The sequence below is a fragment of the Enterobacter sp. DVT3837 genome (assembly GCF_056238685.1).
In genome coordinates this window covers 2129499-2187169 of record NZ_JBWDLA010000001.1, presented here as the reverse complement: position 1 = coordinate 2187169, position 57671 = coordinate 2129499, and the positions used below count along the sequence as shown (strand labels likewise).

54 protein-coding genes and 1 riboswitch (2 of these 55 cut by a window edge) are annotated in these 57671 nt (G+C 55.9%); of the genes, 31 read left to right on the top strand and 23 right to left on the bottom strand.

Annotation, left to right across the window (positions count from 1 at the left end; translation table 11 throughout):
• Nucleotides 1-1061: the 3' portion of an alcohol dehydrogenase gene (gene yqhD / locus AC0XWG_RS10700; RefSeq protein ID WP_028019645.1), read on the top strand. Its footprint begins 103 nt before the window's first position; only the last 1061 of its 1164 coding nucleotides appear in the window; the start codon falls outside the window, past its left edge; it ends in the stop codon at nt 1059-1061.
• Between the two features lie 105 nt (nt 1062-1166).
• Nucleotides 1167-1994, top strand: coding sequence for a 2,5-didehydrogluconate reductase DkgA (dkgA, locus tag AC0XWG_RS10695; protein WP_049005047.1), 828 nt, complete (start codon nt 1167-1169; stop codon nt 1992-1994).
• A gap of 33 nt (nt 1995-2027) precedes the next feature.
• Here dkgA and AC0XWG_RS10690 read toward each other — a convergent pair whose 3' ends face one another.
• Nucleotides 2028-4199 (bottom strand): YgiQ family radical SAM protein, encoded by a 2172-nt coding sequence (locus AC0XWG_RS10690; RefSeq protein ID WP_049005048.1) that lies wholly within the window; start codon nt 4197-4199, stop codon nt 2028-2030.
• A 200-nt stretch (nt 4200-4399) separates the two neighbouring features.
• Between AC0XWG_RS10690 and AC0XWG_RS10685 the strand changes: the two genes are divergently transcribed.
• A complete protein-coding gene (locus tag AC0XWG_RS10685; RefSeq protein WP_049005049.1) occupies nt 4400-5875 on the top strand; it encodes a TrkH family potassium uptake protein in 1476 nt (491 codons plus the stop codon).
• A gap of 32 nt (nt 5876-5907) precedes the next feature.
• Here AC0XWG_RS10685 and ftsP read toward each other — a convergent pair whose 3' ends face one another.
• The 4 genes from ftsP to AC0XWG_RS10665 form a co-directional block, all read right to left on the bottom strand.
• The gene (ftsP, locus tag AC0XWG_RS10680; protein ID WP_028017172.1) at nt 5908-7320 is read right to left on the bottom strand and encodes a cell division protein FtsP; all 1413 of its coding nucleotides are present in this window, start codon (nt 7318-7320) and stop codon (nt 5908-5910) included.
• Between the two features lie 58 nt (nt 7321-7378).
• A complete protein-coding gene (gene plsC / locus AC0XWG_RS10675; RefSeq protein ID WP_049005051.1) occupies nt 7379-8116 on the bottom strand; it encodes a 1-acylglycerol-3-phosphate O-acyltransferase in 738 nt (245 codons plus the stop codon).
• A 163-nt stretch (nt 8117-8279) separates the two neighbouring features.
• Entirely contained in the window at nt 8280-10538 is a 2259-nt protein-coding gene (gene parC, locus AC0XWG_RS10670) for a DNA topoisomerase IV subunit A (RefSeq protein ID WP_028017170.1), read from the bottom strand.
• A gap of 118 nt (nt 10539-10656) precedes the next feature.
• The gene (locus AC0XWG_RS10665; RefSeq protein ID WP_108090468.1) at nt 10657-11058 is read right to left on the bottom strand and encodes a YgiW/YdeI family stress tolerance OB fold protein; all 402 of its coding nucleotides are present in this window, start codon (nt 11056-11058) and stop codon (nt 10657-10659) included.
• A 138-nt stretch (nt 11059-11196) separates the two neighbouring features.
• Here AC0XWG_RS10665 and qseB point away from each other — a divergent pair, with 138 nt between their 5' ends.
• The 4 genes from qseB (at nt 11197) to AC0XWG_RS10645 (ending at nt 14223) form a co-directional block, all read left to right on the top strand.
• Nucleotides 11197-11856 carry a quorum sensing response regulator transcription factor QseB gene (gene qseB / locus AC0XWG_RS10660; RefSeq protein WP_028017168.1) on the top strand — a complete coding sequence of 220 codons (660 nt, stop codon included), beginning with the start codon at nt 11197-11199 and terminating at the stop codon, nt 11854-11856.
• On the top strand, nt 11853-13190 hold the full coding sequence (gene qseC, locus AC0XWG_RS10655) for a quorum sensing histidine kinase QseC (protein ID WP_128347236.1): 1338 nt from the start codon (nt 11853-11855) through the stop codon (nt 13188-13190). The genes qseB and qseC overlap by 4 nt, the downstream gene beginning before the upstream one ends.
• Before the next feature lie 105 nt (nt 13191-13295).
• Entirely contained in the window at nt 13296-13877 is a 582-nt protein-coding gene (locus AC0XWG_RS10650; RefSeq protein WP_023616895.1) for an NAD(P)H-dependent oxidoreductase, read from the top strand.
• 31 nt (nt 13878-13908) lie between these two features.
• Nucleotides 13909-14223 (top strand): putative quinol monooxygenase, encoded by a 315-nt coding sequence (locus AC0XWG_RS10645; RefSeq protein ID WP_128347235.1) that lies wholly within the window; start codon nt 13909-13911, stop codon nt 14221-14223.
• 45 nt (nt 14224-14268) lie between these two features.
• Here the strand turns inward: AC0XWG_RS10645 and AC0XWG_RS10640 are convergent, their stop codons facing one another.
• From AC0XWG_RS10640 to AC0XWG_RS10620, 5 genes are read right to left on the bottom strand one after another with little or no spacing between them, the layout of a single operon-like run.
• Nucleotides 14269-15156: a MurR/RpiR family transcriptional regulator gene (locus tag AC0XWG_RS10640; RefSeq protein WP_028017165.1), complete on the bottom strand. Its 888-nt coding sequence runs from the start codon at nt 15154-15156 to the stop codon at nt 14269-14271.
• Nucleotides 15153-16103 (bottom strand): iron-siderophore ABC transporter substrate-binding protein, encoded by a 951-nt coding sequence (locus AC0XWG_RS10635; protein ID WP_128347234.1) that lies wholly within the window; start codon nt 16101-16103, stop codon nt 15153-15155. Before AC0XWG_RS10635 ends, AC0XWG_RS10640 begins: the two co-directional genes overlap by 4 nt.
• Before the next feature lie 10 nt (nt 16104-16113).
• Nucleotides 16114-17154, bottom strand: coding sequence for a FecCD family ABC transporter permease (locus tag AC0XWG_RS10630; RefSeq protein WP_128347233.1), 1041 nt, complete (start codon nt 17152-17154; stop codon nt 16114-16116).
• Complete coding sequence (locus AC0XWG_RS10625) at nt 17151-18134, bottom strand: FecCD family ABC transporter permease (RefSeq protein ID WP_028017162.1); 984 nt, start codon at nt 18132-18134, stop codon at nt 17151-17153. The genes AC0XWG_RS10630 and AC0XWG_RS10625 overlap by 4 nt, the downstream gene beginning before the upstream one ends.
• Complete coding sequence (locus AC0XWG_RS10620; RefSeq protein ID WP_028017161.1) at nt 18131-18943, bottom strand: ABC transporter ATP-binding protein; 813 nt, start codon at nt 18941-18943, stop codon at nt 18131-18133. The genes AC0XWG_RS10625 and AC0XWG_RS10620 overlap by 4 nt, the downstream gene beginning before the upstream one ends.
• Before the next feature lie 385 nt (nt 18944-19328).
• Between AC0XWG_RS10620 and AC0XWG_RS10615 the strand changes: the two genes are divergently transcribed.
• Complete coding sequence (locus AC0XWG_RS10615; protein WP_128347232.1) at nt 19329-21470, top strand: TonB-dependent siderophore receptor; 2142 nt, start codon at nt 19329-19331, stop codon at nt 21468-21470.
• An 84-nt stretch (nt 21471-21554) separates the two neighbouring features.
• Here AC0XWG_RS10615 and parE read toward each other — a convergent pair whose 3' ends face one another.
• From parE to nudF, 5 genes are read right to left on the bottom strand one after another with little or no spacing between them, the layout of a single operon-like run.
• Complete coding sequence (gene parE, locus AC0XWG_RS10610) at nt 21555-23447, bottom strand: DNA topoisomerase IV subunit B (protein WP_475680569.1); 1893 nt, start codon at nt 23445-23447, stop codon at nt 21555-21557.
• Between the two features lie 28 nt (nt 23448-23475).
• The gene (gene yqiA / locus AC0XWG_RS10605; RefSeq protein WP_028017158.1) at nt 23476-24057 is read right to left on the bottom strand and encodes an esterase YqiA; all 582 of its coding nucleotides are present in this window, start codon (nt 24055-24057) and stop codon (nt 23476-23478) included.
• Complete coding sequence (gene cpdA / locus AC0XWG_RS10600) at nt 24057-24884, bottom strand: 3',5'-cyclic-AMP phosphodiesterase (RefSeq protein WP_108090476.1); 828 nt, start codon at nt 24882-24884, stop codon at nt 24057-24059. Before cpdA ends, yqiA begins: the two co-directional genes overlap by 1 nt.
• A gap of 27 nt (nt 24885-24911) precedes the next feature.
• Entirely contained in the window at nt 24912-25334 is a 423-nt protein-coding gene (locus tag AC0XWG_RS10595) for a DUF1249 family protein (protein ID WP_014833293.1), read from the bottom strand.
• Nucleotides 25331-25963, bottom strand: coding sequence for an ADP-ribose diphosphatase (nudF, locus tag AC0XWG_RS10590; protein WP_028017156.1), 633 nt, complete (start codon nt 25961-25963; stop codon nt 25331-25333). Before nudF ends, AC0XWG_RS10595 begins: the two co-directional genes overlap by 4 nt.
• 204 nt (nt 25964-26167) lie before the next feature.
• Between nudF and tolC the strand changes: the two genes are divergently transcribed.
• From tolC to AC0XWG_RS10575, 3 genes are all read left to right on the top strand, one after another.
• A complete protein-coding gene (tolC, locus tag AC0XWG_RS10585; RefSeq protein WP_475680568.1) occupies nt 26168-27646 on the top strand; it encodes an outer membrane channel protein TolC in 1479 nt (492 codons plus the stop codon).
• 161 nt (nt 27647-27807) lie between these two features.
• Nucleotides 27808-28473, top strand: coding sequence for a DUF1190 family protein (locus AC0XWG_RS10580; RefSeq protein WP_028017154.1), 666 nt, complete (start codon nt 27808-27810; stop codon nt 28471-28473).
• A gap of 2 nt (nt 28474-28475) precedes the next feature.
• Complete coding sequence (locus AC0XWG_RS10575; protein WP_049005062.1) at nt 28476-29636, top strand: glutathionylspermidine synthase family protein; 1161 nt, start codon at nt 28476-28478, stop codon at nt 29634-29636.
• A 92-nt stretch (nt 29637-29728) separates the two neighbouring features.
• Here AC0XWG_RS10575 and ygiD read toward each other — a convergent pair whose 3' ends face one another.
• Nucleotides 29729-30517: a 4,5-DOPA-extradiol-dioxygenase gene (ygiD, locus tag AC0XWG_RS10570; protein WP_108090479.1), complete on the bottom strand. Its 789-nt coding sequence runs from the start codon at nt 30515-30517 to the stop codon at nt 29729-29731.
• A gap of 196 nt (nt 30518-30713) precedes the next feature.
• Here ygiD and zupT point away from each other — a divergent pair, with 196 nt between their 5' ends.
• The 5 genes from zupT (at nt 30714) to AC0XWG_RS10545 (ending at nt 36711) form a co-directional block, all read left to right on the top strand.
• A complete protein-coding gene (zupT, locus tag AC0XWG_RS10565) occupies nt 30714-31487 on the top strand; it encodes a zinc transporter ZupT (protein ID WP_028017151.1) in 774 nt (257 codons plus the stop codon).
• 331 nt (nt 31488-31818) lie between these two features.
• The gene (locus AC0XWG_RS10560) at nt 31819-32379 is read left to right on the top strand and encodes a fimbrial protein (protein ID WP_475680567.1); all 561 of its coding nucleotides are present in this window, start codon (nt 31819-31821) and stop codon (nt 32377-32379) included.
• Nucleotides 32380-32453: 74 nt separating this feature from the next.
• A complete protein-coding gene (locus AC0XWG_RS10555; RefSeq protein ID WP_475680566.1) occupies nt 32454-34898 on the top strand; it encodes a fimbria/pilus outer membrane usher protein in 2445 nt (814 codons plus the stop codon).
• A 9-nt stretch (nt 34899-34907) separates the two neighbouring features.
• Nucleotides 34908-35666 (top strand): fimbrial biogenesis chaperone, encoded by a 759-nt coding sequence (locus AC0XWG_RS10550; RefSeq protein ID WP_475680774.1) that lies wholly within the window; start codon nt 34908-34910, stop codon nt 35664-35666.
• On the top strand, nt 35650-36711 hold the full coding sequence (locus tag AC0XWG_RS10545; protein WP_128347226.1) for a type 1 fimbrial protein: 1062 nt from the start codon (nt 35650-35652) through the stop codon (nt 36709-36711). The genes AC0XWG_RS10550 and AC0XWG_RS10545 overlap by 17 nt, the downstream gene beginning before the upstream one ends.
• A gap of 44 nt (nt 36712-36755) precedes the next feature.
• Here the strand turns inward: AC0XWG_RS10545 and ribB are convergent, their stop codons facing one another.
• On the bottom strand, nt 36756-37409 hold the full coding sequence (gene ribB, locus AC0XWG_RS10540; RefSeq protein ID WP_028017147.1) for a 3,4-dihydroxy-2-butanone-4-phosphate synthase: 654 nt from the start codon (nt 37407-37409) through the stop codon (nt 36756-36758).
• Between the two features lie 106 nt (nt 37410-37515).
• Nucleotides 37516-37666, bottom strand: a riboswitch (FMN riboswitch).
• A gap of 120 nt (nt 37667-37786) precedes the next feature.
• On the opposite strand from ribB, the gene ubiK reads away from it, so the two are divergent.
• On the top strand, nt 37787-38083 hold the full coding sequence (gene ubiK, locus AC0XWG_RS10535) for a ubiquinone biosynthesis accessory factor UbiK (protein WP_049005067.1): 297 nt from the start codon (nt 37787-37789) through the stop codon (nt 38081-38083).
• 78 nt (nt 38084-38161) lie between these two features.
• Here ubiK and hldE read toward each other — a convergent pair whose 3' ends face one another.
• The 3 genes from hldE to AC0XWG_RS10520 are packed head-to-tail and all read right to left on the bottom strand — an operon-like array spanning nt 38162 to nt 43811.
• Nucleotides 38162-39592 carry a bifunctional D-glycero-beta-D-manno-heptose-7-phosphate kinase/D-glycero-beta-D-manno-heptose 1-phosphate adenylyltransferase HldE gene (hldE, locus tag AC0XWG_RS10530; RefSeq protein ID WP_028017145.1) on the bottom strand — a complete coding sequence of 477 codons (1431 nt, stop codon included), beginning with the start codon at nt 39590-39592 and terminating at the stop codon, nt 38162-38164.
• A 40-nt stretch (nt 39593-39632) separates the two neighbouring features.
• Complete coding sequence (gene glnE, locus AC0XWG_RS10525; RefSeq protein WP_128347224.1) at nt 39633-42488, bottom strand: bifunctional [glutamate--ammonia ligase]-adenylyl-L-tyrosine phosphorylase/[glutamate--ammonia-ligase] adenylyltransferase; 2856 nt, start codon at nt 42486-42488, stop codon at nt 39633-39635.
• Between the two features lie 21 nt (nt 42489-42509).
• Entirely contained in the window at nt 42510-43811 is a 1302-nt protein-coding gene (locus AC0XWG_RS10520; RefSeq protein WP_128347223.1) for a CYTH domain-containing protein, read from the bottom strand.
• 229 nt (nt 43812-44040) lie between these two features.
• Here AC0XWG_RS10520 and AC0XWG_RS10515 point away from each other — a divergent pair, with 229 nt between their 5' ends.
• Complete coding sequence (locus AC0XWG_RS10515) at nt 44041-44661, top strand: TIGR04211 family SH3 domain-containing protein (RefSeq protein ID WP_028017142.1); 621 nt, start codon at nt 44041-44043, stop codon at nt 44659-44661.
• 61 nt (nt 44662-44722) lie between these two features.
• Entirely contained in the window at nt 44723-45964 is a 1242-nt protein-coding gene (locus AC0XWG_RS10510; protein WP_128347222.1) for a multifunctional CCA addition/repair protein, read from the top strand.
• A 10-nt stretch (nt 45965-45974) separates the two neighbouring features.
• On the opposite strand, the gene bacA is transcribed toward AC0XWG_RS10510, so the two are convergent.
• Nucleotides 45975-46796: an undecaprenyl-diphosphate phosphatase gene (gene bacA / locus AC0XWG_RS10505; RefSeq protein ID WP_128347221.1), complete on the bottom strand. Its 822-nt coding sequence runs from the start codon at nt 46794-46796 to the stop codon at nt 45975-45977.
• A 106-nt stretch (nt 46797-46902) separates the two neighbouring features.
• Nucleotides 46903-47271, bottom strand: a complete 369-nt coding sequence (folB, locus tag AC0XWG_RS10500) for a bifunctional dihydroneopterin aldolase/7,8-dihydroneopterin epimerase (protein WP_128347220.1) — start codon at nt 47269-47271, stop codon at nt 46903-46905.
• Between the two features lie 107 nt (nt 47272-47378).
• Here folB and plsY point away from each other — a divergent pair, with 107 nt between their 5' ends.
• The 9 genes from plsY to ureG all read left to right on the top strand — a co-directional run bounded on the left by plsY (nt 47379) and on the right by ureG (nt 53589).
• On the top strand, nt 47379-47993 hold the full coding sequence (gene plsY, locus AC0XWG_RS10495) for a glycerol-3-phosphate 1-O-acyltransferase PlsY (protein ID WP_028017138.1): 615 nt from the start codon (nt 47379-47381) through the stop codon (nt 47991-47993).
• Between the two features lie 110 nt (nt 47994-48103).
• Nucleotides 48104-48931, top strand: coding sequence for an urease accessory protein UreD (locus AC0XWG_RS10490; protein WP_028017137.1), 828 nt, complete (start codon nt 48104-48106; stop codon nt 48929-48931).
• 10 nt (nt 48932-48941) lie between these two features.
• Nucleotides 48942-49244 (top strand): urease subunit gamma, encoded by a 303-nt coding sequence (locus tag AC0XWG_RS10485; protein ID WP_003862556.1) that lies wholly within the window; start codon nt 48942-48944, stop codon nt 49242-49244.
• Nucleotides 49245-49254: 10 nt separating this feature from the next.
• Complete coding sequence (locus tag AC0XWG_RS10480) at nt 49255-49569, top strand: urease subunit beta (RefSeq protein ID WP_028017136.1); 315 nt, start codon at nt 49255-49257, stop codon at nt 49567-49569.
• Entirely contained in the window at nt 49562-51265 is a 1704-nt protein-coding gene (ureC, locus tag AC0XWG_RS10475; RefSeq protein WP_475680565.1) for an urease subunit alpha, read from the top strand. The genes AC0XWG_RS10480 and ureC overlap by 8 nt, the downstream gene beginning before the upstream one ends.
• A 9-nt stretch (nt 51266-51274) precedes the next feature.
• Nucleotides 51275-51739 (top strand): urease accessory protein UreE, encoded by a 465-nt coding sequence (gene ureE, locus AC0XWG_RS10470; protein WP_108090491.1) that lies wholly within the window; start codon nt 51275-51277, stop codon nt 51737-51739.
• Nucleotides 51740-51748: 9 nt separating this feature from the next.
• A complete protein-coding gene (locus AC0XWG_RS10465) occupies nt 51749-52288 on the top strand; it encodes a HupE/UreJ family protein (protein WP_049005076.1) in 540 nt (179 codons plus the stop codon).
• Nucleotides 52288-52962 (top strand): urease accessory protein UreF, encoded by a 675-nt coding sequence (locus AC0XWG_RS10460; protein WP_128347218.1) that lies wholly within the window; start codon nt 52288-52290, stop codon nt 52960-52962. Before AC0XWG_RS10465 ends, AC0XWG_RS10460 begins: the two co-directional genes overlap by 1 nt.
• Nucleotides 52963-52971: 9 nt before the next feature.
• Nucleotides 52972-53589, top strand: coding sequence for an urease accessory protein UreG (gene ureG, locus AC0XWG_RS10455; protein ID WP_028017131.1), 618 nt, complete (start codon nt 52972-52974; stop codon nt 53587-53589).
• Nucleotides 53590-53636: 47 nt separating this feature from the next.
• Here ureG and tsaD read toward each other — a convergent pair whose 3' ends face one another.
• The gene (gene tsaD, locus AC0XWG_RS10450; protein WP_028017130.1) at nt 53637-54650 is read right to left on the bottom strand and encodes a tRNA (adenosine(37)-N6)-threonylcarbamoyltransferase complex transferase subunit TsaD; all 1014 of its coding nucleotides are present in this window, start codon (nt 54648-54650) and stop codon (nt 53637-53639) included.
• A gap of 236 nt (nt 54651-54886) precedes the next feature.
• On the opposite strand from tsaD, the gene rpsU reads away from it, so the two are divergent.
• The 3 genes from rpsU to rpoD form a co-directional block, all read left to right on the top strand.
• The gene (rpsU, locus tag AC0XWG_RS10445) at nt 54887-55102 is read left to right on the top strand and encodes a 30S ribosomal protein S21 (RefSeq protein WP_001144069.1); all 216 of its coding nucleotides are present in this window, start codon (nt 54887-54889) and stop codon (nt 55100-55102) included.
• A 115-nt stretch (nt 55103-55217) separates the two neighbouring features.
• Nucleotides 55218-56963, top strand: coding sequence for a DNA primase (gene dnaG / locus AC0XWG_RS10440; protein ID WP_023294585.1), 1746 nt, complete (start codon nt 55218-55220; stop codon nt 56961-56963).
• A gap of 154 nt (nt 56964-57117) precedes the next feature.
• Nucleotides 57118-57671 carry the start of an RNA polymerase sigma factor RpoD gene (gene rpoD, locus AC0XWG_RS10435; protein WP_028017129.1) on the top strand. Its footprint extends 1294 nt past the window's final position, so only the first 554 of its 1848 coding nucleotides appear in the window; its start codon is at nt 57118-57120; the stop codon falls past the right edge of the window.

Below are 57671 nucleotides of genomic sequence, written 5' to 3'. Positions count from 1 at the left end.
CCTACGGTGGCGGCAGCGTGAAAAAAACCGGCGTGCTGGATCAGGTTTACAGTGCCCTGGAAGGTCTGGACGTGCGTGAATTCGGCGGCATTGAGCCAAACCCGTCTTACGAAACGCTGATGAATGCAGTGAAAATCGCCCGCGAAGAGAACATCACCTTCCTGCTGGCCGTTGGCGGTGGCTCAGTGCTGGACGGCACCAAATTCATCGCCGCAGCGGCACATTACGCTGACGGCATCGACCCATGGCATATCCTGGAAACCCGTGGCAGCGATGTGAAAAGCGCTATCCCGATGGGCTCGGTACTGACTCTGCCAGCCACAGGCTCTGAATCCAACAAAGGTGCCGTGATCTCCCGCAAAACCACCGGTGATAAACAGGCCTTTATGAACGAACACGTTCAGCCTGTGTTCGCCATCCTCGACCCGGTTTACACCTACACCCTGCCTGCACGTCAGGTGGCTAACGGTGTGGTCGACGCCTTTGTGCATACCGTTGAGCAGTACGTGACCTACCCGGTGGATGCCAAAATTCAGGATCGCTTCGCGGAAGGCATTTTGCTGACGCTGGTTGAAGAAGGTCCGAAAGCGCTGAAAGAGCCAGAAAACTACGATGTTCGCGCCAATGTGATGTGGGCGGCAACGCAGGCGCTTAATGGCCTGATCGGTGCGGGTGTGCCTCAGGACTGGGCAACCCATATGCTGGGCCACGAACTGACGGCCATGCACGGTCTGGATCACGCTCAGACGCTGGCCGTAGTACTGCCTGCGCTGTGGAACGAAAAACGTGACACCAAACGCGCCAAACTGCTGCAGTACGCCGAGCGCGTGTGGAACATTACCGAAGGTTCTGACGATGCGCGTATTGATGCCGCCATCGAAGCGACCCGCAACTTCTTTGAAGGCCTGGGCGTGCCAACGCGTCTCTCTGGCTACGGCCTGGATGGTAGCTCCATCCCTGCCCTGCTGGCGAAACTGGAAGAACACGGTATGACTCACCTGGGTGAGCACGGCGACATCACGCTGGACGTGAGCCGTCGTATCTACGAAGCGGCACGCTAAGCGTTTTTGTCCTCCCGACTTTCGTTTTTTGACATTTCGTCCAGACTTAATGCACACCCCATCGTCGGAGAAACCCTCCGACGATGCGCACCTGAAGGAGGAAAAATGGCAAACCAAACCGTAATCAGGCTGAAGGACGGCAACGTGATGCCCCAACTGGGGCTCGGCGTATGGAAAGCCGGTAACGACGAGGTCGTCTCCGCCATTCATAAAGCCCTGGAAGTCGGCTACAGGTCGATTGATACCGCCGCTGCGTACAAAAACGAAGACGGTGTGGGTAAGGCACTGGCCAGCGCTGGCCTGCCCCGCGACGACCTTTTCATTACCACTAAACTGTGGAACGACGATCAAAAGCGCCCCCGCGAAGCCCTGCAGGAGAGCCTGGACAAGCTCCAGCTCGATTACATCGATCTCTGGCTGATGCACTGGCCTGTTCCGGCTATCGACCATTATGTTGATGCCTGGAAAGGAATGATTGAGCTGCAAAAAGAGGGACGGGTGAAAAGTATCGGTGTTTGTAATTTCCAGGTTCACCATCTGCAGCGCCTGATCGACGAGACGGGTATCGCTCCTGTCATCAATCAGATCGAGCTGCACCCGCTGATGCAGCAGCGCCAGCTTCACGCCTGGAACGCAACCCACAATATCCAGACCGAATCCTGGAGCCCGCTGGCTCAGGGTGGTGAAGGCGTATTTGATCAGAAAATTATTCGCGACCTGGCGGATAAATACGGTAAGACGCCAGCACAGATTGTGATTCGCTGGCATCTGGATAACGGCCTGGTGGTGATCCCGAAATCGGTCACCCCTTCGCGCATCGCCGAGAACTTCGACGTCTGGGATTTCCGCCTGGACAAAGATGAGTTGGGTGAGATTGCGAAACTGGATAAGGGCAAACGGCTTGGGCCAGACCCGGATCAGTTTGGCGGATAGATAAAAAAACCCCGGCTTGCCGGGGTTTTTATTTTACGCTTTACGTTTGGCTGGCTTCTTCGCCGTCGTCCCACCGTTTGAACGCTGGTGCACGATCGGTGTGTGCTTGGTCAACGCCGGGCGCGTATTGCGATTCTGACGACGCGCCTCGCGCATTTCATCCAGGGTAGGAGCCGGTACCAGACAGTCGCGACGCGAGCCAATCAGGTGCTTTTTACCCATATCTTCCAGCGCCTGACGGATCAGCGGCCAGTTTTTCGGATCGTGATAACGCAGCAGCGCTTTGTGCAGACGGCGCTGTTTATCCCCTTTTGGCACCACCACGTCTTCGCTCTTATAACCAATCTTACTCAGCGGGTTCTTGCCGGTGTAATACATGGTCGTCGAGTTGGCGAGCGGTGACGGGTAGAAGTTCTGCACCTGATCCAGACGGAAGCGACGCTGTTTCAGCCACAGCGCCAGGTTCACCATGTCCTCATCGCGCGTACCCGGGTGGGCAGAGATGAAGTAAGGGATCAGGTACTGCTCTTTCCCTGCCTGCTTAGAGTAGGTATCGAACAACTGTTTAAAGCGATCATAGCTGCCCATGCCCGGCTTCATCATTTTCGACAGCGGGCCTTCTTCGGTGTGCTCCGGCGCAATCTTCAGATAGCCGCCAACGTGGTGCGTTGCCAGCTCTTTAATGTAGCGCGGATCTTCCACTGCGATGTCGTAACGTACCCCGGAGGCGATGAGGATCTTCTTGATGCCTTTAAGGTCGCGGGCGCGGCGATAGAGATTGATTGTCGGCTCATGGTTGGTATCCATGTGCTGGCAGATGTCCGGATAGACGCATGAGAGACGACGGCAGGTTTGCTCTGCACGCGGCGACTTACAGCGCAGCATGTACATGTTGGCGGTTGGGCCGCCAAGATCGGAGATCACGCCAGTAAAACCCGGTACGGTATCGCGAATGGCTTCGATCTCATTGATGATCGAATCTTCAGAGCGGCTCTGGATAATGCGTCCTTCATGCTCGGTAATAGAGCAGAACGAGCACCCGCCGAAGCAGCCGCGCATGATGTTGATCGAGAAGCGGATCATCTCATACGCCGGGATACGGGCGTTGCCATATGCCGGGTGCGGCACGCGCTTATACGGCAGCGCAAAGACGCTATCCATCTCTTCAGTTGACAGCGGGATCGCTGGCGGGTTGATCCAGATATAGCGCTCGCCGTGTTTCTGCAGCAGTGCGCGGGCACAGCCCGGGTTGGTTTCATGGTGCAGAATACGCGACGCATGCGCGTAGAGCACTTTGTCAGCTTTTACCTTCTCGTAGGACGGCAGCAGTACATACGTTTTTTCCCACGGTTTCGGGCGTGGCGGTTGTACAACAATCGCCTTCGCTTCCGCTTTTTTCGGCTCAACCGGCTTGTTATCGGCACACGGCAGATCTTCGCCGTAAGGATGTGGGATAGGGTCGATTTTGCCCGGCATGTCAATAATACGGGAATCGACCCCGCTCCAGCCCGGCAGCGCCTCTTTCACCATGATCGCGGTGTTACGCACGTCGCGAATACTGCTCACCGGTTCCCCCTGCGACAGACGGTGTGCGACTTCCACCAGCGGACGCTCGCCGTTACCGTAGATCAGCATGTCGGCTTTAGAATCCACCAGCACCGAGCGGCGCACGGTATCTGACCAGTAATCGTAGTGCGCGGTGCGGCGCAGACTTGCTTCAATGCCGCCCAGGATCACCGGCACATCTTTCCAGGCTTCTTTACAGCGTTGGGTATACACCAGGGTGGCGCGGTCCGGACGTTTACCCGCCACGTTATCCGGGGTATAGGCATCGTCATGACGCAGCTTACGGTCAGCGGTATAGCGGTTGATCATCGAATCCATGTTGCCGGCGGTTACGCCGAAGAACAGGTTGGGTTTACCCAGACGCATAAAGTCGTCTTTGCTGTTCCAGTCAGGCTGAGAGATGATCCCCACGCGGAAGCCTTGTGCTTCGAGCATGCGGCCACAAATGGCCATGCCGAAGCTCGGATGGTCAACGTAGGCATCGCCCGTGACCAGAATGATGTCGCAGCTGTCCCAGCCCAGTTGGTCCATCTCTTCCCGGGACATCGGCAGGAACGGCGCCGGTCCAAAGCAGGCCGCCCAGTACTGGGGCCAGGAGAAGAGGTCACGATCCGGCTGGATCAGGGAAATTGCGCTCATAATGCTTCCGAAGAAAAAATAGACAAAAGGAGCCGGATTATACGCTGTTCATCCGCCACATTTGAAGAAAAGGATGCATGAAGCAGACAGATATTCCTGGAAGTCGTTAAAATACAGCGCCCTGTTAATTTTGGATCATAATATCCACTATATCTTCCGGTGTTTTGCCCCCGGAACGTGTTCTTGCGCGGAGTTCTGCTGTGAAGTCCAACGATTCGTTACACATTTCCCAGCTGCGGGTTGTCCTTCACCTCTGCGGTTTTCTGGTTCTGCTGTACAGCCTTTCGATGCTGCCGCCAATGGTCATCGCCCTGCTGAATAAAGAGCGGACCTACTTTGCGTTTTTAACCACCTTTTTAACATTTTTCAGCCTGGGTGGAGTGACGTGGAGGGCAACCCGTCATGCCGGTATTCAGCTGCGCACCCGCGACGGGTTTGTGATTATCGTGCTGTTCTGGCTGCTGTTTTCATTGATCAGTGCCATGCCGTTATGGATGGACGATGGTCTGCATCTTTCCTTTGCTGACGCGCTCTTCGAAGGGGTTTCCGGGATAACCACTACCGGTGCAACGGTAATCGGGGACGTCAGCGCCCTGCCTAAGTCGTACCTATATTACCGCGCCCAGCTGAATTTCATTGGTGGCTTAGGCGTCATCGTGTTGGCCGTCGCGGTCCTGCCGCTGCTGGGCATCGGTGGCATGAAACTGTATCAGTCAGAGATGCCGGGGCCGTTCAAGGAGGAGCGTCTGACTCCCCGCCTTGCCGATACCGCGCGCACGCTGTGGGTAACTTACTTCGCGCTGGGCGCGGCCTGCACCCTGGCCTACTGGCTGGCGGGCATGTCTTTTTTTGACGCCATCTGTCACGGACTTTCGACCGTGTCATTGGGCGGATTCTCCACCCGCAGCGAGAGCATTGGTTTTTACGACAGCCACGCGATTGAACTCGTCGCTGGCGCGTTTTCGCTGCTCTCCGCGTTCAACTTCACCCTCTGGTACGTCGCGATTGTCAGACGCACCCTGAAGCCGATTCGCCGCAGCCCGGAGGTTAAATTCTTTCTGGGTGCCGCCGCAGTGGTGATTGTCATTACCGCCTGGCAGGTCTGGCATGCGGGGATGTACAACGCGACGGATAGCCTGGTTCATGCTTTCTTCCTCGCCAGTTCGATGATGACCGATAACGGCCTTTCGACGGCCGATTATGCGCACTGGCCTGCCCACACCATTTTCCTGCTGTTGAGCGCCAGCTTTTTTGGTGGCTGCGTGGGATCGACCTGTGGCGGGATCAAAGCGCTGCGTTTTCTGATCATGTTCAAACAGAGTATTCAGGAAATGAATCAGCTTGCACATCCGCGCGCGCTACTGAGTATCAAGGTCGGTAAAAGCGTGGTGAATGAACGCGTCCTGCGCTCGGTATGGAGCTTCTTTTTCCTCTACGTGATGATTACGGGCTTTTTTGTCTGGACGCTCAATCTGATGGGCTACGACCTGTTTACGTCATTTGCAACGGTCGCTGCCTGTATCAATAACATGGGGCTGGGTTTTGGCGAGACCGCGTCCACCTTCGGGACGTTAAAAGAAGAGGCCAAGCTGTTGATGTGCGCAGCGATGATCTTAGGGCGTCTGGAAATTTATCCGGTGCTGATCCTCTTCTCGCGCTTTTTCTGGCGGGCATAAAACATTCCCGGCGAACCGGGAATGTCGGGGGGTTATGGCGCAGGGTTGACCAGCATCTGCCCCACTGACCCCCTGTCCATCATCTCCAGCGTCTGGCTGTGGAACAGGAACGGGAAGTGCGGCCACGAAGGCTGACCATAGTAGACAAGCAGTTCGACCTGACCATCCACCCAGACGGTGTCTTTCCAGCCACGGTCTTCCGGGAAAGGCATCGCGCCGTTCACGTTGCGGATCAGGAATGACACACCTTCAATATGGAACGACTGCGGCATGTCGGAACGCACGGTCCAGCGCTCCCAACTACCCTGCTGCGCGGTAATGTCGATACGGTTGACGTCCCACAGCGCACCGTTGATACCCGGATCGTCGCCCAGGCTGATATCGCGGCTGCGCACTGGCGAACCGCTCATGATCTCCTGCGGCAGCAGGCGCATGGGCAGGCTGTCGGTCACCAACGGCAGCAGACCGGTTGGGCGCAGGGTCAGCACCAGAGTAGAAACAAGAATGCTCGACGGCTCAAAGAACCCTCGAATACGGTCAACAATACTTGCCGCTTCACCGCAGGTGACAGACACTTCATCCCCATTCGTCATATCAATGAGAATTTCACGACGTTCACCCGGCGACAGCGCCAGTTGTTTGACGGAAACCGGCGCAGGTAAAAAGCCCTGGTCACCGGAGATCACGTGCAGCGCGCGGCCATCACTCATTTTCAGCTGATAACGGCGCGAGTTTGAGGCGTTGAGCAGACGCAGACGCACCCAGCCACGCGAGACTTCAACGTAAGGGCTTTGCGCACCATTGACCAGCAGCGTGTCGCCGACGAAGCCACCGCTGCCCGGCTCGCTGTATTCCGGCGTACCGAAATTATCCAGACGTTTGTCCTGGATAATGATCGGGAAATCATCCACACCGTAGTGATTCGGGATCGGCAGGGATTTGCTGACCTCATCTTCTACCAGCCACATCCCGGCCAGACCGTTATACACCTGTTGTGCAGTGCGGTTCGGGGTATTGGCGTGATACCACAGCGTTGCCGCACTCTGACGAATGGGCAGCACTGGCGCCCAGTCAGCATTGGGTGACATCATCCTCGGCGCACCGCCAATCAGCGGGCCAGGAACCTGTAAACCGCTGATGGTCATGGCAACATTTTCGGACGTGCGGTTACTGTAGATGAGTTTAACGTCATCGCCATTCCACACGCGTATGGTCGGCCCAAGGTAACGCCCGTTAATGCCCCATACCGGCGCACGCGTCCCCTGGGTAAAGGACCAGTGGCTGCGCTGTAATGTCAGGAAAAGCGGTTGTCCGCGACGGGATTCAATTAACGGCGGAATGGGCAGCGGCTGTTGCTGCCCGGCGGCGCTGGCTGTCAGCGGCATCGCACCCGCACAAAGGGCGATCCCTGAAGCCTGAATAAACTGACGCCGACTGAGTGACATATAAGCTCCATCTGAAACGACTAACAACGCGGGAATTCGTTTTCCCTTTAACGCCGGATTAAATCTTACCGGCGGCTTCTCTCTCTGCGACTTCTTTGTCGAGCAGCGCAATATGCTGAGCCATCAGCTCGCGGCAGTGTGCTGCCAGCTCACGCACCTGATCTTTACCGTATTTGCTGGTATCGACGGGTGGCAGCATTTCGACAATTACCAACCCATTATTCAGGCGATTAAGATTAATCTTATTAGAAGTATTGGAAACACACACAGGAATAATTGGAACACCTGCCGCAATTGCGGCATGAAACGCGCCAGTTTTAAACGGCAGCAGGCCACGACCACGGCTGCGCGTCCCTTCCGGGAACATCCAGATGGATATTCTGCGTTTTTTAAAATGATTCACGACTTCCGCAATAGTGCTGTGCGCTTTTGCACGGTTATTACGGTCGATCAGCAGGTTACCGGTGAGCCAGTACAACTGGCCGAAAAACGGGATCCACAGCAGGCTCTTTTTCCCCACCGTCACGGTTGGTGGAAGAACGATATTAGAGGCCGTCACCATATCGTAGTTGTTCTGATGGTTGGCGATAAAGATGGCATTACCGAAATTCTCAGCGCCTTCCGGCAGACGTTTTTCAACCTTCAGACCAAACAGCGGCGCAAGACGACCAAACATATGACCAAAGGTGGCAACATGCTTCGGATTACGCGGGCTGAACAGGCAATAAATAGAGCCGAAAATACAGACCAGAATGCAGTAGATAACGGTAAGAATAAGACGAACAATGTATAGCATAGCGACCTCTGAAGCCCCAACAGCTGACAATTATACTTCACCTGTGGCCAGGTAAGGACTTTATTACGAGCGCGTATTGTTAATCGCAACGCACGAATTAACAACGATTTTACGGGAAATTTTATTGAAACTCCCCCTCCGGACAGAGGGGGATATCACGACATTACTCTTCGCTGTCACCTGCGGTGCTGCGTGCAGGAGAGTCAATCTCCACGCGGTCAATACGCTGCAGGCCACGCATCAGTGAACCGCGACGGCCGCGCTCACCGACGACCTTCTGCAACTCTTCCGGACGAAGTTTGATTTTACGCTTACCGACATGAATGGTCAGCGTGCTCTGCGGCGGCAGAAGGAAGAGGTGCGCGAGACCATCTTCACCCTTCGCTGCTTCCGCCGACGGGATGTTGATGATCTTGTTACCCTTGCCTTTTGACAGTTCAGGCAGATCGCTAACCGGGAACATCAGCATACGCCCGGCGGTGGTGATCGCCAGCAGCATGTCACTCTCATTCTCAATCACCAGCGGCGGCATAACGTGGGCGTTATCCGGCAGGCTAATCAGCGCCTTACCGGCACGGTTGCGCGAGACAAGATCGTTAAAGGTACAGATAAAACCGTAACCGGCATCAGACGCCAGCAGCAGTTTCTGCTCGTCGGCTTCCATCAGCATATGGTCAACCGTGGCACCCGGCGGCAGCGTCAGCTTGCCGGTGAGCGGCTCGCCCTGCCCGCGCGCGGAAGGCAGCGTGATTGGGTCAATCGCGTAGCTACGGCCCGTAGAGTCGATAAACGCCACCGGCTGGTTGCTCTTCCCTTTCACGGCGGCTTTGAAGCTGTCGCCCGCTTTGTAGCTCAGCCCTGGCGCGTCGATGTCGTGGCCTTTAGCACTACGCACCCAGCCGCTTTGCGACAGGACAATGGTCACCGGCTCGGACGGCTGCATGTCGTGCTCGTTCATCGCCTTCGCTTCTTCGCGCTCGTGCAGCGGAGAACGACGGTCGTCGCCGAAAGCATCGGCATCGGCCTGCAGCTCTTTTTTCAGCAGGTTGTTCATCTTGCGTTCGGACGCGAGGATCGCCTGCAGCTGATCGCGTTCTTTTTCCAGATCGCTCTGCTCACCGCGGATCTTCATCTCTTCCAGTTTGGCAAGATGGCGCAGTTTCAGTTCGAGGATCGCTTCGGCCTGGGTTTCGCTGATGCCAAAGCGCGACATCAGCGCAGGCTTAGGCTCGTCCTCGGTACGAATGATCTCAATCACTTCGTCGATATTGAGGAACGCCACCAGCAAACCTTCGAGGATATGCAGGCGCTTAAGCACTTTCTCCAGACGGTGGTTCAGACGACGGCGTACCGTATCGCGGCGGAAGGTCAGCCATTCGGTGAGGATCTCCAGCAGGTTTTTCACCGCCGGACGCCCGTCGAGGCCAATCATGTTCAGGTTGATGCGGTAGCTTTTTTCCAGATCGGTGGTGGCAAACAGGTGGTTCATCACCTGCTCCATGTCCACGCGGTTGGAACGCGGCACGATCACCAGACGAGTCGGGTTCTCGTGATCCGATTCGTCGCGCAGATCGTCCACCATCGGCAGCTTCTTATTGCGCATCTGGGCGGCAATCTGTTCCAGCACTTTGGCGCCGGAGACCTGATGCGGCAGCGCGGTGATCACCACCGCACCGTCTTCTTTGGTCCACACCGCGCGCATACGCACGGAGCCGCGACCGTTCTGGTAGATTTTACGGATTTCCGCGCGGGAGGTGATGATCTCCGCTTCGGTTGGATAGTCCGGCCCCTGCACAATATCCAGCAGCTCGTCCAGCGAGGTTTTCGGCTGTTCAATCAGGGTGATGGCGGCTTTCGCCACTTCACGCAGGTTGTGCGGCGGGATGTCTGTCGCCATACCAACCGCGATACCGGTGGTGCCGTTCAGCAGAATGTTCGGCAGGCGCGCAGGCAGCATCTTCGGCTCCTGCAGCGTGCCGTCGAAGTTTGGCACCCAGTCAACGGTTCCCTGACCCAGTTCGCCCAGCAGCACTTCGGCATATTTAGACAGACGGGATTCGGTATAACGCATCGCTGCGAAGGATTTTGGATCGTCCGGCGCCCCCCAGTTCCCCTGGCCATCCACCAGTGGATAGCGGTAAGAGAACGGCTGTGCCATCAACACCATCGCTTCATAACAGGCGCTGTCGCCGTGTGGATGGTATTTACCCAGTACATCACCAACGGTACGGGCGGATTTCTTGAACTTGGCGCTGGCATTCAGCCCCAGCTCGGACATCGCATAGACGATGCGGCGCTGAACAGGCTTCAGGCCATCCCCGATAAACGGCAACGCCCTGTCCATGATGACGTACATGGAGTAGTTCAGGTAGGCGTTTTCCGTGAATTCATGTAGCGCGAGGCGCTCTGCCATATCGCTCATTACGTGTGATTCCTCAACTCAGAAACCGAAGGGTTTCAGGCAATATTGCCGCAGATACTACCTTATCTGCCGTGTTGAGTCACAAAGAAAAAGGGCCGCTTATGCGGCCCTTTCCGGGTTATTTGTTCAGCTTAATAACCTGCTTCACGTCGATTTCGAAGTCGTTCCACTCTTTATCGACCTTACCCTGGATTTCCACTTTATCCTGTGGACTTACAGTCACGCCGTTCCAGCGCTTGTGGTCAATCTCCACGTTGACCGTGCCGGTCTCATCGCGGAAGGTATAGCGATCGTCGGACAGGCGCTGGGTGATGTTCCCGCGCAGCTTCACCCAGCTGTCATCCTTCATCTCTTTCACCTTCACCGCGGTGGTGAGGTTGGCGTCATTATCGACAAAGCCGCCTGCCTGCGTTTGGGTCTGGGTTTGTGTGGCCGACGGGCCGTTAAATCCACCCTGTGCAGCAAAAACAGGGGCAGTGGTCATCATCATGATGGCGGCAATTGCAGCGAATTTTTTCATATTAACTCTCCCTTTAATCTGGTTTCGCAGTCCATTTAACAGGGTAATCCTTAACAACTTCTTAAGGGAAAAATTTATTTATTATTGCTGTACAGCAGGCGCTTACAGAGGGTTTACTGACGACATCAAGGAGGGAACATGCGCATTTTACTGGTAGAAGATGACAGGTTAATCGGCGATGGCATCAAAGCGGGTTTAGGCAAAATGGGCTTTAGCGTGGACTGGTTTACCGACGGAAAAACGGGTCAGGCAGCACTGTATAGCGCGCCGTATGATGCCGTGGTGCTGGATCTGACATTACCGGAAATCGACGGGCTTGAGATCCTGCGTGGCTGGCGCGAAAGCGGGCGCAGCGAACCGGTGCTGATCCTGACCGCGCGGGATGCACTGAACCAGCGTGTTGAAGGGCTGCGTCTGGGCGCGGATGATTACCTTTGTAAGCCGTTCGCCCTGATCGAGGTCGGTGCCCGTCTCGAAGCACTGGTCCGCCGCAGCCATGGACAGGCACGCAGCGAGCTTCGCCACGGCAACGTCACGCTCGATCCGACCCGTCTCATCGCCACGCTGGACGGCGAAACGCTGACGCTCAAACCCAAAGAATTCGCGCTGCTTGAGCTGCTGATGCGTAATGCAGGCCGGGTGTTGCCGCGTAAGCTGATCGAAGAAAAACTGTATACCTGGGACGATGAGGTCTCCAGCAATGCCATCGAGGTTCACGTCCATCATCTGCGCCGTAAACTTGGCAGCGAGTTTATCCGCACCGTGCATGGCATCGGCTATACCCTGGGTGACGCATGAAACTGAGCCTGAAACTTCGCCTGACGCTTCTCTTCCTGCTGCTCTCTCTGACGGCCTGGTTTGCCGCCAGCCTGGTCGCCTGGCAGCAGACGACACACAAGCTCGATAAGCTGTTTGATACCCAGCAAATGCTATTTGCCAAACGGCTGCTGACAATGGATCTTGATGAGATCCGTGCCCCCGAGCGCATGCGTGAGATCCCAAAGAAAGCGAAGCATGGTCGTCTGGATGACGACGCGCTGGCTTTCGCCATCTATACCGTCGACGGCAAAATGATACTGAACGACGGGGAAAACGGGCGCGATATTCCGTACCACTATCGCCGCGACGGGTTTGATAACGGGCAGCTACAGGGCGACAACGACGAGTGGCGTTTTTTATGGCTGACCTCCCCCGACGGAAAGTACCGCGTGGTGATCGGCCAGGAGTGGGAGTACCGGCAGGATATGGCGCTGGATATAGTCAGTTCGCAGCTTACGCCGTGGCTGGTGGCGCTCCCCGTGATGCTGTTGTTGCTAATCCTTCTGTTAAGCCGTGAACTCAGGCCGCTGAAAAAACTGGCGCAGACCCTGCGCTCCCGCTCGCCAGATGCCACCGAACCGCTGACGGTTCAGGGTGTCCCCACGGAAGTGCGCCCCCTGCTCGACTCGCTGAATCATCTGTTCGCCCGCACCCAGGAGATGATGACCCGCGAGCGCCGTTTTACCTCCGATGCCGCCCACGAATTACGCAGTCCACTGGCGGCCCTGAAAGTGCAAACTGACGTGGCACAGCTCTCCTCGGACGATCCGCAGGCGCAGGCAAAAGCGCTCACACAACTGCATGCGGGTATTGACCGTGCGTCCCGGCTGGTGGATCAACTTCTTACGCTGTCGCGTCTGGATTCACTGGATAATCTTGACGATGTCGAACCGATTACCCTTGCCGATTTACTGCAGTCGGCAGTGCTGGATATCTGGCATCCCGCTCAACAGGCAGGCATTGATATCCGGCTGAACATCAATGCGCCAGAGGTTACACGCACGGGTCAGCAGCTGCTCCTGAGCCTGCTTGTTCGCAACCTGCTGGATAACGCCATTCGTTATAGCCCGCGAGGCAGCGTGGTGGACGTGACGCTGGACACCCGAAGCTTTACTGTACGCGACAACGGCCCTGGTATTTCGCCTGATGCGCTGGCGCGCCTCGGCGAGCGATTTTATCGACCACCGGGGCAGGATGCCACGGGCAGCGGGCTCGGATTATCCATTGTGAAGCGTATCGCCGCCCTGCACGGTATGCGTGTTTCATTAAGCAATGTGGCGGGAGGCGGTTTTGAAGTGAAGGTCAGCTGGTAAGGGATTATTGCATTTAGCGCAAAAGACTTTGCACATTTTGCTCATTTTTCCGCTCCGTCCTCGCGCGTAGAATACCCGCCATACTCTCATCATCGAGGACAAATAATGAGCAATATTCTGATTATTAACGGTGCAAAAGAATTTGCGCACTCTAAAGGCCAGTTGAATGACACCCTGACCGAGGTCGCGGACGGTTTCCTGCGCGACGCCGGGCATGATGTTAAGGTCGTGCGTGCAGACAGCAACTATGACGTGAAAGCCGAAGTGCAGAACTTCCTGTGGGCTGACGTGGTGATCTGGCAGATGCCGGGCTGGTGGATGGGCGCGCCGTGGACCGTGAAAAAATACATGGATGACGTGTTCACTGAAGGTCACGGCTCTCTGTATGCCAGCGATGGCCGCACCCGCTCTGACGCGTCCAAAAAATACGGTTCAGGCGGTCTGATTCAGGGCAAAAAATATATGCTGTCACTGACCTGGAACGCCCCGCTGGAAGCCTTCACCGAGAAAGATCAGTTTTTCGAAGGCGTAGGCGTTGACGGCGCATACCTGCCGTTCCATAAGGCTAACCAGTTCCTGGGGATGGATCCGCTGCCAACCTTTATCGTCAACGACGTGATTAAAATGCCTGATGTCCCGCGCTATATCGCAGAATATCGCAAGCATCTCGCGGAAATTTTTGCTTAACTGGTAGCCTGGAATTAAAGGAGTAGTAAACATGCTTACCGTTATCGCAGAAATCCGTACTCGTCCAGGTCAACATCACCGTCAGGCGGTGCTGGATCAGTTCGCGAAAATTATCCCGACCGTACTGAAAGAAGAAGGCTGCCATGGCTACGCGCCAATGGTGGATGCCTCCACTGACGCCAGCTTCCAGGCCACCGCGCCGGACTCGATCATCATGGTTGAGCAGTGGGAAACCGTCACGCATCTTGAAGCGCACCTGCAGACCCCGCACATGAAAGCGTGGAGCGACGCGGTGAAGGGTGACGTGCTGGAAACCCACATCCGTATTCTGGAGCAAGGGGTTTAAGTTTCCCCCAGGCCCGGTAAGCGCTAGCGCCACCGGGCTTTGTTTTTAGCTACTTTTCTTCCCCGGTTTTAATCCCCGATGAAACTCGTTGATCCGCTTCATTGATTTGATGGTGCGCTGCGGCTCGGTGGAGGCGACGGACACAATAATCATCTCCAGACACAACAGTACCGTACCATGAAGTGGGATTTTGCCCTTTTCGCCGCCGCGCGGGACGTGGATCACCACGCTGGCCTCTTTACTGAAACGCGAGTCCAGAGCGTTGGTCAGCAGGATAGTCGGGATACCGAGACGTTTTGCTTCACGCAGCGTGGTTTGCCCCTCCCGGTGCGCGGATTTCTGGGCCATCATCACCAGCACGTCACCGCGCTGAAGGGCGATGAGCTGTTCGGCAAGCCCTATTCCTGTGCGGTTAAGCGGTGTGGCGGGTAATCCCATACGGCTGAACAACCTGGCGGTGTACTCGGCCAGAATACCCGATGCGCCGATACCAAAAATCGCGACCTGCCTCGCCTGTGCCAGCAGTGAGACCGCCTGAGCCATCGCATAGCGGTTGTGGGGTTCGGATAACACGTCCAGGGTGTGCTGATGTCCCTCCAGCACAAAATCAATGCTCGCGTTGACATCGCTGGTCAGTGTATTCACCGTGGTAGACATCTTTTCGCTGGAGCTGACCACTGGACCAAACCACTGTTCCAGCGTCTGTTTGAGATCGCGCAGCCCGGCAAACCCCAGCGCCTGAATGGCGCGAACGACGGTGGCATCCGAGGTTTTCAACTGCGTCGCGATCTCCATTGCGGTCTGTTCCATCACCGCTTCGCGGTTCTCATTGATATAGCTTGCCACCTGCAGCACGCGCGGCGTCAACTGGTGCGCACGCGAACGAAAGCGGTCACCGTAGACATCCACGCGCCCTTTCTCTTTGCGGATCACCGTGATGCCTCCGGCAGTGGTCGCCCGGCGATCTGCGATTGCACCTGAGCGGCCATCAGGCCTAAAGACGCGAAGGAATTCGAGATGGCCTCTTCACGCGAGATCAGCACGTAATGTCCGGTTCGGCAGGCGTTCAGGAACTGACACCAGCCAGGCATTACCGCCTCCATCGCTGCCAGCTCGTCCTGCGGTTTACCGCCCGTATCCCCACGCCAGGTGGCGAAGACGAAATCGGCATCCAGCTCCGGCAGGCGCTCGGCGCTGACGTCAATCCGTCCCCCTTCCGGGATGGCCTCAATTAGCGGCGGGAAGGTGAACCCGGCATCACGCAGTACACGCCCCAACGAGTGGTAGCTGTGCATGGCGTTAATCTTTCCCTGATTCGCCTGAATCACTGATACGCTAATTTTACGGGTATCCACCGTCGCTTTCAGCGCGTTGATTTGTTCCTTATAGCGGCGCTCCAGGATCTTCAGCCGCGCCTGCGTGCCGGTAAGTTGCGCCAGCTTGCGGTAGATTTCCGGCGCACCGCCGTCGAGATGATCGATGCTCACCGTCGGGGCAATTTTTTGCAGCTGTTCCACCGGCGTGTTGCGGGTCGGCTCAGTGATAATCAGATCCGGTTTTGCAGCGGCGATGGCCTCAATGTCGATATCCGCAGTGCCGATAAACTTGATGTCGGAATTATCGAAATCGACGCCCGTTAGCATGCCGCTGGAGCGCAGAAAATGGCTGCCGTCCGGTCGCGTACGGCCGTGGCTGGCTACCGGCGGTACGCCAAGCTCAATGAGCGGGATGGTGATATCCAGGTCATGCAGCGAGACAATCCGTTTCGGATGAACCGGCACAACAACCTTGCGCCCCAAATCATCGGTAAATGTCTGAGTCGGTTCTGCCGCGCTCACCGCAAACCCGACCAGCAACAACATCGAAAAAAGTACGCGCATCCTCAGTCCCCTAAAATCTGTCCCGACGCTGCCAGAGCAACAGCAGGAAAAACGGTCCGCCAATCAATGAAATCACAATTCCCGCTGGCAGTTGCAGCGGGAGAAATGCCAGACGGCCAACGTTATCCGCCAGCAGCACCAGCAGCGCACCCAGCACAGCACTTCCCGTCAGGAGCGCAGTTTGCCCACCACGCAGCAGCAGACGTGCCATATGCGGTGCAATGAGTCCCACGAAACCAATACTGCCTACGCAGGAGACGCAGGCCGCCGTCAGCACCACCGGGGCGAGAACGCGCAGCAGTGCCAGTCGGGTTGTACGCACGCCCAGGCCTGTTGCGGCCTGATTACCGAGTAACGCAACATCGGCGGCACGCGCGGTAAACAGTAACAACGCAAACGCGGGAAGCGTCCAGAGTGCAGCCAGGCCCACCAGCGTCCAGTTTGCCGCATGCAGGCTTCCTGCCAGCCAGAGCATTGCCGTCTGCACGTCACGCACGTCGGCGGTGGTCATAAAGACGCCCATTGCAGCAGCAAAGGCCCATGACACGCCGATGCCAATCAGGATGAATCGCGGGCGCGAAATATCACGCGCCAGCAAGATCACCAGCATCGCAGTGAGTAGTCCCCCGGCCATTCCTGCCAGCGGACGCCAGGCCAGGCTCAACGCCGGGAACTGAAAGATCAGCACCAGCACTGCCGCACTGCAGCCCTCTTTCACGCCGATAAGACCGGGATCGGCCAGGCCATTGCGGGTGATGGACTGCATGGCCGCCCCTGCCATACCGAGCATTGCGCCGCACAGTATCGCCATCAGCAGGCGCGGCAGACGAATATCCATCACGATATAGTGCGCCTCTGCTGTCAGACCTTCAGGAGAAAACAGCGCGCGGGCAATAGCGGAGGTGGGAATGGGCAACGAACCGTGCGTCAGACCAAAGCCCAGCAGACTTAATGCCACCAGTGCTAAAAACGCCAGACATGCCAGCGTCTTCGGGCGAACCAATGCCGACAGGCGACCAATACGGATCGCGCGGAGTCCGGCCCGGTTCATTTGAACATCCTCGACGCCATGAAAATGAAGACTGGTGCGCCAACCAGGGCTGTCATGATGCCGGTTGCCAGCTCCCAGGGCGTAAACAACGTACGGGCGGCAATATCTGCCAGCAGCAGAACCAGCGCGCCACACAGGGCAGACAGCGGCACCATCACGCGTAAATCGACCGACACCAGACGGCGAATGAGCTGCGGCACGACCAGGCCGATAAAGCCAATCGGCCCGGCGATAGAGACGGCCGCACCGCAGAGAAGCGCGATGGCCAGCAGGGCGAGCAGGCGAGTTTTCAGCAGCGACACGCCAAGCCCCTGCGCCATCCGGTCGCCCAGAGCCAGCATATTGAGCGACGGCGACACTCCGATAGCGAGAACAAAACCGGCAGCAGCAGCCCACAGGGCACTCCGGAGCGTTTCTTGTTTTACCCCCGCTAAATCCCCCGCCAGCCAGGTTCGCAGGGCGAGCAGGGTCTGTTCATCCAGAATCAGGACTGCGGCAGTCACTGATGAGGCAAATGCCGACAGTGCCACGCCACACAGCGTCACTTTCATGGGTGTGAGCCCGGTGCGGCCAGACGAGGAGAACATCAGCACCAGCAAAAACAGCGCGGCGGCACCGGCGGCGGCAACGAGCGGGCGACCAAACGGCAGCGTCATCCCGAGCGCACTCGTCAGCACCACCGCCAGCGCCGCCCCGGCATTCAGCCCCAGAATATGCGGTTCACCGAGCGGGTTGCGGATCACGGACTGCAGCAGGACGCCCGCCACGCCGAGCGCGGCGCCTGTCACCATCGCGGCGCTGAGGCGCAGCAGTCTTAATTTGATAATGACGTTATGATCGAAATTATGGGGATTAAAATCAAAAAACGCCTGGACCACCGTCAGCGGAGGAATAACGCGCGCGCCGATACCCAGGTGGGCGATCGCCCCCATCATCAGCAGTAACGCAAAGAGAATAAAAGCCAGCGTCGTGCGTATCATGGTTTTTCAGTGACCTGACGAAACGGCATAAAAAACGGTTTGCCGGTTAACGGGTTAACCGACATATGCACGTCGACATCAAACACCGCTTTGATCAGTTCCGGCGTGCAGGCATCGCCCTCATGCAATACGCCTTCAACTTTCCCCTGACGTAAAAAGATCAGTGAATCACCGTAGTTCACCGCGAAGTTAAGATCGTGCAGCACCACCACGACGGTGCGTCCGTGCTGGCGGGTCAGCGTATGCAGCAATTCCAGGATCTCCACCTGATAGCGGAGATCGAGAAAGGTTGTCGGTTCATCCAGCAGGATATACGGCGTTTGCTGCGCCAGGGCCATGGCGATCCAGCAGCGTTGACGCTGGCCGCCGGACAAGCTTTCGACCGGCAGATGCGCAAACTCCGCCGTCCCCGTCAGGTGCAGCGCCTCTTCAACAGCCCGTTCGTCCTCGTCGCTCCACTGGCGCATAAAATTTTGCCAGGGAAAGCGCCCGCGAGAAACCAGCTCAAAGACGGTTAACCCTTCCGGCAGCAGCGGAGACTGAGGAAGGATACCCAACTGACGGGCAACCGTTTTGGTCGGCTGCTCATGAATGGCTTTACCGTCCAGCAGCGCGGTGCCCCCGAGCGGCTGCAGCAGTCGCGCGATAGTGCTCAACAGTGTGGACTTTCCACAGCCGTTCGCCCCTACCAGCACCGTCATTTTCTGCTGAGGGATCGCAAGGGAGATATCATCAACGATGATTTTTTTCTGATAACCCGCAGAGAGGTTCTCCAGAACCAGTCCCGATTTTTTCGTGTTGTAAGTCACGTGAACGCCAACGTAATGAAAAACTAACAAATAAAAATAAAACTCATTCTCTTTTGAGAAGTTTGACGCTGCGCCATGTAGTAGTCAAGAGAAGAAACACCCTGGCAAAAACAGGGATAAGCAAGAAATTAATCGAAAACACAAAACCTCATAAATACATTAATTTCATCACGTTAAATGCAATTTCGTTTCGTTTTTACGTGTGATTTTCGGCTGTAGTCGATTTTTGTTTTTTTCCATTTACTACTACATTCTCACGTGATTGAATGATTCTCAATTACATGTTCGATGCCTGAACAGGCTAACGGACAGACCATTAAGGGCAATGACTCACACATTCTTCCGCAAACATTCATGTGCGGGATATTTCGGGAAAACAGATGTAATGGCTACGTACACACCTTCTCTCTCTGGGGCAAAAGGGCGCGCGCTCTTTTCACTGCTGTTTATGGCGCCGTTGGTACAGGCAGCGGACAACACAACGGCTAAAGACGGCGAAACGCTTACCGTCACCGCCAGTCCGAATGCCACGGCAGATGCTACAAATGGCTATCAGCCGTTGAATACCTCCACCGCGACACTGACCAACATGCCAATGCTGGATATCCCGCAGGTGGTCAATACCGTCAGCGATAAGGTGCTGGAAGATCAGCACGCCACTACGCTGGATGAAGCGCTCTATAACGTCAGCAACGTGGTGCAAACCAATACTCTGGGCGGTACGCAGGATGCATTTGTTCGTCGTGGGTTTGGCGCGAACCGCGACGGGTCAATCATGACCAACGGTCTGCGCACCGTCCTGCCGCGCAGTTTTAATGCCGCAACCGAGCGCGTGGAAGTGCTTAAAGGCCCGGCCTCAACGCTGTATGGCATTCTCGATCCTGGCGGTTTGATTAACGTCGTCACTAAACGCCCGGAGAAGACCTTCGGCGGCTCACTTTCTGCCACTTCTTCCAGCTTTGGCGGCGGTACCGGCCAGGTTGATGTTACCGGCCCAATTGAAGGCACGCGTCTGGCGTATCGTCTCACGGGTGAGTATCAGGACGAAGATTACTGGCGCAATTTTGGCAACGAGCGCAGCACCTTTATCGCACCGTCGCTGACCTGGTTTGGCGATGATGCCACCGTGACCGTGCTCTATTCGCATCGCGACTATAAGACACCATTCGATCGCGGAACGATCTTCGATCTCAACACCAAACAGCCGGTAAACGTTGATCGCAAAACGCGTTTTGACGAACCGTTTAACATCACCGATGGTCAGTCAGACCTGGCGCAGCTCAACGCAGAATATCGCCTGAACAGCCAGTGGACCGCAAAGTTCGACTACAGCTTTAGCCAGGATAAATACAGCGATAACCAGGCCCGCGTAATGGCCTACGATTCAAAAACTGGCAACCTGACCCGCCGCGTAGATGCGACGCAAGGCTCGACCCAGAGGATGCATACGACACGTGCGGATCTGCAGGGGAATGTGGACATCGCTGGCTTCTACAACGAGATCCTGACCGGCGTATCGTATGAGAATTACGATCTGCTGCGTACGGATATGATCCGCTGTAAAAACGTCAAAGATTTCAATATCTATAACCCGACGTATGGCAACCTTAGCAAGTGCACCACTGTCTCAGCGTCAGACAGCGACCAGACCATCAAGCAAGAGAGCTACTCCGCCTACGCTCAGGACGCGCTGTACTTGACCGATAAATGGATCGCCGTCGCCGGATTGCGCTATCAGTATTACACCCAGTACGCCGGTAAAGGTCGCCCGTTCAACGTCAATACCGACAGCAGCGACGACCAGTGGACACCGAAGCTGGGGCTGGTTTACAAACTCACGCCAGCGGTCTCGCTGTTTGCCAACTATTCCCAGACGTTTATGCCGCAATCGTCCATTGCGAGCTACATCGGCGATCTGCCGCCAGAAACATCAAATGCGTATGAAATTGGCGCTAAGTTTGACCTGTTCGACGGTATTACTGCCAATATCGCACTGTTTGATATTCACAAACGCAACGTGTTGTACACCGAAAGCATCGCGGGAGAAACCGTCGCAAAAACCGCCGGCCGCGTGCGTTCGCAGGGTGTAGAGGTGGATCTGGCAGGGTCTCTGACGGAAAACACCAATATTATTGCCAGCTACGGCTATACCGACGCAAAAGTTCTGGAAGATCCGGACTATGCAGGCAAGCCGCTGCCAAACGTGCCGCGCCATACCGGCTCACTGTTCCTGACGTACGATATTCATAACGTGATCGGCGGAAATACCCTGACGATCGGCGGAGGAGGACACGGCGTGAGCCGTCGCTCAGCAACCAACGGTGCGGATTATTATCTGCCGGGCTATTTCGTGGCGGATGCGTTTGCGGCGTATAAGATGAAGTTTCAATATCCGGTGACGTTGCAGGTGAACGTGAAAAACCTGTTTGATAAGACCTACTACACATCGTCCATTGCGACCAACAACCTGGGCAACCAGATTGGTGATCCGCGCGAAGTGCAGTTTACGGTGAAGATGGAGTTTTGATGTAAAAAAGCCCGGTGGCGCTAACACTTACCGGGCCTACGATCCAATTCCCTCTCCCGGTGGGAGAGGGTCAGGGTGAGGGCATCAGGCCTCAATATCCGCCATATCGCCTTTCTCCTGCAGCCAGTTGCGTCGGTCTTCCGAACGTTTCTTGGCAAGCAGCATATCCATCATGGCGTTGGTTTGCTGTTCGTCTTCATCGCTGATGGTCAGCTGCACCAGACGGCGGGTATTCGGATCCAGCGTCGTTTCGCGCAGCTGCATCGGGTTCATCTCGCCCAGCCCTTTAAAGCGCTGAACGTTCGGTTTGCCCTTCTTGCGCTTCAGCTGTTCCAGCACGCCCGCTTTTTCTTCTTCCGTCAGCACGTAATACACTTCTTTGCCGAGGTCGATACGGTACAGCGGCGGCAGCGCCACGTGAACGTGGCCGTTTTTCACCAGCGTGCGGAAGTGCTTCACAAACAGTGCGCACAGCAGCGTAGCGATGTGCAAACCATCGGAGTCCGCATCCGCAAGGATACAGATCTTACCGTAGCGCAGCTGGCTCAGATCGTCGCTGTCAGGATCGATGCCGATCGCCACCGAGATATCATGCACTTCCTGCGAGGCCAGCACTTCATCTGAAGAGACCTCCCAGGTGTTCAGGATCTTACCCTTGAGCGGCATGATCGCCTGGTATTCACGATCGCGCGCCTGTTTGGCCGATCCACCCGCCGAGTCGCCTTCCACGAGGAACAGTTCGGTACGGTTGAGATCCTGCGCGGTACAGTCCGCCAGTTTGCCCGGCAGCGCGGGGCCGCTGGTCAGCTTTTTACGCACCACTTTCTTCGCGGCACGCAGACGACGCTGGGCGCTGGAAATGGCCATTTCAGCCAGCATCTCTGCCGCCTGAACGTTCTGGTTCAGCCACAGGGTAAACGCATCTTTCACCACGCCGGAGACAAACGCCGCACACTGACGTGACGACAAACGCTCTTTGGTCTGACCGGCAAACTGCGGATCCTGCATTTTCACAGAGAGTACGTAGGCGCAACGATCCCAGATATCTTCCGCCGACAGCTTCACGCCGCGCGGCAGAATGTTACGGTATTCGCAGAACTCGCGCATCGCGTCCAGCAGCCCCTGGCGCAGGCCGTTGACGTGCGTACCGCCGAGCATGGTGGGGATCAGGTTAACGTAGCTTTCGGTCAGCAGCTCACCGCCTTCCGGCAGCCACAGCAGCGCCCAGTCCACCGCTTCGGTATCGCCGGTGAAATTGCCGACGAACGGTTTTTCCGGCAGCATCGGCAGGCCGTTTACCGCTTCGCACAGATAGTCGTTAAGACCGTCTTCATAGCGCCAGCTCTGCTCGGTGTTGTTAACGTTGTCTTTAAAGGTGATTTCCACGCCGGGGCAGAGCACCGCTTTGGCTTTCAGCAGGTGCGTCAGGCGGGAAACGGAAAAGCGCGGGCTGTCGAAGAAGCTTTCGTCAGGCCAGAAGTGAACGCTGGTGCCGGTGTTGCGTTTACCGCACGTGCCGACGACCTGCAGATCCTGCACCTTCTCGCCATTTTCAAACGCGATGTTGTAGACCTGACCATCACGGCGGACGTTTACTTCCACGCGCTTAGACAGGGCGTTAACGACTGAGATCCCCACGCCGTGTAAACCACCAGAGAACTGATAGTTTTTGTTGGAGAACTTGCCGCCTGCATGCAGCCGGCAGAGGATCAGCTCAACGGCCGGGACGCCCTCTTCCGGGTGGATATCCACCGGCATACCGCGTCCGTCGTCAATGACTTCCAGCGACTGATCGGCATGCAGGATGACGTCAACGCGTTTGGCATGGCCCGCCAGCGCTTCGTCCACACTGTTATCAATAACTTCCTGGCCCAGGTGGTTTGGGCGCGTCGTATCGGTGTACATCCCCGGGCGGCGGCGAACCGGCTCAAGCCCGGTGAGGACCTCAATGGCATCAGCGTTATAGGTTTGCGTCATGATTTAAACTAGCAATTCGCATTGATTGTCAGTGGCTGTGCAGTCCAAGAAAATCGACAATCTGGGTGAAATGATTCTCAAAGCCCGTGAAAGCATGGTTTCCGCCCTCTTCTATAGTCTGGCGGCAGGATGCGTAATACGCCACTGCCTGGCGGTAATCCAGCACTTCATCACCCGTCTGTTGCAGCAGCCAGATAAGATCCGGCGCTTCAAGCGGGTCAACCTGCATAACTTTGAGATCGTAAATATGGCGTGACTCTAGCACATATTGCTGGCCGGTGTAGGGGTTCTCGTTTGCGCCAAGAAAGTCACGGAGCAGCTCAAATGGCCGTACCGCCGGGTTAACAACAACTGCGGGCAGCATAAAGCATTGCGATAGCCAGGTGGCGTAGTATCCGCCCAGCGATGAGCCGACCACACCGAATGATTCGCCGCCGTGTTCAAGCACAATAGATTCCAGCATCTCCGCGGCTTCCGCCGGGTAAGGCGGCAGCTGCGGGATAATCATCTCAACATCGGGATGATGCTCGCTCAGCCACTGGCGAAACTGTGTCGCTTTTGCGGAGCGCGGCGAGCTGTTGAATCCGTGTAGATAAAGGAGCGTAGACATCAATAGCCTTCTGAAGCGGTGTCCGGACGGAATTTTGCGCCTGTCAAACGACAGACTTCCGTGGTCAGCGAACCATCGGCATGCAGTTCCAGCCAGCGCCAGCCTGGTGCGATGGTATCCAGCGTAAAGTTGGCACAGTGCGGCTTAAACTGAACGCAGGTCGATGGCGTCGCCAGCATACGGCGACCATTCCAGTCGAGATCCTGTTCCTGATGGATATGTCCGCACAGGAGATTCTTCACACGCGGGAATTTCGCCAGCACGCGATCCAGCGCAGCAGAATTACGCAGACTGTGCTGATCGAGCCAGCTGCAACCCGCTGGCAGAGGGTGATGATGAAGTAATAACAGCGTATGACGTTCAGGTTCAGCAGCCAGTTTGGTCTCCAGCCAGTCGAGCTGGAACTCGCTTAATTCACCGTGCGGGACACCAAACACCTGGCTATCCAGCAGCAGGATCTGCCACTGTTCACCCGCAAAGACACATTTTGCCGGAGAAATACCCGCATCCTGGAGGGCATTGTACATAGCCGGCTGGAAATCGTGGTTTCCAGGTAGCCAGACGCAAGGCACACTGAAGCTCGCGATGCCTTCAGCAAAATGCTGGTAGGCCGCGGAGGATTGGTCCTGCGCCAGATCGCCCGTTGCGACAATCAGATCGCATGCACGATTTTCAGCGTGAATGGCGCTAAGTACCGCCTGATAGCTCTCCCAGGTGTTGACCCCCAGCAGAGTTTCATGCTTTTCGGCAAAAAGGTGGGTATCGGTGATTTGTAATATCCTGACTGGCGCCCCACCAGCAACAGTCAGGTTCAACAGGCTTTCCAAATGGTGTCCTTAGGTAGGTTTATGACGCTAACAAACCGGAATCGCCATTGCTCCATGTGCTAAACAATATCTTAGCCAGTCAGCTAAAAACTGGTTAATTTGATGCTTTTCGTCGCGTTGATGCAACTTTTTATTCGGGTAATCATACCGTGCCTTGAAGCGAAAGATCTGCTGACTTGAACACACTTCAGCGACCATTGCATCGTGATAGAGGCGCACCGTCATCGACGGCAGGCTCCAGTAGCTAATACTGGGTGCCGTTTGCTCAATCTCCACCAGCGTAGTGTAGCGCGTTGATTCTGTTATCGTTAACCGATACTGCGCGTTGCTCACCTGATAGCTTACCGTTTCGCCGGGTGCGTCATTTTTCGGCAGCAGGCGGCGCAATTGTGCGAAATTGGTTTCGCACAGGCGCATCATTTCTGGGAAGTCAGGTGTATAACGCTTCATTTTTTCCACTCGTTTCGTAATGTCTGATAATGCAGTTGCAGCCATTGCAGGGCGATGACAGACGCTGCGTTGTCGATTTTCCCCTCTTCTACCCACTGATAAGCCTGTTCCCGGCTCACCACATGAACCCGAATATCTTCGTTTTCATCTGCCAGACCGTGGATCCCTTCCGCCGTCGTGGCGTCCACTTCGCCTACCATAATGGAAAGGCGCTCGCTGGTGCCCCCCGGGCTTGCCAGATAGCTCAGCACCGGTTTTGTACGTCCCACCACCAATCCTGCTTCTTCCAGTGCCTCACGGCGGGCAACGTCTTCGACCGATTCGCCCTCTTCGATCATCCCGGCTACCATCTCCAGTAACCACGGGCTCTCGCTGACGTCGTAAGCCGCAATTCGGATCTGTTCCACCAGCACAACTTCGTCGCGCACTGGGTCAAAGGGTAGCAAGACTGCCGCATGCCCGCGCTCAAAAATTTCGCGTCTGATTTCGCCGCTCATTTCACCGTTAAACAGGCGATGCCTGAAACGGTAAAGTTCCATCGAAAAAAAACCGCTATAAAGCATTTCTCGTGCAATAATTTCTACATCGTTTTTGGCGAATGTCACGGGCAACTTTTCTGGTTTCTGCATGAGTCGAGTCCTGGTAGCAATGGTGATGAAATTGTGAATTTCAAGGCTGTTTGGCTGCCGTTTGCAAGGCTATATGTTAGATTGGTGCAAATTACCGCCAGATGGCACGTAACGCCAACCTTTTGGTATGGAAGATTCTGTTAGAATCGGCAATTATTTTTTAATTAGATCAGCGCTAATACTGCTTCACAACAAGGAATGCAAATGAAGAAATTGCTCCCCATCCTTATCGGCCTGAGCCTGACGGGCTTCAGTGCAATGAGCCAGGCGGAAAACCTGTTACAGGTCTATCAGCAGGCACGTCTGGGCAACCCTGATTTACGTAAATCAGCGGCCGATCGTGATGCTGCGTTTGAAAAGATTAACGAAGCGCGTAGCCCATTGCTGCCACAGTTAGGTTTAGGTGCAGATTATACCTACAGCAACGGTTTCCGCGACGCTAACGGCGTCAACTCCAATGCTACCAGCGCCTCACTGCAATTGACACAAACGCTGTTTGATATGTCCAAATGGCGTGCCCTGACCCTGCAGGAAAAGAGCGCAGGCATCCAGGATGTGACCTATCAGACTGACCAGCAAACGCTGATCCTGAACACCGCCACAGCTTATTTCAACGTGCTGAGCGCGATTGACTCGCTCTCCTACACCGAAGCGCAGAAACAGGCCATTTACCGCCAGTTAGATCAAACCACGCAGCGTTTCAACGTAGGTCTGGTTGCGATCACTGACGTGCAGAACGCCCGTTCACAGTACGACAGCGTACTGGCCAACGAAGTGACCGCGCGTAACAACCTCGACAACGCGCTGGAATCACTGCGTCAGGTCACCGGGAATTACTACCCTGAGCTGGCGTCTCTGAACGTGGACAGCTTCAAAACGGATAAACCGCAGGCGGTCAACGCCCTGTTGAAAGAAGCGGAAAACCGTAACCTGACCTTGCTGCAGGCGCGTCTGAGCCAGGATCTGGCCCGCGAACAGATTCGTCAGGCACAGGATGGCCACCTGCCTACCCTGAGCCTCAGTGCATCTACCGGTATTTCAGATACGACCTACAGCGGCTCCAAAACGAACTCAGCCCAGTATGACGACAGCAATATGGGTCAGAACAAAGTGGGTCTGAACTTCTCCCTGCCACTGTATCAGGGCGGCCAGGTCAACTCGCAGGTGAAACAGGCGCAGTACAACTTTGTTGGCGCGAGCGAGCAGCTGGAAAGTGCTCACCGCAACGTGGTGCAGACCGTACGTTCTTCTTTCAACAACGTGAACGCCTCTATCAGCAGCATCAACGCGTATAAACAAGCCGTGGTGTCTGCACAGAGCTCCCTGGATGCGATGGAAGCGGGTTACTCCGTAGGTACACGTACTATCGTTGACGTGCTGGACGCAACCACCACGCTGTACAACGCGAAACAACAGCTCTCCAGCGCACGTTACCAGTACCTGATTAACCAGTTGAACATCAAACAGGCTCTGGGTACGCTGAACGAGCAAGACCTGCAGATGCTGAACAGTGCACTGGGCAAACCGGTCTCAACGTCGCCGGACAGCGTGGCACCTGAGAACCCTGATCAGGTTGCCGCCGTTGATAACTTCAACGCTAACAGCAGCGCCCCTGCTGCACAGCCTGCCGCCGCGCGTACGACCACGTCCGCCAGCAAAGGTAATAACCCGTTCCGTAACTAAGATTGTCATCAGGCCCTCTCCCACGGGGAGAGGGCGCATCTGAATCACACCCGAACGTAAGCCAACGTAAAGATCCCCCTGATTCCACCCCTCTTCGCTTCATTTTCAACCACTCATCCTCTATCCTGAGCGTTATTACCACTGGGTCCTGGAAGACAAAGATGAAACGGACAAAATCCATAAATCACGCTTCGTTCCGCAAAAGCTGGAACGCGCGTCACCTCACCCCTGTTGCGCTGGCAGTGACGGCTGTCTTTATGCTGGCAGGTTGTGAGAAAACCGATGAAACGGTTTCGCTGTATCAAAATGCGGAAGACTGCTCAACGGCAACCGGTAACGCCGCTGAATGTAAGACTGCTTATAACAACGCCCTGAAAGAAGCAGAACGTACCGCACCGAAATATGCTTCACGCGCAGACTGTGTGGCAGAGTTCGGTGAAGGTCAGTGCCAGCAGACGCCTGCTCAGGCGGGCACTGCCCCGGAAAATCAGGCACAGGCGCAGTCCAGCGGCAGTTTCTGGATGCCGCTGATGGCAGGTTATATGATGGGCCGTCTGATGGGTGGCGGTGCGGGTTATCAGCAGCAACCGCTGTTTAGCTCGAAAAACCCGGCCAGCCCGGCTTATGGTCAATACACCGACGCCAGCGGCAAAGGCTACGGCGCAGCAACCCCAGGCCGCACTGTGACCGTCCCGAAAACGGCGATGGCGCCGAAGCCTGCGACCACCAGCACCATCACCCGTGGCGGGTTTGGTGAATCCGTAGCGAAGCAGACCAGCATGCAGCGTAGCGCGACAGGCTCCTCTACTCGCTCAATGGGCGGCTGATCATGGAGCGAGTCAGTATCACCGAGCGCCCGGACTGGCGCGAAAAAGCCACCGAATACGGTTTTAACTTCCACACCATGTACGGCGAGCCGTACTGGTGTGAAGATGCCTATTACAAACTCACGCTCGCCCAGGTTGAGAAACTGGAAGAAGTGACGGCCGAGCTGCATCAGATGTGCCTCAAGGTGGTGGATAAAGTCATCGACAGCGACGAGCTGATGGCAAAATTCCGCATTCCAAAGCACACCTGGAGCTTTGTCCGTCAGTCGTGGAAAACGAATCAGCCTTCGCTTTACTCTCGCCTTGACCTGGCATGGGACGGCGTGGGTGAACCTAAGCTTCTTGAAAATAACGCCGACACGCCCACTTCTTTATACGAAGCGGCGTTCTTCCAGTGGATCTGGCTGGAAGACCAGGCCAATGCCGGAAACCTGCCGGAAGGAAGCGATCAGTTCAACAGCCTGCAGGAAAAGCTGATAGAGCGTTTTGCCGAGCTGCGCGAACAATTTGGCTTCAACCTGCTGCACCTCGCCTGTTGCCGCGACACGGAAGAAGATCGCGGGACGGTTCAGTATCTGCAGGACTGCGCCGCCGAAGCGGAAGTAGCAACCGAATTCCTCTATATCGAAGATATCGGCCTGGGTGAGAAAGGTCAGTTTACCGACCTGCAGGATCAGGTGATTAGCAACCTGTTCAAGCTCTACCCGTGGGAATATATGTTGCGCGAAATGTTCTCCACCAAGCTGGAAGATGCAGGCGTACGCTGGCTGGAACCCGCATGGAAGAGCATTATCTCCAACAAAGCCCTGCTGCCGTTGCTGTGGGAAATGTTCCCGAACCATCCTAACCTGCTGCCTGCGTATTTTGCGGAAGATGATTATCCGCAAATGGAGAAATACGTCGTGAAGCCGATCTTCTCCCGTGAAGGGGCGAACGTGTCGATTATCGAAAACGGCAAAACGCTGGAAGCGGTTGAAGGGCCTTACGGCGAAGAAGGGATGATCGTCCAGGAATTTTATCAACTGCCGAAATTTGGCGACAGCTACACGCTGATTGGCAGCTGGCTCATCAACGATCAGCCAGCCGGGATTGGCATCCGCGAAGATCGCGCCCTGATCACGCAGGATCTATCACGATTCTATCCGCATATTTTTGTTGAATAGACCGCGGCCTGATGCCCTCACCCAGCCCCTCTCCCACAGAGAGAGGGTGCAAACACTAAAAACGGCAACCTGAGGTTGCCGTTTTGCTTTTATTACCCCACCTGCACCGAAAGCATACTCAGGCTCCCCATCTCAATACCGTCGACCGGGATCGTAACCGGCTCCTGACCATCCCACGCACCAAGAACGTACAATAGCGGCAGGAAGTGTTCCGGCGTCGGGTTAGAGAGCGAACCGCCTTCGTGATCCAGATAGTTCACTAACGGATGCTCCTCAGCAGGGCCTTGCCAGGTCAGATTCGCTTTGACGTAATCATTAAAAGAGGTCGCCCACGGATAGGGCGTGTTCTCGCCGTGCCAGCGTGCCGTTCGCAGGTTGTGAACCACGTTACCGCTCGCCACCAGCATGATGCCTTCATCACGCAGGGTTGCAAGCTTACGACCCATCTCCAGATGCCAGGCGGCCGGTTTGGTGCTGTCGATGCTCAACTGCACCATCGGGATATCTGCATCAGGATACATTTTAATCAGTACGCCCCAGGAGCCATGGTCAAAACCCCAGGCTTCTTTATCCAGCGCCACCGGAACAGGCGCCAGCAGTTCCACCAGCCTTTGTGCCAGCTCAGGCGAGCCGGGGGCCGGATAGTGCGTGTCATACAGCGCCTGCGGGAAGCCGCCAAAATCATGAATGGTCTTAGGCGCTTCCATGGCGGTCACGCCCGTGCCCCGGGTGAACCAGTGCGCGGATACCACCACAATCGCTTTTGGACGCGGCAGCGTCTCGCCCAGGCTACGCCATGCGCGGGTATAGACGTTGTCTTCCAGAACGTTCATTGGGCTGCCGTGGCCTAAAAACAGGGCTGGCATACGGGAAGAAGTCATGATGATATCCTTACAGAAGGTGTCAATTTAATGGTGCTACATTACGCGCAATCCGGCAAAGATGAACGCTGATAAGCGTGAAGATCATCATCAGGAAATTTGAATGTAAGGAATATGTAAAGCAGAGCCACTCTGCTCGCTTTGCTGACAAATAATCATTTATATTAATGAGAATCATTATCAAAAGGAGTAATGAATGTCAGTACCTTTGATCCTGACGATACTTGCGGGCGCTGCGACCTTCATCGGTGCGATCCTCGGTGTTCTTGGTCAGAAACCCTCTAATCGCGTATTGGCCTTCTCACTGGGCTTTGCAGCCGGGATCATGCTACTCATCTCCCTGATGGAGATGCTGCCTGCCGCGTTGGGAACAGAAGGTATGTCTCCGCTGCTGGGCTACGGCATGTTTGTCGTTGGCCTGCTGGGATATTTCGCGCTCGACCGCATGTTGCCCCACGCGCACCCTCAGGACTTAATGCAAAAAAACGTAGCGCCCGCGCCGCGCAACATTAAGCGCACCGCCATTTTGCTGACGCTCGGCATAAGCCTGCACAACTTCCCGGAAGGCGTGGCGACGTATGTCACCGCCAGCAGTAACCTGGAAATGGGCCTCGGCATCGCCCTGGCGGTGGCGTTGCACAATATTCCTGAAGGACTCGCGGTGGCCGGTCCGGTCTATGCCGCCACGAGCTCAAAGCGCACGGCAATCTTCTGGGCCGGGATATCCGGCATGGCGGAAATTCTTGGCGGCGTGCTGGCCTGGCTCATCCTCGGTAGCCTGGTTTCGCCGGTAGTCATGGCTGCCATTATGGCCGCGGTTGCGGGGATTATGGTTGCGCTGTCGGTTGACGAGCTGATGCCGCTGGCAAAAGAGATCGATCCAAACAACAACCCAAGCTATGGCGTCCTGTGCGGGATGTCGGTGATGGGGTTAAGTCTGGTCTTACTTCAGGCCGCAGGCATTGGCTGACGTGACGGGCGCCTCCTGAAACGGAGGTGCCTATTATTTGTTAAAGAAATAACTTTTTACGGAATATACGTCCCGCATCCTTCCTTATAAAAAAATAAAGTTTTTTACTGAACATTATTGTGCGTAATAACATTAAACAATGCATCCGGCATTATAATTTACACTTCTTGAAATTCATCCACTTACAATAACCCGCATTTATATTTTAATTAGATCTACAATGATTTTTAAGCTTGGTTAATCGCATTGCCTCGTCGGAGATCGGTATACTTCCCTGGCAATATTCTGATTAATATTCAGGATATGAATTCAACTGAAAAAGGATATTTTCATGTTTACAGGAAAAAAAGCACTTTTAGCCGTGGCAATGGCCACGCTTATTTCTGGGTCGGCGTTTGCTGCAGAACAAGGTTCCGGTAAGATCAAATTCAAAGGTGTGGTGATTGATGCACCATGCAATATTGCACCAGACAGCGTTGATAAAGAAGTCGATTTGGGTGAAATTACGACCGCAGTTATTAATGCCAATAAAAAATCGTCACCCGTGGCGGTAGATATCAACCTGGAAAACTGCCAGCTGGACGATCCAGGCGATGAAACCGATACCCCAATCACCAAGGTTGACGTCACGTTCACCAGCTCCGCCACGGATACAACGGATACCAGTCTGATGACCAACACGTATGCCAACGGCGCGCAGAACGTGGGCGTCCGCCTGCTGGATAATGCGGAAGCGAACATCACCCTGGGTAGCGCCAGTGAAGTTACCCTGCTGGCAGGCTCCGCCACCCAGACGCTGCACTTTAAGGCGCAGATGGAAATACTGAGCGGCAAAACGGCAACGCCGGGTCAGGTTGAAGCCACCGCAAACTATGTTCTGGCGTATAAATAATTCAAATTTACCTCGTTATCTACCGACTGGCTCATTATGCCAGTCGGCATTTTATATTTACCTTGAGCAACAGGATGATGAAACATAAATCAACATGCATAATCATCATTACCGCCCTGTTAATGACGAAAGTCGCCTCTGGTACCGAATTTAATATTAATGCCATCGATAAAGATCAGCGCAACAGCGTCGATTTAACACAGTTTAAAGATCGCGCCTCCGTCGTCCCCGGACGTTATTTTGTTACGGTTTCGATTAATGACATCCCCTTAGCAAACGGCTGGCAGTTAATGTGGAAAAAAGTGAATGATGCAGTCCAGGTCTGTATTCCCGCCGAGCTGGCCGACACGTTCGGCCTACAGGATAAAATACGGGAATCGCTAACTGAAAAAGAGGGCTGTATAGACTTCGCCCCGCTGCCGGACGTTCATTTTACCTTTGAACAAGTAAGCCAGACGCTAAACGTGTCCATTCCCCAGGCGTGGTTGCAGTACCGTTCTGCCGACTGGATGCCCCCGTCAACCTGGGATAACGGCGTGGCGGGCGTCCTGCTGGACTACAATCTTTTTGCCAGCCACTACCAGCCCAACAGCGGCAGCAGTTCAGATAATGCCAACACTTACGGCACGGCGGGCGCGAACGTCGGCGCCTGGCGGCTGCGCAGCGATTATCAATACAACCAGACGCACGCGGACGGCGGTTCAGAGCATAACGGGCGCTTCTCGCGCGTTTATATGTTCCGCCCCCTGCCCACCATGGGCGCAAAGCTGACGCTCGGCGAAACGGATTTCCAGTCGTCGATCTTCGACGCCTTCACCTACACCGGCGCGTCGCTTATCAGCGATGAGCGCATGCTGCCGTGGTCACTGCGCGGCTATGCGCCACAAATCTCCGGCATTGCCCAAACCAACGCGACGGTCACCGTAAGCCTCGCCGACAGGGTCATCTATCAAACAAAAGTCCCGCCGGGCCCGTTCATCATTCAGGATCTCAACCAGTCGGTGCAGGGCACGCTCGACGTGAAGGTAACGGAAGAGGATGGCCGGGTGAGTACGTTCCAGGTCTCTGCCGAATCCGTTCCCTTCCTGACGCGTCAGGGCCAGGTTCGCTACAAGCTGGCAGCAGGCAAGCCGCGAAAGGACGCATCGCATGACGTTGAGGACAGCACCTTCATGAGCGGCGAGTTTTCCTGGGGCATGCTGTCGCAAACCTCACTCTATGGCGGAACGCTGGCCGATGGTGACCACTACCGCGCCCTGGCCGCCGGGCTGGGACAAAACATGGCGTATCTGGGGGCGCTCTCGTTTGATATCACCCGGGCCACCAGCCAGCTGCCGGGTGAGGATCCGCAGACGGGCTACAGCTACCGTTTTAACTACAGTAAACGATTCGACACCACCGGTAGCCAGCTTACGCTGGCGAGCTACCGATACTCGGACCGTCAGTTCCTGAGCTATGCGCGCTATCTGGATGACGACTACAGCGACAGCCAGACGGAAAAACAGACTCTCAGCGTCACCGCCAGTCAGTACATATCGGCCCTCTCGCTAAACCTTTATCTAAGCATGCTGCGCCAAACATGGTGGGACGACTCGCCTTCCACGACCGGCAGCGTCACCGCAGGCTATAACTTCGACCTTGGCCGCTGGAAAAACCTTGGCCTGACCCTGTCGTTGAGCAGAACCCACTACGAAGATGATGAAGAGGACGACAACCAGTTTTATCTCTCGCTGAGCGTGCCGCTCGATCCTGACCATCGCCTGAACTACGATCTTCGCAACGGCGACAGCCTGAGCCAGAGCGTCTCCTGGTACGATACCTCTGACCGGAACAATACCTGGTGCGTCTCTGCAGGCACCGAGAGCGAAAAAGCCGATGCGGGCGCACAGTTCAGCGGAAACTATCAGCACTATTCTTCGCTGGGGGATCTCAACGTCTCGGGCAGCTATAAGGCGAATGAGTACAACTCAATGAGCGCCAGCTGGAACGGATCGTTTACCGGGACGGCGAAAGGGTTTGCCCTGCACCGTCGCAGCTACGGCAATGAGCCACGCGTCATGGTCAGCACCGACGGAGTGGGCCATATCCCGCTGAACGTATCGCATGACGAAACCAACGCGTCGGGTATCGGTGTTCTGCCGTCGTTTTCCAGCTATACCCCGGCCAGCGTGCGGGTCAACATGAACAATTTGCCTGACGGCGTTGACGTTGATACGCGGGTGGTCACTTCCACCTGGACAGAAGGCGCCATCGGCTATCGTCAAATCGCGACCCGAGCCGGTAACGATATTGCCGGCATTTTGCGAACGCCTTCCGGGACACCGCCGCTCGGCGCCCTGGTCCGCCTGCAGGATAACGGCCAGCAGGTAGGTATGGTCGCCGAGGAGGGTCGCGTCTGGCTGGGCGCCGTCCAGCCTGAGCAACAGTTCCTGGTCACGTGGGGAGACAACCATCAGTGTCGCTTCTCGTTACCTTCTCACCTTGAAAACAGTATGCAGCTCATGCTGCCTTGCCAGTAAGAAACCATGATGAAACCCACCCCACTTAAGGCCCTGAGCCTGATGTTGCTCGGCACCGCATTGAACGCGCATGCCGCCATTAACCTGGACCGTACGCGGATCGTTTTTCCCGAAGGGGACAAGGCAAGCAGCCTGAAAGTCGATAACCAGAGCAAAACCTTACCCTACCTGGCGCTTTCCTGGATTGAAGACGAAAACGGGCGCAAAGAGGACAGCCACTTCATGGCGCTGCCGCCCATTCAGCGCATTGAAGCGGGCGCGTCATCGCAGGTCAGAATTGTGAAGCAGGCGGCGGTTGGGCAGTTGCCGAAGGACAGAGAGTCGCTGTTTTACTTCAACCTGCGCGAAGTTCCACCCACAAGCAGCGCCAGCGAGGCGCGCAGCGTTATGCAGGTGGCCATGCAGAGCCGCATTAAGCTGTTCTGGCGGCCAAAAGCCATCACCAAAAAGCCGGGTGATCAAAGCGAAATGCGCATGGAAATTACCGCCACCGCAACGGGGCTCAGCGTGCACAACCCCACGCCCTATTACATCACCCTCGCGTGGCTGAGTAAAAATGCGAAAACCCAGCTGCCGGGCTTCGACAGCCTGATGATTGCTCCGTTTGCCACAGCGTCCACCTCTACCGGCGACTACCACGGGAGCTACTACAGCGTGGGTTACATTGATGATTACGGCGCGCTGAAAAAAGTGGACGTTACCTGTGCGGGTAAGGCTCAATGCCAGCTCAGCGAGCGGAAGGGTCAAAACAATGTGCAAGCTCGCTAATTTTTTGTTTTTGCTGCTACTTGCCCTTCTGCCATTCAGGGAGGCGCTGGCGCTTGACTGCTATCTCGGCGTTTCCGGCGGGCCTGTGGAGGAGACAAAAACAATCTCGCCTTTTGCCATTCCCAGCAACGCGCAGGTGGGGGAGAAAATATGGGAATCTGACGATATCAAAGTTCCTGTGACCTGCGACCACAATGCCACCAGTAATTTTGAAAAAGAGGACATCTATGCCTGGGTTAACCCCTACCCGTCGGCGTCCGATCCCTACTACGATCTCGGCGTAACTTATGAAGGGATCGACTACGATGCGACAGGACAACCCAACGGGGTCGATACGTCCCAGTGCCTTGATAACAAACAGATCACTATCTATACACCTGCCCAAATCCAGCAAATGGGCTGGGAGAACCGCATCTGCTCCGGCAATGCAAACGACATTCACACCTCACGCACGTTCATCGTGCGCTTTCGTCTGTACGTCAGAATCAAGGTCATGCCGCCGCACGGCTACGTCAGCACGCTCGGGGACTATATCGTGGTGCAGTTCGACGGTAAGGGCGGCGTCAACCAGATGTCCGACGCGAAAAACCTTAAGTATCATATTAATGGCCTGAACAATATCACCGTGCTGGACTGCGGGGCGACCTTCAGCATCTATCCGGAAAATCAGGAGATTGATTTTGGTACGTTCAGCGCCCGCGACATGATGAATCAGGGAAAGCGAACGCGCACGTTCTCGGTCAGAACGACCAAGATACAGGACACCGAGTGTTCCGATGGGTTCAAAATGGATTCGTCGTTCTATACGAACGAGACGCTGAGCGATGAAGATACCGCCCTGCTCATCGGTAACGGCCTGAAATTACGCATCCTGAACGGAACGCAGCCCTACACCTTTAACCGATACGAAGAGTATGCCGATTTTACCGGCAGTACGTTGCAGTACGAACAGACCTATACCGCTGAGCTGACGCCGGTGCCGGGAAAAGCGATCCAGTCCGGACCATTCGAAACCGTGGTGCTGTTTAAAATTAACTACCACTAAACATAAAAAAGCCGGGTTTCCCCGGCTCTTTCACTTCAGCGGTTTCAGCTGGCTTTGCGCTCGTGCGCCTGGCGGTACTCGACCAGATCTTCAATCGTGACTACCGGCATATTGTGCAGACGGGCAAAGGTGATGCACTCCGGCGCGCGCGCCATGGTGCCGTCATCGTTGGTCAGTTCACACAAAACACCTGCTGGTTTGAAGCCCGCCAGCGTCACCAGATCGATAGTCGCTTCGGTGTGGCCACCGCGGGTCAGGACGCCGCCGGCCTGCGCGCGCAGAGGGAAGACGTGGCCTGGACGATGCAGATCGGAGGGCTTCGCATCATCAGCAATCGCGGCACGTACGGTGGTCAGACGGTCAGCCGCAGACACACCGGTGGTCACGCCATGCGCCGCTTCAATGGTCACGGTAAAACCGGTACCAAAGGCGCTGGTGTTGTTCTCAACCATCATTGGCAGTTCGAGCTGCTTACGACGATCTTCGGTAATACACAGGCATACGATGCCGCTACCATGACGGATGGTCAGCGCCATCTGTTCAACGGTCATGTTTTCGGCGGCGAAAATCATGTCGCCTTCGTTTTCACGGTTTTCATCGTCAAGCACCATCACACCGCGGCCTTCGCGCAGTGCATCCAGTGCATGTTCAACACGTTGAGTTGAAGTGCCAAAAGAGGAAAGTAGCGTCTGATTCATGGTAAAAAAACCTCATTAACATTATGGTTACCAGAATCAGGGCAGTCTTAGGAGCGCCGTATAAGCGGCAAAAAAATAACGTGAGCGGGCCCATGCCCGACTGGATCGTTACTCTCTCCCATCCGGACTCTAACCGTCGGCCCCGGAATTACACCGGATCTGCTGACCTTTGAGTGTTCACCCAAAGCGCTCGCGGGCTTTCAGCGTGAAGCTGATTTACCGCCGGTGGGGAATTTCGCCCCGCCCTGAGAATAAGCGAGATAACTATAACGCTATTGATTACCCTGGGCAATGCATAAGCATCAAACAATTTTGTTTAACCCGCGGCATGACGCGCTACAATAGGCACTGACACCTTTTCATCAAGGGAAACGACAATGATTGACCCGAAAAAAATTGAGCAAATTGCGCGTCAGGTACACGAATCCATGCCGAAAGGCATTCGTGAATTTGGTGATGACGTAGAAAAGAAAATCCGCCAGACGCTGCAGGCGCAGTTGGTTCGCCTTGATCTAGTCAGCCGTGAAGAGTTCGACGTGCAGACCCAGGTTCTGCTGCGTACCCGCGAGAAGCTGGCGTTGCTGGAACAGCGTCTGACCGAGCTGGAAAACCGCAATACACAGGAAGAAGTGAAGCCGGCACCGGCCATTCCACCGGTGGATGAGCAGGAGTAAGAGCGGCCTGATGCACTCACCCCAACCCTCTCCCTGTGGGAGAGGGAGAAAAACGAACGGGCCAATTGGCCCGTTTTTTTACTGACTGTCTTTCTGGATCTTCTTAATAATGTTGGTGGTTGAACACCCGTCCTCAAAGTTGAGCACCATCACTTCGCCGCCGTTGGCCCAGACCTCTTCGCTGCCCGCAATTTGATCTGGCTTGTAATCGCCACCTTTCACCAGCAGGTCCGGCAGAATACCGGCAATCAGACGCTGCGGCGTGTCTTCTTCAAACGACACCACCCAGTCCACGGCTTCCAGCGCACCGAGAACGATCATACGCTGTTCCAGCGGATTTACCGGACGCGTTTCCCCCTTCAGACGCTTCGTTGACGCATCACTGTTCACTGCCACAATCAGACGATCGCCCAGCTTGCGCGCATTCGCCAGATAAGAGACGTGGCCCGCGTGCAGAATGTCAAACACACCGTTGGTCATCACCACTTTCTCTCCGCGCTTACGCGCTGCGGCAACGGCGGCTTTCAGTTCGTCTTCGCTCATCACACCGAAACCGGTGTCTGCACGGCCACGCACGGCATTTTCCAGCTCAATAGGCGAAACGGTTGAAGTACCGAGTTTGCCGACGACGACACCCGCCGCTGCGTTAGCAAAGTAACAGGCTTCTTCAAGGGAATTCCCGGCTGCAAGCGTCGCCGCCAGCACGCCAATCACCGTATCGCCAGCACCGGTCACGTCATACACTTCCTGCGCCTGAGTGGGCATATGCAGGGGTGCTTTGCCTGGTTGAATCAGGGTCATCCCCTGCTCTGAACGGGTCACCAGCAGTGCAGACAGCTCGAAATCAGCAATGATCTTCATGCCGCGTTCGACAATTTCTGCTTCCGTTTTGCACTTACCCGCCACCGCTTCAAACTCAGAGAGGTTTGGCGTCAGCAGCGTTGCGCCGCGATAGCGCTCAAAATCGGTGCCTTTCGGGTCGATCAGCACCGGCACGTTGGCTTTACGCGCGAGCTGAATCATCGTCTGCACGCTCGCCAGCGCACCTTTGGCATAGTCGGACAGCACCAGCGCACCAATATTACCCAGCGCCTGATTAATACGCTCGTGCAGCGGCTCAGGGTCAACTCCCTCGAACCCTTCTTCAAAGTCGAGGCGGATTAACTGCTGGTTGCGCGACAGCACGCGCAGTTTGGTGATCGTCGGGTGGGTCGGTACAGAAACGAAGTCACACTTCACGTTCACGTCCGCCAGTGACTTACTCAGCGCACGCGCCGCGTCGTCGATGCCGGTCAAGCCCACCAGACGCGAATGCGCGCCCAGAGAGGCAATGTTCATCGCCACGTTTGCCGCGCCGCCGGGACGCTCTTCAATGGTATCGACCTTAACCACCGGTACCGGCGCTTCCGGAGAGATGCGGCTGGTTGGCCCATACCAGTAGCGATCCAGCATCACATCCCCGACAACCATAACTCCAGCACGTTCAAACTCTGGCAGTGTTACTTTCATTCCTGACTCCAGAAAGATTCACAATTTGCGCGCGATAATATCACACTTGTTTTGTTACGCACGGTTCCACCAGCCACTTCTGCCAGCTTGCCGTCACCTGAGCGCGTTCACTGCTGAAACAGTCCAGCGCCACATGCCCCGGCTGTTCCTGCAGTGCCAGGTGGTGCAGCTCATCGCGTAGCGTGGTATAGGCGCGGGTTAACGCCTGTGCCTCCTGCTCGTCCATAATGTCGTTTTGCGCGAGCAGTTCCAGAATGCGTACATTGTCCGACCAGCGTGTCAGCTTCGGTTTATCGTGCGCGTGCAGCAGCACCAGGTACTGGGTGATAAACTCAATATCGGTAATCCCCCCCTCATCGGCTTTGATATCAAAGCGATCGCGATGTTTATTGCCCAGATGCGCGCGCATTTTCTCGCGCATTTCCCGCACTTCAGTTTGCAACGTGACACCCTCTCGCACCGTCGTCATGACATCCTTACGGATGACGTCAAACTGCGTTTTAAGCTGCGGATCGCCGTACACCACGCGGGCACGCACCAGCGCCTGATGCTCCCACGTCCAGGCTTCGTTCTTCTGGTAATCAGCAAAGGACTCCGTCGAGGTGACCAGCATGCCCGCCGCGCCGGAGGGTCGCAGACGTGCATCCACTTCGTACAAAATGCCGGATGAGGTACGGGTGCTGAACAGATGCATAATGCGCTGGGCCAGACGCAGATAGAACTGGCGCCCGTCAATCTCACGTTCGCCGTCAGTCATCACGTCGACCGGGCAATCATGCAGGAAGATTAAATCCAGATCGGAGCTATAGCCCAGCTCCCAGCCGCCGAGCTTGCCGTACCCCACCACCGCAAAACCACGACCTTCACGGTCGGCCAGGTGTTTCGGCTGGCCGTAGCGAGCCACCATCTGCACCCAGGCCTGATGCACTACCGCGTCGATGATCGCTTCCGCAAGCCAGGTTAAGTGATCGCTCACTTTCATCACCGGCAGCGTTCCGGCGATATCTGCCGCTGCCACGCGCAGCATCTGTGCCTGCTTAAACTGACGCAACGCCTCCAGCTGCTGCTCTTCGTCCTCTTCCGGCACCCGCAGCAGATACTGGCGCAGCTCGTCCCGGTAGGCGTCCGTCGCCGTCGGCTGGTAGAGCGTATTCGGGTCGAGCAGTTCGTCGAGCAACAGCGGATAACGCGCCAGCTTGTTGGCCACCATCGGCGACGCAGCGCAGAGCGTAATCAGATGTTTAAGCGCCCCTGGAAACTCGCTCAATAGTTCAAGGTACGTGGTACGCGTGATAATCCCACTCAGCAACGGCATCATGCGCGACAGCGGCACCGGCGCATCCGCGCGGGAGCAAACCTCGCTCAGCAGATGCGGCATCAAATGATCAAGTACCTGCCGACCACGTGGCCCAATCGCACGTTTATTCAGTTCAAGACGAAAATCAGCAATCAGTGCCACCACACGATGGCGGGCGTCGTCACTCAGGTGTGCCAGCACTGGTGTAGTGTCATCTTCCTGAAGCGCATCCTGCCACAGCTCGCGCCAGTGCTCGGAAAGCGCATCGTCCTGCGATTCACTTTCGTCATCGCCAATCAGGTCGTTAAAGATACGGCGTACGCCTGCCATATGCGCATCCAGCCGTTCGGTCAGCATTGACCAGTCATCTGCGCGCATCCCCCAGGCAAGACGCGCCCGGTTCAGGTCATCCGCTGGCAGGGTCTGAGTCTGTTCGTCGTTGATACTTTGCAGCAGGTTCTCCAGACGACGCAGGAACAGATAGGCCTCGCGCAGGGTTTGCGCGTCACCGTCCGGCAGCAGGTGAAGCTGCTCGATGGCGCTCAGCGTCGGCAGCAACGAACGTGATTGCAGGGACGGCTCACGCCCGCCGCGAATAAGCTGGAAGACCTGGACGATAAATTCGATTTCGCGGATACCGCCTGCACCGAGCTTAATATTGTCTTTCAGCCCACGGCGGCGCACTTCTCGGGCAATCATCCCTTTCATGTTTCTCAGGGACTGGATCACGCTGAAGTCAATGTAACGGCGGAACACGAACGGGCGCAGCATGGCGCGCAGCTCGTTGGCGTAGGCATCGTCGCTGTCGCCCATGATCCGCGCTTTGACCATGGCATAACGCTCCCAGTCGCGCCCTTGCTCCTGGTAATAATCTTCCAGTGCAGCAAAGCTCAACACCAGCGGGCCGCTGTCGCCAAAGGGACGCAGACGCATGTCCACGCGGTAGACGAAACCATCCTGCGTCGGCTGATCCAGGGCCTTAATCAGACGCTGGCCGAGTCGGGTAAAGAACTGGGCGTTGTCCAGCTCACGACGTCCGCCGCGCGTAGAGCCGTTCTCCGGCCAGGCAAAAATCAGATCGATATCGGAGGAGAAGTTAAGCTCGCAACCGCCCAGCTTACCCATCCCCAGAATCAACAGTGGCTGAGGAACCCCTTCCTCGCTGCACGGTGTTCCCCACTCTTTACAGCAGGCGGCGTAGAGCCAGTCTCGCGCAGCAACAATCAACGACTGTGCCAGCTCACTTAACTGCTGTAACGTGCTCTCTTCGCTCACCAGCGCCAGAGATTGCGCCCAGGCAATACGCACCATTACCCGGCGACGGAACTGGCGCAGGACGCGCATCAGCGTTGCTTCATCCGCAACTTCAGCAAGCGCGGTTTGCAACCAGTCAGCATAATGCCGCCACTCTTCTGCCTGTGGCGGTGAATTTTCAAGCTCCACCAGCCAGTCCGGGTTGGCGGTGATACTTTCCTGCACAAAATCACTGAAAGTGAGCACGCTCTTCGCCTGCTCGCTTAATGATGACGGCGGTAATGACTCAGGCAGACGTTCGCAAACGGTCTGCCACTGCTGCTGTAACTGCGAAGAAAGCGGCATGATTGGGGTTCCTTGCCAGAGTTAACGTTTTCCGCTGTGCAGCCAGAATGGCTCCTGCGAAATGGCCTCGTTACGGAAATGCTCAATCTCAATATGCTGACGGGTTTCAATGGCATGCTTCAGCCCCTGCCAGTTCTCCAGCCAGGCCTGAGCCTTTACACCGTCATAGGCACCGGAAAGCAGCAGCATGCTGTCGATATTGCGCGAAAGACGAGGAAGCTGATCGCCATACTGGTCACCCAGCGGGTAAGCAAAGGTGCTCTTCAGCTCGGCGGCATGACGAGAGAGATGAATATCCGCGAAACGTTTGAAGTTCTCCGCGATTTTGGTCTGCGCTTTCGCATCTAGGAAGGTACGCCAGCCACGCGTGATCAGAAACTCGGTCAGTGCCAGTTTTGCCGTCGCCGTTTGCGGGCTATAGATCGCTGTTTGTGCCGATACGTCGGAGAGCATCAGCGTTTCGGTTTGCGTCAGCAGGTCACGTAAGTGAGCGCTCGCTTTGCGAGGAACAATACCGCCGAACAGCGTCAGGGTATGGCGCACCAGGGCAATCGCCGCCAGCACGTGGGATTTCGCGTTTTTCACATTTCGCGCCCACAGCTCTTCATGGTATTGCCACTGCGAGAGCGCCAGCTCCAGCGCGGCTTCCAGACCCTGCTCCACGCTGGCTTTAGGCGCAACGTGCAAAATCGTCGTCTCTTTCACCACGCGTGGCGCATTTCCGGCCGCCAGGTGGTAACCGCGTGCGGCTTTACTCAGGCTTCCCTGACGTAATCCGGACTGGTTCACCAGCTTGCGTGCCAGCTTCAGCACATCGTTCGCATCCCCTTCCAGCAGTTCAAGCTCCAGTTCGCAGATCGGCTCCTGGAACTCACCCGCCTTCACCTCACCTAAATCCAGCGCGATTTCAATGCGGCTCTTGCCTTCCGTCACCAGCCATTTTTCACGCCAGAAATCGGTACTGAACAGGGGCTGTACGTCTGCGGATAAGGTTTCTGGCAGTTTACCCTCAGGCCAAACTTCTGTCGGGAAACGTTCCAGCTCAAGTTCTGGCTTAGCGATGTCGATATTGTATTCCGGGCGCTGATGTAAACCGCCAACCACGCGACCGGCAATTTTCATCGTCATCTCGTAGCGTCCGTTCGCGCCACGGATGCGTAGCCCCATATCGTGGCGGCGAAGCCAGTTGTCTGGCGTTTCGTAATAGATATTAAGCAGTTGTACCGGTGCATGGTGTTCGCCGGAAAGCGTGTGCAGATGCTGACGAAGAGCGTCAACGCTGTCTTTTTCGACGATAAACTTTAATTCAATTTCTTGTGCCATAGCCTTGTACTTTTGCGGGCGTCACAGACGCGTCAATGAGGGCGAACTTCCTCGCCATTTGTTTGTCAGTACATAGTATTTTGCGCCAAATTGCCATGCAATGAGCAATTTGACGGGCGTAAATGTGTAGAGTCGTGACACAGATGATTCTGATTGCTGACGAATGCTTTGCGTAGAGACACTGTTGCCACTACTATCGTTCCACTATTTATGAAAATAACGACTAATGATGCTTAAATTACGCCTGATTGGACTTACTTTACTCGCTTTTAGCGCCGCAACCACCGTGCACGCTGAAGAGAAGCGTTACGTTTCTGACGAACTGAACACCTGGGTACGCAGTGGCCCCGGAGATAATTATCGCCTCGTGGGCACGGTAAATGCCGGCGAGGAAGTCACCCTGTTACAGACCAACGCGGACACCAACTATGGCCAGGTTCGCGACAGTACCGGCCGTACGTCCTGGATCCCGCTGAAAGAGCTGAGCACCGTGCCAAGCCTGCGCACGCGCGTGCCGGATCTGGAAAACCAGGTGAAAACCCTGACCGACAAGCTGAATAACATCGACGGAACCTGGAACCAACGCACCGCTGAAATGCAGCAGAAAGTGGCGCAGAGTGACGGTGTGATCAACGGTCTGAAAGAAGAGAACCAAAAACTCAAAAACGAGCTGATTGTCGCGCAGAAGAAAGTGAATGCCGCCAATCTGCAGCTCGACGACAAACAGCGCACCATCATCATGCAGTGGTTTATGTATGGCGGTGGCGTGCTGGGCGTGGGTCTGGTGCTCGGTCTGGTGCTGCCGCATCTGATCCCAAGCCGTAAGCGTAAAGACCGCTGGATGAACTAACTCGTCTTCTCTGCCAGACTTACGTATGATCCTGGAAAAAGAGAAAACGGGAGTGTAGGGCGTGAAGAGTTATCTGGTCGGTGGTGCGGTACGTGATGCGTTGTTAGGTCTGCCGGTCAAAGATAAAGACTGGGTGGTGGTCGGTGCCACCCCCGAAGAGATGCTCAACGCGGGCTACCAGCAGGTAGGCCGCGATTTTCCCGTATTCCTGCACCCAAAAAGCCGGGAAGAGTACGCCCTCGCGCGTACCGAGCGGAAATCCGGTTCTGGCTACACGGGTTTCACCTGTTATGCCGCGCCGGATGTCACGCTGGAGCAAGATCTCCTGCGTCGCGATCTCACCATCAACGCGCTGGCACAGGACGAGCAGGGTCACATCATTGACGCTTATGGCGGTCAGGACGATCTGCGTAACCGCCTTTTACGTCACGTCTCCCCGGCGTTTTCTGAAGATCCGCTCCGCGTTCTGCGCGTGGCGCGTTTTGCCGCGCGTTATGCCCACCTGAGTTTCCGTATTGCCGATGAGACAATGGCGCTGATGACCGCCATGACCGAGGCGGGTGAACTTGAACACCTGACGCCAGAGCGCGTTTGGAAAGAGACGGAAAATGCTCTCACTACGCGCAACCCGCAGGTCTTTTTCCAGGTCCTGCGCGACTGCGGCGCGCTGAAGGTGCTGTTCCCGGAAATCGACGCACTGTTTGGTGTCCCTGCACCGGCGAAATGGCACCCGGAAATTGATACCGGCGTTCATACCCTGATGACGCTCAGTATGGCGGCTATGCTCAGCCCCGAGGTCGACATCCGTTTTTCCACCCTGTGCCACGATCTGGGCAAAGGCTTAACGCCAAAAGAGTTCTGGCCGCGTCATCACGGGCATGGCCCGGCAGGCGTGAAGCTGGTCGAGGGGCTTTGTCAGCGTCTGCGCGTCCCGAATGAGATCCGCGATCTGGCGAAACTGGTGGCCGAGTTCCACGACCTGATCCACACCTTCCCCATCCTGAAACCGGCCACCATCGTCAAGCTGTTCGATAACATCGACGCCTGGCGCAAACCTCACCGCGTGGAGCAAATCGCCCTGACCAGTGAAGCTGACGTGCGTGGGCGCACCGGGTTTGAAGCGTGTGATTACCCGCAGGGACGTTTATTGCGTAAAGCCTGGGAAGTCGCGAAAGCGGTGCCAACGAAGGATGTTGTCGAAGCGGGCTTTAAAGGACCAGAGATCCGTGAAGAACTCACCAGACGTCGGATTCAGGCGGTGACAGACTGGAAAGAAAAGCATTGCCCTCAGCCGAAAGACTGAGGGCAATCGGTCAGAAGAAGACCACGTAAACCGCTGCCGCCACGATAAAGCGATAGATCGCGAACGGAATAAACGAGATACGCTTAATCAACTGCAGGAAAGTTTTAATGGCAATCAGCGCCACGATAAAGGCGGTGATGAAACCAACGGCGAACATCGGAATGTCACCCGTGGTGAGGAACCCAATGCTTTTGTAGACGTCGAGTGCAGTGGCGCCCATCATCATCGGTACTGCCAGCAGGAACGAAAACTCAGAGGCCGCATAACGGCTTACGCCCATCAGCATCCCGCCAGAAATGGTCGCGCCTGAACGTGAGAAGCCCGGCCACAGTGCCAGGCACTGGAAGCAACCAATCATAAACGCCTGGCGGTAGGTCATGTCATCCAGACCTTCCGCACGCGGGGTTTTCGGCTTCAGCACTTCCGCCGCGATCAGCAGGAAACCACCCACTACCAGCGCGTACATCACGTTAATCGGGTTAAACAGAGATTTAATGGCGTCGTGGAACGCCAGACCCAGCACCACCGCAGGGATCATCCCGATCAGAATATGGATCAGTGACAGTCGGCCTTTACCCATACCTTCGTGCTGAGGCGGACGGCCAAAGTGGATGCCGATCAGACCAAACAGACGACGCCAGAACATCACCACTACCGCCAGAATAGAACCCAGTTGGATGACCACTTCAAACGTTTTAGCGGTATCGCCTTCAAAGCCCAGCAGATGGCCAACGATAATCATATGGCCCGTACTGGAAACCGGCAAAAACTCCGTCAATCCTTCGACCACACCCAGTATTGCCGCCACCAGCAGCGAGTGCATATCGCTCATCTATAAACCCCTAAGAAGATATAAAAAAACGGTGCCCCATGCGGACAACCGAGAAAGATACAGCGTTAAGACCGGTATAACCTAAAATGGTTTAGCTATTATGACGTTAAATCTTGCCTTTCAGATTTGTGCCACGCTCAATAATAACGCCAACATTGGTGGCGCGCGCCACTGCTCCTGGTTTACTTAACTTAATGCGCACCCACGGTGAATTGAATTTTTTCAGCAGCAATTCTGCGACTTCTTCAGCCACCCGTTCGACCAGCGCAAAACGTTGCCGTTCAACGTGGGCGATGACCGTTTCACTGATATCGGCATAGCTCAGACAGTCATTCACGTCATCACTTTTTGCTGACTTACGGTTATCCCAGCCCATTTCGATATCGAACACCAGCTTCTGCTCAATGGTCTGTTCCCAGTCGTAAACACCAATAGTGGTGATTACCGAAAGTTGCTCTATAAATACAATATCCATCACGACCTGCCTGCTTTTTGGCTAAACCGGATACCACTTCCGGCGAATTATGCGTATTATCCACAGATGCTGAGAATACAGATACATTTTCAAAACGGAACAGCGTTATGAGTGCAATCGCGCCTGGAATGATCCTCCTCGCCTATCTTTGCGGCTCAATCTCCAGCGCCATTCTGGTCTGCCGCATTGCAGGGTTACCCGACCCGCGTGAAAGTGGTTCCGGGAACCCGGGGGCGACCAACGTACTACGAATTGGCGGCAAGGGTGCAGCCGTAGCGGTTTTGATTTTTGATGTTCTGAAAGGGATGCTACCCGTCTGGGGCGCATATGCGCTGGGCGTCACGCCGTTCTGGCTGGGGCTCATTGCCATCGCTGCCTGTGTCGGCCACATCTGGCCTGTATTCTTCGGATTTAAAGGTGGCAAAGGCGTTGCAACCGCCTTTGGTGCCATTGCGCCTATCGGCTGGGACTTAACCGGCGTCATGGCCGGCACCTGGCTGCTGACCATTCTTCTGAGCGGCTACTCGTCACTGGGTGCCATTGTCAGCGCGCTGATCGCCCCGTTTTACGTCTGGTGGTTCAAACCTCAATTCACCTTCCCGGTGTCGATGCTCTCTTGCCTTATCCTGCTGCGTCATCACGACAATATCCAGCGCCTGTGGCGTCGCCAGGAGACCAAAATCTGGACAAAGCTCAAGAGAAAGAAAAAAGAGCCGGAGTAATCGCGCGACACCCGCAGCAGATAACGTATCCATAAGCGACTCATATGACAGCCTTCATTTCCGCCAGGGCATACTGAAACGTATCCCGATGGTGAGCAAATGGATGCAGCATGTTAGCAGCTCAGGTCACTGATACTACGTATAAAGGCTGGCAGGCGTCGCTTGCCCTGCAGTTTTGTCACACGCCTGAGAAAACCCTCCTGCATTCCGCTCATCACCTCGGGCCGCTTACGGTTCAGCGTCCGTTTTACCCGGAAGGGGATACCTGCCACCTTTACCTGCTGCATCCACCCGGCGGAATTGTGGGTGGCGATACGCTGGACATTTCCGTTCGGCTGGACGCCAAAAGCCATGCGCTCATCACCATGCCCGGGGCCAGTAAGTTCTATCGCAGCAGTGGCCCGCAGGCTCGTCTGAGCCAGCACTTTTATCTCGATGAAGACGCCACGCTGGAGTGGTTGCCGCAGGACACCATTATCTTTCCCGGCGCGAACGCCGCGCTGCGTTCCGTTTTCCACCTGAAGGCCTCCAGTACATTGATGGCCTGGGAGCTGTACTGTCTGGGGCGCCCGGTGATCGGTGAGACCTTCAGCCACGGCAGGCTGGAGAGCCGCCTTGAAATCTGGATTGAAGACGAACCTCGCCTGATTGAGCGTCAGCATCTTAGCGATGGCGATCTCACGCCCGTTGCCGGGCATCCGTGGGTCGGCACGCTGCTGTTCTATCCGGCTAGGGAAGAGCATCTCGACAGAGTACGTGAACTGCTTACACCACTGGAAAACGTTGCCGGGGCAACCCTTACTGACGATCTGCTGTCGGTGCGCTTTCTCTCTCACGATAACCTGATTTGTCAGCGAGTGATGCGCGATATCTGGCAGTCGCTTCGCCCGCTTTTATCCCACAAAACTGCCTGTTCGCCGCGTATCTGGCAGACATAAGAGAAACGTTATGGAACTGACCCCCAGAGAAAAAGACAAGCTGTTGCTGTTCACCGCCGCGCTGGTTGCCGAACGCCGCCTTGCACGCGGGGTAAAGCTCAATTATCCGGAATCCGTCGCGTTGATCAGCGCCTTTATTATGGAAGGTGCGCGCGATGGTGAAACCGTCGCCTCACTGATGGAGGCGGGCCGCCATGTCCTCACGCGCGACCAGGTGATGGAAGGTGTACCCGAGATGATCCCCGACATTCAGGTAGAAGCCACCTTCCCCGACGGTTCAAAGCTCGTCACTGTCCATAACCCGATCGTCTAAGGAGCGCGTGATGATCCCAGGTGAATACCAGATCCAGCCCGGAAATATTGCCATCAACGTAGGGCGAGCAACGCAGAGTGTAATCGTCGAAAACCACGGTGACAGGCCGATCCAGGTGGGATCGCACTACCACTTTTACGAGGTCAACCCGGCGCTGAAGTTCGACCGGGCGATAACCAAAGGCTACCGGCTGAATATTCCGGCCGGGACCGCCGTACGTTTCGAACCCGGCCAGAAGCGCGAAGTGACGCTGGTTCAGATCAGCGGCGCGAAGCGCATTGTCGGTTTTCGCGGTGAGGTGATGGGAGAAGTGAACAATGGCTGAGATTTCACGTCAGGCCTACGCCGACATGTTCGGCCCCACCACGGGCGATAAAGTGCGGCTGGCCGACAGCGATCTGTGGATCGAAGTGGAAGAGGATCTCACTGTTTACGGTGAAGAGGTCAAATTCGGCGGCGGAAAAGTGATCCGCGACGGCATGGGTCAAGGACAAATGACAACGGATCAATGCGTGGATCTGGTTCTCACCAACGCGCTGATAGTTGATCACTGGGGGATCGTGAAAGCCGATATCGGTGTGAAGAACGGGCGGATCTTTGCCGTCGGTAAAGCCGGTAACCCGGATATTCAGCCCGGCGTGACGATCCCGATTGGCGCGGCAACGGAAGTAATTGCCGCCGAGGGGAAGATCGTCACCGCCGGCGGGATCGACACCCACATTCACTGGATCTGCCCGCAGCAGGCGGAAGACGCACTGGTCTCCGGTGTCACGACCATGATCGGCGGCGGTACCGGGCCCGCTGCAGGCACCAACGCCACGACCTGCACGCCGGGGCCGTGGTATATCGCCCGCATGTTACAGGCCGCAGATACGCTGCCGGTGAATATTGGTCTGCTCGGCAAGGGTAACGGCTCAAACCCGGACGCTCTGCGCGAGCAGATCGCCGCCGGTGCTATTGGGCTTAAGATCCACGAAGACTGGGGTGCCACGCCTGCCGCCATCAATTGTTCTCTGGAGGTCGCAGACGAGATGGATATACAGGTGGCGCTGCACAGCGACACGCTGAACGAATCCGGGTTTGTCGAAGATACGCTGGCGGCGATTGGCGGGCGTACCATCCACACCTTCCACACCGAAGGCGCGGGCGGCGGCCACGCGCCGGATATCATCACCGCCTGCGCGCACCCGAATATTCTGCCCTCCTCTACCAACCCGACGCTGCCGTACACGGTGAACACCATCGACGAGCATCTCGACATGCTGATGGTCTGCCATCACCTCGATCCTGATATTGCTGAGGACGTCGCCTTTGCGGAATCACGTATTCGCCGTGAAACCATCGCCGCTGAAGATGTGCTGCACGATATCGGCGCATTTTCGCTCACCTCGTCAGATTCTCAGGCGATGGGCCGCGTGGGGGAAGTGATTATCCGCACCTGGCAGGTGGCGCACCGCATGAAGGTGCAGCGCGGCACCCTGCCGGAAGAGACTGGCGATAACGACAACTTCCGCGTAAAGCGCTATGTCGCCAAATACACCATCAACCCGGCGCTGACCCACGGTATCGCCCATGAAGTGGGTTCGATTGAGGCAGGAAAACTGGCGGATCTGGTGGTCTGGTCCCCGGCATTCTTTGGCGTCAAACCCGCCACCATCGTCAAGGGCGGGATGATCGCCTGCGCGCCGATGGGCGATATCAACGCCTCGATCCCCACGCCGCAGCCGGTGCATTACCGCCCGATGTTTGGCGCACTCGGTGCCGCGCGCCACGCCACGCGGCTGACGTTTGTCTCGCAAGCCGCCAGTGCGAACGGCATCCCACAGCAGCTCAATCTGCAAAGTGGCACCGCCGTGGTGAAAGGCTGCCGGACGGTGAAAAAGGCGGACATGATCCACAACGGCCTTCAGCCAAATATCACCGTTGATTCGCAGACCTATGAAGTGCGCGTCGACGGCGAACTGATTACCAGCGAACCGGCTGACGTTCTGCCGATGGCGCAACGCTATTTCCTGTTTTGAGGAGTGATGATGATCTATTTAACCCAACGCCTGGACCATGCCCATCCCGTAACCTCCAGCGTCACGCTGCCGATTGACGTGCGGGTGAAAAGCCGCGCTCGCGTGGCGCTGAACGACGGGCGCGAAGCCGGGCTAATGCTGCCGCGCGGCTTGCTGCTGCGCGGCGGAGACCTGCTGACCACCGACGACGGCAGTGAGGTGATTGAAGTGATCGCTGCCGCGGAGTCCGTCTCTGTGGTGCGCTGCGCCGATCCGTTCCTGCTCGCCCGCGCCTGCTATCACCTGGGCAACCGTCACGTGCCGCTGCAAATCATGCCCGGCGAGCTGCGCTATCACCACGATCATGTTCTCGACGATATGCTGCGCCAGTTCGGGCTTGAGGTGACGTTTGCCAGCCTGCCATTTGAACCCGAAGCAGGGGCCTACACCAGCGAGGCTCATAGTCATAGCCACTCTCACGCTCATTCACATTAAGGATTAATCATGCGCAAGTACTTACCCCTGTTACTGCTGGCCTTTTCCCTGCCTGCGCTGGCACATCCGGGACACGGAGCCGACAGCTTCCATGCCGGATTTTTCCACCCGCTGACCGGCCTCGATCATCTGCTGATGCTGACAGGTGCAGGCGTGCTCTCCGCCCTGAGCGGCCGCAAGTTGATACTGCCCTTTGCCACCCTCGGCATGATGCTTGTCGGCGCCATTGCGGGCAGTCTGCTTGGTGGCTTTAGCGGCATGGAGATGCTGATTATCGCCTCGTTGGCGGTCTGCGGCGTGATGATGTTTAAAACCGAGAACCGTCTGCTGCTGGCAGTCCCTGCCCTGGCGATGTTCCACGGCTGGGCGCACGGTGTGGAGATGTCCGGCCACAGCTTCTGGCTGTTCACCAGCGGGTTCATGTTTGCCAGCGCCACCGTACTGTGCGCCAGTTTCGCCGCAGGGTTGCTGCTGCGCCGTCACGATGGGCTGCGTAAAACCTTCGGCGGCGGACTGATTGTCTCCGCCCTGCTGGCGTTGATGAGCTAATGGAGCACGCCCGCCAGTGGCTGCGCCTGATGCAGCTTTCCAGCAGCAGCCTGCCGGTCGGGTCATTTACCTGGTCACAGGGGCTGGAATGGGCTGTTGAAGCCGGTTGGGTCACGAGTACCGATGCCTTCAAACGCTGGCAGACGCAGCAGATGGAGCAGAGTTTTTTCTGCGTCGATCTGCCGCTGTTTATCCGCCTGTATCAGGCCTGTGAGCAACAGGATCTCGTTACAGCCAAACGCTGGACAGCGCATCTGCTCGCCTGCCGGGAAACGCGCGAACTCCGTGAAGAGGAGCGCAATCGCGGAGCGGCCTTTACGCGCCTCATCAAAAGCTGGGAGCCGGACTGCTCGCCCGAATGGCTGCCGCTGTTTACGCAAAGCCAGCTCTGCGGCATGGCGTGGCTCGGCGTGCGCTGGGGCATCGGCGTGCGCGAGCTGGCGCTGAGTCTCGGCTACAGCTGGATAGAGAGCGCGGTCATGGCAGGCGTGAAGCTGGTGCCGTTTGGGCAACAGGCCGCGCAGCAGCTGATTATCGACCTGAGCAACCATTTTGCCGACGGGCTTGAACAGGCATTTTTGCGCAGTGATGACGAGATAGGCGCGGCGACACCGCTGTCCGCTATCGCCTCTGCGCGCCACGAAACACAATATTCACGACTATTCCGTTCCTGAGGAGTCAATATGGCTGATTACAAACATCCCCTGCGCGTCGGCGTCGGCGGCCCGGTAGGGTCAGGCAAAACTGCGTTGCTGGAAGCACTGTGCAAAGCGATGCGCGACACCTATCACCTGGCGGTGGTGACGAACGATATCTACACCAAAGAGGATCAGCGCATCCTGACCGAAGCGGGCGCGCTGGAGCCGGAACGCATCGTGGGCGTGGAGACCGGAGGCTGCCCGCATACCGCCATCCGTGAAGATGCCTCGATGAACCTGGCCGCAGTAGAAGCATTAAGCGAGAAATTCGGTAATCTGGATCTGATCTTCGTTGAAAGTGGCGGCGATAACCTGAGTGCGACCTTCAGTCCCGAACTGGCAGATCTGACGATCTACGTGATCGACGTGGCCGAGGGGGAGAAGATCCCGCGCAAGGGAGGGCCAGGGATCACCAAATCCGATTTCCTGGTGATCAACAAAACCGATCTCGCGCCGTACGTGGGTGCTTCGCTGGAGGTGATGGAGCGCGACACCAACCGCATGCGCGGTGAACGTCCGTGGACGTTTACCAACCTGAAGGCAGGTGACGGGTTAGCGACGATTATTGGTTTTTTAGAAGAGAAAGGGATGTTGCGGGTGTAGTCGTAAATTTCCCTCTCCCCTATGGGGAGAGGGTTAGACTGAGGGGGTTACGCCTCAGGCAGTTCCGCCAGCGGCCAGCGCGGACGCACGGAGACGCTCAGATCGGACGTTGCACCGGCGTTGAGACGTACCATCCCGGCGTAGGCAATCATCGCACCGTTATCAGTACAAAATTCCGGACGCGCGTAGAACACTTCGCCGCGACGCTTTTGCATCATCTCTGCGAGCTTCGCCCGCAGCGTACGGTTGGCGCTGACGCCGCCAGCCATCACCAGACGCTTAAAGCCGGTCTGATCCAGCGCGCGTTTGCACTTGATCATCAGCGTATCGACTACCGCATCTTCGAACGCGCGGGCGATATCGGCGCGGGTCTGCTCGCTATCATCGTTATTACGAATGGTATTGGCTGCGAAGGTTTTCAGGCCAGAGAAGCTGAAGTCCAGCCCCGGACGGTCGGTCATCGGACGCGGGAAGACAAAGCGCCCTTCCGTACCCTGCGACGCCATCTTAGAAAGCATTGGGCCGCCAGGATAATCCAGCCCCAGCAGCTTGGCGGTTTTGTCGAACGCTTCACCGGCGGCGTCGTCGATCGACTCACCCAGCAGCTCATACTTGCCAATGCCCGTCACGCTAATCAGCTGGGTATGACCGCCAGAAACCAGCAGTGCCACAAACGGAAACTCAGGTGGGTTATCTTCCAGCATCGGCGCCAGAAGGTGCCCTTCCATATGGTGAACCGGGATAGCCGGCACATCCCATGCGAAGGCCAGCGAACGGCCAACGGTCGCGCCGACCAGCAGCGCGCCGACCAGACCCGGACCCGCGGTATAGGCCACGGCATCAATATCGGTTGAACTCAACCCGGCCTCTTTCAGCGCCGCCTGAATCAGGGGAACCGTTTTACGCACGTGGTCACGAGAGGCCAGTTCTGGCACGACGCCGCCGTAGTCAGCGTGCAATTTCACCTGACTATACAGTTGGTTGGCCAGAAGCCCTTTCTCGTCGTCGTAAATGGCAATGCCGGTTTCATCGCAGGATGTTTCAATACCCAGTACACGCATGACTTATTTTACCTCGTTTCAATACCGCGCAGTGTAGAGCCTGGGCGGGTTGATGTAAAACTTTGTTCGCCCCAGGAAGAAGGCTCGTGTATACTCCTCACCCTTATTAAAGTCCCTTTCAAAATCGCATCGGTGCTTTACAAAGCAGCAGCATTTGCAGTAAAATTCCGCACCATTTTGAAATAAGCTGGCGTTGATGCCAGCGGCAAACCGAATTTATTAAAGGTGAGAGTTACATGCCGGTAATTAAAGTACGTGAAAACGAGCCGTTCGACGTAGCACTGCGTCGCTTCAAACGTTCATGCGAGAAAGCAGGTGTTCTGGCTGAAGTTCGTCGTCGTGAGTTCTATGAAAAACCAACGACCGAACGTAAGCGCGCTAAAGCTTCTGCAGTGAAACGTCACGCGAAGAAACTGGCTCGCGAAAACGCACGCCGTACTCGTCTGTACTAATTGGTTGAGGGCCTCAGCCCTCAATTGACAGACAGAGTAATAGTCGTAAGGCCGTGCTTCCGGAAGGAATGCGCGGCTTGTTTTCGTTTATAAGTCGCTTAAATTTTTGGGGCATATGGCCGGAAGAATCCCACGCGTTTTCATCAATGACCTGCTCGCCAGAACCGACATCGTCGATCTCATCGACGCGCGGGTAAAGCTGAAAAAGCAGGGCAAGAACTACCATGCGTGCTGTCCGTTCCATAACGAAAAAACCCCCTCCTTCACCGTAAACGGTGAAAAGCAGTTTTACCATTGCTTCGGCTGTGGTGCTCACGGTAACGCCGTTGATTTTTTAATGAACTACGACAAGCTCGAGTTCGTTGAAACCGTCGAAGAACTGGCGGCAATGCATAACCTTGAAGTGCCGTATGAAGCAGGCAGTGGGCCAAGCCAGATAGAGCGCCATCAACGGCAAACGCTGTATCAGCTGATGGATGGCCTGAATTCGTTTTACCAACAGTCTCTTAAGCACTCTGCGGCTGAGCCTGCGCGTCAGTATCTGAACAAGCGCGGACTGAGCGACGATGTCATTGCGCGTTTCGCTATTGGTTACGCCCCGCCCGGCTGGGATAACGTGTTAAAGCGTTTTGGCGGCAATAGCGAAGATCGTAAATCCCTCATCGATGCAGGCATGCTGGTCACCAATGACCAGGGACGAAGCTACGACCGCTTCCGCGAACGGGTGATGTTCCCGATCCGCGACAAGCGTGGACGGGTAATAGGTTTTGGTGGTCGCGTATTGGGTGATGCCCTGCCGAAATACCTCAACTCCCCGGAAACCGATATTTTCCATAAAGGCCGTCAGCTGTATGGCCTTTATGAGGCGCAGCAAGATAATGCGGAACCTCCGCGTCTTCTGGTCGTCGAAGGCTATATGGACGTCGTTGCCCTGGCGCAGTACGACATTAACTACGCCGTTGCATCGTTAGGGACGTCCACCACGGCCGATCATATTCAGTTGCTGTTCAGGGTGACCAACAATGTCATCTGCTGTTACGACGGTGACCGCGCAGGACGGGATGCAGCCTGGCGCGCGCTGGAAACGGCACTTCCTTACATGACCGACGGGCGTCAATTGCGCTTTATGTTCCTGCCCGACGGTGAAGACCCGGATACGCTGGTGCGTAAAGAGGGCAAAGCGGCGTTTGAAGCGCGGATGGAGCAGGCTCAGCCGCTCTCCACGTTTTTGTTTAACAGCCTGATGCCGCAGGTGGATTTGAGTACCCCTGACGGGCGCGCGCAGCTCAGTACGCTGGCACTGCCGTTAATCAGCCAGGTGCCGGGCGAAACGCTGCGTATCTATCTGCGTCAGGAGTTAGGCAACAAGCTTGGCATTCTGGATGACAGCCAGCTTGAACGTTTAATGCCAAAACAGGCTGAAAATGGTGCGGTTCGCCCCGCGCCTCAGCTAAAACGCACAACCATGCGTATACTGATAGGGTTGCTGGTACAAAATCCCGAACTTGCTCCGCAAGTGCCGTCGCTGGCGGGTTTGAACCACGAAAAATTGCCCGGACTTGGCTTATTTTCAGAATTGGTCAACACTTGTTTGTCGCAACCAGGTCTGACCACCGGACAACTTTTAGAACATTATCGCGGCACAAAAGAGGCCGCAACCCTTGAAAAACTGTCGATGTGGGACGATATAGCAGATAAGGATATTGCAGAAAAAACGTTCACCGACTCACTCAACCATATGTTTGATTCGATGCTTGAGCTGCGCCAGGAAGAGTTGATTGCTCGCGAGCGCACGCACGGCTTAAGCAGCGAAGAACGCCGGGAACTCTGGATGATTAACCAGGAACTGGCGAAGAAATAAAAGAATTTAACGGCTTAAGTGCCGAATATCGATCGGGAAGCCCCCGGCAGCCGCACTGAGAGGCAGCGGCAAAAATATAAGTACGCCCTCGCTTTAAAGGTTGGCAGCCCCATCGCCGACACCAATCAAACGAATTAAGTGTGGATACCGTCTTATGGAGCAAAACCCGCAGTCACAGCTGAAACTTCTTGTCCAACGCGGTAAGGAGCAAGGCTATCTGACCTATGCCGAGGTCAATGACCATCTGCCGGAAGATATCGTCGATTCAGATCAAATCGAAGACATCATCCAAATGATCAATGACATGGGCATTCAGGTGATGGAAGAAGCACCGGATGCCGATGATCTGTTGCTGGCTGAAACCTCCAACAACACTGATGAAGATGCGGAAGAAGCTGCTGCACAGGTACTGTCCAGCGTGGAATCTGAAATCGGGCGTACCACTGACCCGGTCCGCATGTACATGCGCGAAATGGGTACCGTTGAACTGTTGACCCGCGAAGGCGAAATTGACATCGCAAAACGCATCGAAGACGGGATCAACCAGGTTCAGTGCTCTGTTGCCGAATACCCGGAAGCGATCACCTATCTGCTGGAGCAGTACGATCGCGTTGAAGCGGAAGAAGCGCGCCTGTCGGACCTGATCACCGGTTTTGTCGACCCGAACGCCGAAGAAGATATGGCACCCACCGCCACTCACGTCGGTTC

Excerpts from the sequence above, each read along its gene's own strand:
- parC (WP_028017170.1), bottom strand. The coding sequence starts at position 10,538 with ATGAGCGATATGGCAGAGCGCCTCGCGCTACATGAATTCACGGAAAAC.
- parE (WP_475680569.1), bottom strand. The coding sequence starts at position 23,447 with ATGACGCAAACCTATAACGCTGATGCCATTGAGGTCCTCACCGGGCTT.
- AC0XWG_RS10575 (WP_049005062.1), top strand. The coding sequence starts at position 28,476 with ATGGAGCGAGTCAGTATCACCGAGCGCCCGGACTGGCGCGAAAAAGCC.
- ureE (WP_108090491.1), top strand. The coding sequence starts at position 51,275 with ATGATCTATTTAACCCAACGCCTGGACCATGCCCATCCCGTAACCTCC.
- qseC (WP_128347236.1), top strand. The coding sequence starts at position 11,853 with ATGAAACTGAGCCTGAAACTTCGCCTGACGCTTCTCTTCCTGCTGCTC.
- dkgA (WP_049005047.1), top strand. The coding sequence starts at position 1,167 with ATGGCAAACCAAACCGTAATCAGGCTGAAGGACGGCAACGTGATGCCC.
- ribB (WP_028017147.1), bottom strand. The coding sequence starts at position 37,409 with ATGAATCAGACGCTACTTTCCTCTTTTGGCACTTCAACTCAACGTGTT.
- AC0XWG_RS10465 (WP_049005076.1), top strand. The coding sequence starts at position 51,749 with ATGCGCAAGTACTTACCCCTGTTACTGCTGGCCTTTTCCCTGCCTGCG.
- folB (WP_128347220.1), bottom strand. The coding sequence starts at position 47,271 with ATGGATATTGTATTTATAGAGCAACTTTCGGTAATCACCACTATTGGT.
- rpsU (WP_001144069.1), top strand. The coding sequence starts at position 54,887 with ATGCCGGTAATTAAAGTACGTGAAAACGAGCCGTTCGACGTAGCACTG.
- zupT (WP_028017151.1), top strand. The coding sequence starts at position 30,714 with ATGTCAGTACCTTTGATCCTGACGATACTTGCGGGCGCTGCGACCTTC.
- AC0XWG_RS10545 (WP_128347226.1), top strand. The coding sequence starts at position 35,650 with ATGTGCAAGCTCGCTAATTTTTTGTTTTTGCTGCTACTTGCCCTTCTG.
- AC0XWG_RS10560 (WP_475680567.1), top strand. The coding sequence starts at position 31,819 with ATGTTTACAGGAAAAAAAGCACTTTTAGCCGTGGCAATGGCCACGCTT.
- AC0XWG_RS10580 (WP_028017154.1), top strand. The coding sequence starts at position 27,808 with ATGAAACGGACAAAATCCATAAATCACGCTTCGTTCCGCAAAAGCTGG.
- AC0XWG_RS10690 (WP_049005048.1), bottom strand. The coding sequence starts at position 4,199 with ATGAGCGCAATTTCCCTGATCCAGCCGGATCGTGACCTCTTCTCCTGG.
- AC0XWG_RS10485 (WP_003862556.1), top strand. The coding sequence starts at position 48,942 with ATGGAACTGACCCCCAGAGAAAAAGACAAGCTGTTGCTGTTCACCGCC.
- AC0XWG_RS10490 (WP_028017137.1), top strand. The coding sequence starts at position 48,104 with ATGTTAGCAGCTCAGGTCACTGATACTACGTATAAAGGCTGGCAGGCG.
- AC0XWG_RS10460 (WP_128347218.1), top strand. The coding sequence starts at position 52,288 with ATGGAGCACGCCCGCCAGTGGCTGCGCCTGATGCAGCTTTCCAGCAGC.
- AC0XWG_RS10635 (WP_128347234.1), bottom strand. The coding sequence starts at position 16,103 with ATGCGCGTACTTTTTTCGATGTTGTTGCTGGTCGGGTTTGCGGTGAGC.
- tsaD (WP_028017130.1), bottom strand. The coding sequence starts at position 54,650 with ATGCGTGTACTGGGTATTGAAACATCCTGCGATGAAACCGGCATTGCC.
- AC0XWG_RS10630 (WP_128347233.1), bottom strand. The coding sequence starts at position 17,154 with ATGAACCGGGCCGGACTCCGCGCGATCCGTATTGGTCGCCTGTCGGCA.
- AC0XWG_RS10645 (WP_128347235.1), top strand. The coding sequence starts at position 13,909 with ATGCTTACCGTTATCGCAGAAATCCGTACTCGTCCAGGTCAACATCAC.
- yqiA (WP_028017158.1), bottom strand. The coding sequence starts at position 24,057 with ATGTCTACGCTCCTTTATCTACACGGATTCAACAGCTCGCCGCGCTCC.
- nudF (WP_028017156.1), bottom strand. The coding sequence starts at position 25,963 with ATGCAGAAACCAGAAAAGTTGCCCGTGACATTCGCCAAAAACGATGTA.
- AC0XWG_RS10615 (WP_128347232.1), top strand. The coding sequence starts at position 19,329 with ATGGCTACGTACACACCTTCTCTCTCTGGGGCAAAAGGGCGCGCGCTC.
- plsC (WP_049005051.1), bottom strand. The coding sequence starts at position 8,116 with ATGCTATACATTGTTCGTCTTATTCTTACCGTTATCTACTGCATTCTG.
- AC0XWG_RS10650 (WP_023616895.1), top strand. The coding sequence starts at position 13,296 with ATGAGCAATATTCTGATTATTAACGGTGCAAAAGAATTTGCGCACTCT.
- AC0XWG_RS10520 (WP_128347223.1), bottom strand. The coding sequence starts at position 43,811 with ATGGCACAAGAAATTGAATTAAAGTTTATCGTCGAAAAAGACAGCGTT.
- ftsP (WP_028017172.1), bottom strand. The coding sequence starts at position 7,320 with ATGTCACTCAGTCGGCGTCAGTTTATTCAGGCTTCAGGGATCGCCCTT.
- ureG (WP_028017131.1), top strand. The coding sequence starts at position 52,972 with ATGGCTGATTACAAACATCCCCTGCGCGTCGGCGTCGGCGGCCCGGTA.
- bacA (WP_128347221.1), bottom strand. The coding sequence starts at position 46,796 with ATGAGCGATATGCACTCGCTGCTGGTGGCGGCAATACTGGGTGTGGTC.
- AC0XWG_RS10625 (WP_028017162.1), bottom strand. The coding sequence starts at position 18,134 with ATGATACGCACGACGCTGGCTTTTATTCTCTTTGCGTTACTGCTGATG.
- dnaG (WP_023294585.1), top strand. The coding sequence starts at position 55,218 with ATGGCCGGAAGAATCCCACGCGTTTTCATCAATGACCTGCTCGCCAGA.
- hldE (WP_028017145.1), bottom strand. The coding sequence starts at position 39,592 with ATGAAAGTAACACTGCCAGAGTTTGAACGTGCTGGAGTTATGGTTGTC.
- tolC (WP_475680568.1), top strand. The coding sequence starts at position 26,168 with ATGAAGAAATTGCTCCCCATCCTTATCGGCCTGAGCCTGACGGGCTTC.
- AC0XWG_RS10665 (WP_108090468.1), bottom strand. The coding sequence starts at position 11,058 with ATGAAAAAATTCGCTGCAATTGCCGCCATCATGATGATGACCACTGCC.
- AC0XWG_RS10550 (WP_475680774.1), top strand. The coding sequence starts at position 34,908 with ATGAAACCCACCCCACTTAAGGCCCTGAGCCTGATGTTGCTCGGCACC.
- AC0XWG_RS10480 (WP_028017136.1), top strand. The coding sequence starts at position 49,255 with ATGATCCCAGGTGAATACCAGATCCAGCCCGGAAATATTGCCATCAAC.
- AC0XWG_RS10595 (WP_014833293.1), bottom strand. The coding sequence starts at position 25,334 with ATGAAGCGTTATACACCTGACTTCCCAGAAATGATGCGCCTGTGCGAA.
- AC0XWG_RS10515 (WP_028017142.1), top strand. The coding sequence starts at position 44,041 with ATGCTTAAATTACGCCTGATTGGACTTACTTTACTCGCTTTTAGCGCC.
- glnE (WP_128347224.1), bottom strand. The coding sequence starts at position 42,488 with ATGCCGCTTTCTTCGCAGTTACAGCAGCAGTGGCAGACCGTTTGCGAA.
- AC0XWG_RS10555 (WP_475680566.1), top strand. The coding sequence starts at position 32,454 with ATGATGAAACATAAATCAACATGCATAATCATCATTACCGCCCTGTTA.
- ureC (WP_475680565.1), top strand. The coding sequence starts at position 49,562 with ATGGCTGAGATTTCACGTCAGGCCTACGCCGACATGTTCGGCCCCACC.
- plsY (WP_028017138.1), top strand. The coding sequence starts at position 47,379 with ATGAGTGCAATCGCGCCTGGAATGATCCTCCTCGCCTATCTTTGCGGC.
- qseB (WP_028017168.1), top strand. The coding sequence starts at position 11,197 with ATGCGCATTTTACTGGTAGAAGATGACAGGTTAATCGGCGATGGCATC.
- ubiK (WP_049005067.1), top strand. The coding sequence starts at position 37,787 with ATGATTGACCCGAAAAAAATTGAGCAAATTGCGCGTCAGGTACACGAA.
- ygiD (WP_108090479.1), bottom strand. The coding sequence starts at position 30,517 with ATGACTTCTTCCCGTATGCCAGCCCTGTTTTTAGGCCACGGCAGCCCA.